Genomic DNA, 57671 nt, shown 5'->3' with positions numbered 1-57671 from the left:
ACCTGGAATGGCACGAACGTATTCGGTAAATCCGCTAATTTGACCTATTCGTTCTTACAGAACGTGCGGTCTATCCCTTCTGGCGATCAGGGCTTTGTGAAATTCAGCGCAGCGCAGGAACAACAAGCCAAACTGTCTCTGCAATCGTGGTCAGATGTCGCTAATATCACGTTTACTCAGGTTAGCCCTACCCAAAAAGCCACCATCACGTTTGGTAACTACACCCGTGATTCAAGTGGCCGTATGGACTACGATACTCAGGCTTACGCTTATATGCCGGGTAATCACTCTGCAGCGGGCAGCGCCTGGTTTAACTACAACTCCGACACGGTGCGTAATCCGGCAACGGAATACGGCAAACAGACGCTGACGCATGAAATCGGTCATGCGTTGGGCCTGAATCACCCGGGTTCTTACAATGCGGGTGAAGGCAACCCGACCTACCGCGATGTGACCTACGCGGAAGATACGCGCCAGTTCAGCCTGATGAGCTACTGGAGTGAGCAAAACACTGGGGGCGATTTCCAGGGGCACTATGCTGCGGGTCCGCTGATTGATGACATCACGGCGATCCAATATCTTTACGGCGCAAACATGAACACGCGTACGGGTGATACGGTATACGGCTTCAACTCCAATACGGGTCGTGATTTCTATACCACTACCAGCAATAGCCAAAAACTGATTTTCTCCGTTTGGGATGCAGGTGGTAACGATACGTTTGATTTCTCTGGTTACAGAAACGATCAGCGTATCAACCTGAATGAAGGCGGGTTCTCTGATGTTGGCGGCCTGAAAGGTAACGTCTCTATCGCCCACGGCGTCACGATCGAAAACGCCATTGGCGGCTCCGGCAACGATATTATTATCGGCAATGACGCGAATAATATTCTGAACGGTGGTGCAGGCGATGACGTTATTTACGGCGGCGGCGGTGCAGATACGCTGACGGGCGGTGCGGGCAAAGATATTTTTGTCTATGCCAGCGCGAGCGATTCTTCCTATAAGAATGGCTATGACACCATCACGGATTTCCAACGCGGCATCGACAAAATCGATCTGTCAGCGTTGAATCAAAAAGGTGATTTGCAGTTCGTCAACAATTTCACCGGACTCGGTAATGAAGCGCTGCTTAACTGGAATGCAGAGAGCAATACCACCGATCTGTGGCTGAATTTTGCGGGTCAGACCACGCCAGACTTTGTTGTACATATTGTTGGTCAGCCTTCTGCGGCAACCGATTTTATCGTGTGATGTAGCAAGGACGGGGTAAGCCCCGTCCTTTTCTGTTATCGACTTGGGGCCACTATGAAAAAGTTAATCATCGCGGCGCTGTTAAGTGTAATAAGCGGAGGATGTATGGCGAGTAGTTTGAAGTTGCCTTCAGCAAGTGAGCTAAGCGGCGTATGGCAATTGCGTGGCGGGGAACAGCAGTGCGAGGTCGTGCTGCACAATACGCCGTTAGTGGATAACACCTGGCGCTTTGAGGGTGACGCGCCGTGTTTAAAAGCGCTGCTGCCGGATGTGCCTGCGGGATGGCGGCCGACGCCGGACGGTATCACGCTGACGAAAGAGCAGGGCCAGTCCGTGGCGTTCTTTAGCAAAGAAAAAGAGGGCTATACGCTGATATTGCCTGATGGCAGTGCACGTACGTTGCATAAACAGCCCTGACAGGAGAGGCAAACGCAGTGAGTCAACTAGCAAATAAGGAACGTTCGTTGTTGAGTATACTGCGTCCTTTCCGGCGCAGCTTTTGGAGCATTGGGATTTTCAGCGCCATCGTTAATCTACTGATGCTATCGCCTTCGATTTACATGCTTCAGGTTTACGATCGCGTACTGGCTTCGGGGAATGGCACCACGTTGCTGATGCTCACCCTGCTGATTGCCGGTCTGGGGATATTCATGGCGGCACTCGAATGGGTGCGAAGCCTGGTGGTCGTAAGGCTCGGTACTCGTATCGATTTACAGCTGAATCAGCAGGTCTTCAACGCCGCATTTGAGCGCAATCTGGAAGCTGGCGAGGCCAAAGCGGGTCAGGCGCTGAACGATCTCACGCTGCTGCGGCAGTTTATTACGGGCAACTCGCTATTTGCCTTCTTCGATATTCCCTGGTTTCCCTTCTTTTTACTGGTGCTGTTCCTGATCCATCCGGTTCTCGGCTTTCTGGCGCTGGGAGGAACGGTGGTGCTGGTGCTGCTGGCATGGCTGAATCAGTATCTCACCACGTCGCCTTTAGAAGAGGCAAACCATGAAGCGCTACAGGCGACCCATCTTGCGGATACGCAACTGCGTAATGCCGAAGTTATTGAATCGATGGGGATGCTGCCTAATTTGCGCCGCCGTTGGCTGGGGCAACACTACCGTTTTATTACGCTGCAAAATCTGGCAAGTGAGCGGGCCGCGGTTGTTGGGGCTGCATCAAAACATGCGCGCATTTTTCTGCAATCGCTGATGCTAGGCGTGGGGGCGATGTTAGCGATTAAGGGCGAAATCACACCGGGGATGATGATTGCGGGGTCAATTCTTGTCGGGCGCGTGTTGAGCCCTATCGATCAGTTTATCGGTATCTGGAAGCCGCTGAGCAGCGCGCGGCAGGCCTGGTATCGACTCAGCCGAATCATGACGGCTTATCCGCCCAAAGCGGAGGCGATGGCGCTGCCCGCACCGGTTGGTCAGCTCAGCGTCGAGAATGTGTTATTGCAGACGCCGCAAGGGGCATCGAGATTGCAGGATATCCATTTCTCGCTTCAGGCAGGCGAAACGCTGGCGATTCTAGGCGCATCGGGTTCAGGTAAATCTACGCTGGCACGTCTGCTGGTTGCGACGCAAACACCGACGCGTGGCAAGGTTCGACTGGATGGAGCCGATCTCAGTCAGGTAGATAAAACGGCGTTTGGCCCTGCAATGGGCTATCTGCCACAGGATGTACAGCTCTTTAAAGGCACGCTGGCGGAGAATATTTCCCGCTTTGGCGAGCATGACGCGGAAAAAATTGTCGCAGCGGCGAAGCTGGCTGGCGTCCACGAAATGATTCTTAGCCAACCGCAGGGATATGACACGCCTCTTGGCGCTGATGGCAACGGGCTGTCGGGCGGGCAACGGCAACGTATCGCTTTGGCGCGTGCGGTGTATGGCGATCCCTGCCTGCTGGTTCTCGATGAGCCAAATTCCAGCCTCGATAACGAAGGCGAAATGGCGCTGGCGCAGGCGATCTCGCATCTTCAGAAGCGGGGAGCGACGGTGATACTGATTACACATCGTCCCGCATTAACCACGCTGGCGCATAAAATTCTGGTGCTCAATCAGGGTAAGCAACAGCGCTTTGGGCCAGCGCGCGACATTCTGAACGAATTGCAGCCGCGTCGTGCCGCCAATCAAGCACAAATGACACCTGCCGCCGCTGTCCGGCCGTAACAGGGAATGACGAATACAGGGAAAGACATGTCCGCATCAGAAATAAGTGAAGAGAGTATGAACCAGACGGCGCGGCGCGATGAAAAACGTGCCGTGCGTTTGGGGTGGTTGCTGGTGCTCGCCGGGTTCGGTGGTTTTCTCCTGTGGGCATTGTTTGCACCGCTGGACAAGGGCGTCATGGTAAATGGTAGCGTCGTGATTTCTGGCAACCGCAAGGTTGTGCAGCACAATCAGGGCGGCATCGTCGATAAAATCCAGGTGAAAGACGGCGACAGGGTCGAGGCCGGTCAGATTCTGCTAACGCTGAATGAGGTCGATGCGCGTTCGGCGAGTGAAGGGCTGGATGGTCAGTACTTACAGCTGGTCGCGCGTGAAGGTCGGTTGCTTGCCGAGCAGCAGCGCCTGAGCGACATGGTGATGACGCCTCGCCTGCAACCGCTAGCGGGGAAGCCGGAGATGAATGTGATTACGGCATTGCAGCGTGATTTACTGCACAGCCGCCAGCAGTCGCTCAAGCTGGAAGCGGAAGGAATGCGCACCAGTATCGCGGGGATGGAGGCGTCGCTCAGCGCTCAGCGTCAGGTGATGTCCAGTAAGCAGAAACAGCGGGAGACGTTGGAACAACAGCTGCAAGGGCTGCGTTCACTGGCGGCGGAAAACTATGTCCCGCGCAACAAAATGCTGGAGAACGAACGTCTGCTGGCGCAGCTTAACGGCGATATCGCCCAACTGGCGGGGGATATTAATCGTACTCGTCGTGATATTGAACAACAAACGCTGCTGATCGCCCAGCGTCAACAGGAATACGACAAGGAAGTGAACAGCGAGTTGGCGGACGTGCGGGCGCTGCTGAGTGATGTGGGCAGCAAGAAGGAAAAAGCCGATTTCAATCTGGCGAATATTCAGATGCGCGCACCTGTTTCCGGCACGGTGGTTGGGCTGAAAGTGTTTACGGAAGGCGGTGTGATCGCGCCGGGTCAGACGCTTCTGGAGATTGTACCGGACGATCAGCCTCTTTTGGTGGATGCGCGTCTGCCCGTTGAGCTGGTGGATAAGGTGTGGCCGGGACTACCCGTCGAACTTCAGTTCGTCGCGTTTAACCAAAGTACGACGCCGCGCGTGGCGGGAACGGTCGAGCTGCTGTCCGCCGACCGCCTGCTGGATGAGCGAGACGGTTCCCCTTATTACAGCCTGCGCGTTCAGGTGGATGAGGCCGGGAAACGTGCGCTGGAGGGGTTGGAAGTCAAGCCCGGTATGCCGGTTCAAGGGTTTGTTCGTACCGGAGAGCGGTCGTTCGTCAATTATCTCTTTAAGCCTTTAATGGATCGCCTGCATCTGGCATTAACGGAAGAATAATCATGCAAAGGATCGCGATAATCGTGCTGTTTGGGCTGCTTTCTTCGGGGGCCAACGCATTAGGACTGCTTGATGCGTGGGAATTGGCGCTGCGTAACGACGCTCAGTTTCGTGCGGCGGGGTTTGAGCATGCGGCAGGTCAGGAAGAGGAGACGATTGGGCGTGCTAATCTGCTTCCCAATCTCCAGTATGGCTATAACGCGAACCGCAGCCATTCCAAAGTCACCCAAACGGATAGTTTCACGGGTAACACGCTAAAACGTAATTATGACAGCTATACGTCAACGCTATCGCTGCGCCAGCCGCTGCTGGACTATGCGGCCTGGGCGCGTTATCAGCAGGGGGTTGCCCGCACGCTGATGGCCGATCAGCGTTTTCGCGATCGCAGTCAGGATTTGATGGTGCGGCTATATCAAGCCTGGAGCAGCGCGCTGCTGGCGCAGGAAAAGCTGCAATTGCTGGATGCGCAGCAGCGGGCGTATCAGGAACAGCTGATGCTGAATAAACGCCTGCTGCTGGCGGGTGAAGGTACGCTAACGGATGTGCGGGAAACGGAGGCGCGCTTTACGCTGATCGAAGCGCAGCGTATTGAGCAGCAGGATAATTTGGATGCTGCGATCACCGATCTGGAAAATATGACGGGGACGGCGCTGGATATCACGACGCTGTCTCCTCTGGCGCTCACGCAACTGCCGTCTGCGGAATCAGGCAAGCAGACACTGGCACAGTGGCGCGATCTTGCCGTGCAGCACAATGCCAAACTGGCGACGCAGCGCGAAGGGCTGGCGGTCAGCCGCTATGAAATCGAACGCAGCCGCGCCGGGCATTTACCTACGCTGTCGCTGGTGGCATCGTCGCGCAATAGTCGTTCGGAAAGTGAATATAACTACAACCAGAAATACGACACACAGAGCGTCGGTTTGCAGCTAAATGTCCCGCTTTACGCGGGTGGCTCTGTCTCCGCATCTATGCGACAGGCGGCGGCAGAATATCAGCAAAGTCAGGCGGAGCTGGACGATCAAACCAAGAAAACGCTGGCGGAATTGAAAAAGTACTACAACTTGTATAACAACGGGTCGGCGAAAATTAAGGCCTGGCAAATGACGACCTCGTCGGCGCAAGAAGCGGTCAACGCCACGCGGTTGAGTGTTGCAGGCGGAGAACGTATCAATCTGGATATTTTGCTGGCCGAACAGGATTGGTATAACGCCCGACGAGAGCTAGCGGAAGCGAAATACAGTTGGCTTCAGGCATGGCTATTACTGCGCTATACCGCGGGTACGCTAAACGAGAAAGATATTCTGGAACTGGCGGCTTGGTTTCAGCCTGCAACAGCGTCATTTGCCAACAACAGAGCCATTAGCCAATAACAAAACCAGCAGACACTAAAACAGATGATAAAAATCATATACGGATAATCGGCTATGATTTTTATCAGCAGAGAAGTCTACGCACGTGTAACGTGAAGTATGAAAAGTAGAAAGGGATGACGAATAGAAATGGTGCGATTTTGTGTGATATCGTGCCTCAGTAATACTTAAACTCCTTTAAAATCATAAAACCCCCTCATTTTAGATAATGGCCTCCATTCTTATCAGGAGGCTTTATCGTGAAAAAAATTAAAAAACCGCGTCTTACTGGCTGGATTGTGACATCCGCTTTTCTCTTTGCTGTTATCGGGCTGATTTCACCACAACAGCTTCCCGTCACCGTTTATAAGCTCTCGCTTATCTCACTCGCTGCGGTATTAGGTTATTGGCTGGATCGCTCGCTGTTTCCTAAAGCGCGTCCCGGTCTGTTCCTTGAACAGGGTGATGAGCCGGTTCCGCGTGGGCGTTTCCCGGTTCGGGACGGCCACCACACCGTATTTGCCGCCGCGATGTTACGACGAGCGCTGATTGTGTCAGCCGTTTGCATCGGCGTAGCGATGGGGTTGTGATATGCGACACCTTCTCATCACGCTGCTTGTTAGCCCGATGCTTTTTAGCGCGACGGTCTGCGCCGACACGATCCCTCGTGCCGCGCAGGCATACCGCAGTGATGTGATCCGCAGCGCACGGCTGGATTGGGGCATGAATGCCCCGATTGCTGACTTTGCGGCGCAGTTGCATCAGGAAAGCGGCTGGAATCCTCGGGCCGTTTCACCTGTCGGTGCACAGGGGCTGGCGCAGTTTATGCCGACCACCGCCGACTGGTTTAGCGGTATCGTTCCTGAACTTCGCGCCAATCAACCGTTTAATCCCGCCTGGGCGATCCGTGCTCTGACGGGCTACGATCGCTGGCTGTGGACGCGAATCAGCGCCAGCAACGACTGCGAACGTATGGCAATGACCTTATCGTCCTACAACGGCGGGCTTGGCTGGTTACAACGTGATAAGCAACGCGCGAAGATCGCCGAGAAGGACATACTCCGCTGGTTTGGCCATGTGGAAACCGTCAATGCCGGACGCAGTGCCGCCAACTGGCGTGAAAATCGCCATTATCCCGACCGCATTTTGCATCAGTTGGCACCACGGTATTTGAGCTGGGGGAGGGCGAGCTGTGTGGAATAGTCTGTTTCTCAATAGCCTGAAATCCTTTCTTTCACCACGCGTGGTCGCAGTCCTGCTTGTCGTGATGCTGCTACTCGCGGTCTATCTGACCGGCCGTCATCAGGGTTATCAACTGGCGCAGGCACTGGGGGATGCCGAGCTGGCGAAACAGCAGGCGGCATTCAACTTGCTACAGCAGCAGCAGGCCGAAACCCAGAACCAGCTACTACGTGCGGCGGCGGAGCAATACCAGCAGCAGGTAGAGCGTGGGAATCAACTCGAACAGCGCTATGTCGCAGCGCGTCAAAAACTGGCGGCGGATAACGCCGCTCTGCAACGGAAAATCGACCATGTTACTCAGCAATACATTGACGAAAAAGGCAAAGTTCAGCCTGTGCAGTGCGTGTTTACTCGTGGCTTCGTGCAGCACTACAACGCCGCTTTCGGTCTGTCCGCCAATGGTGCCTCAGACATTACCGCCGCTGCCGGCCGCACTGGCGCAGCGTCCGCTCTCGGCTCAACCACTAACGCCGAATTACAGCCTTCAGGCGTCTCCCAGCGCGATATTCTCGCCAACATCAGCGACAACGGAGAGCGCTATCAAGCGCTAAGTGCGCAGGTTAACGCGCTGCTGGATTACATCGACGCGCTACAACAGGCAGGGGAGGTAACACGTGAAGATTGAAGTGGAATTCTGGTCGCTGGTCGGCCTGCTATTGTCGTTTACGAGTTTCCTGTTTGCCGCCGGACGGATTCTGCTCACTCAGATTGAAAAGCGACTGAACGAGCGTTTTGCCGCCCTGGAAAATGCACGCCAGAAGAGCGAGCAAGGCTGGACGCGACTGGAGCGCGAGTTTCTGGAATTTCGTGCTGACTTACCGCTGATCTATGTGCGACGTGAGGATTACATCCGTGGTCAGACGGTCATCGAAGCCAAGCTGGATGCGCTTTATAACAAGCTGGAATTGGTGCAGCAGCGGTATTCGGGAGGCAATCATGGCTGATACGCAGCGTATCCGACAGGAATCGATGCGTTGGCACTTGCTTATCGCATTAAACAAAACGCGGCCTTACACCGCGAATGAAATGTTCCTGCTAGCGCTGATGCAGCGGCTGTATGCCGATGCCTCAGAGCCGGAGCTGCGTCATGCACTGGATTATCTGGCCGATCGCAAGATGGCGGTATTGACCAAGGCGGTGGGCGGCGTCTGGCTGGCGAATCTTACCCGCCTTGGTGTGGATGTCGTGGAATATGCGGTTGACGGTATGGTTGGCATCGCCCGGCCGGAAAAATATTGGGATCGGTAATCCCATTGTATTGGGTGCTCTTCTGTCTTTGCGCCAGCACGATTGTGCTGGCGTTTTTTTATCGAAAGAATTTTTATTTTTCAGTGTATTAGCCGTATTTTTCAAATAAATCACTTCGCTGTTTTTTCTAAAACAGATTAAAAGCCGCAGCCAACCATTATCCGGATACTAGCGCCATCAACACGATGTGCCACCAAAACAGTGCGCCATTAACACAGCGGGTGAACGGATATGAATACCAGACCAATTATCGATGCGGTGATAGCCCGCCTCCAGCAACACTTGCCTGCACGACGGATTGCGTCCTGCCCAGAAAACATTCTGATCAGGCCCGATCTCCCGACACCTGGCGATGTACTGGTGGGATATCGCGGTTCCGAATTTTCCGCACCGGAAGATGCGGATTCTCCGGTTCAGACGCAGCGACCACAGCTGATGGTTGCCGTGCTGCTGCCGGAGCTGGATGGCGAAGACGGCGTGCTGGCTACGCTCGATACCGTCCGTCAGGCGCTGGGAGGATACCGACTACCTGACTGCCATCGCGGTATTCGGCTAGTACGCGATCGCTACGTTGATTACACCGAAGGACGCTGGCATTACGCCATCGATTGCACCACAGAAACCCTTTTTATCGAAGACCGCGAGCAGACGGATGGTCCGCTGCTTACCACGGTTAATTATGAGGAGAAAGACGCATGAAATACCGCTACACCGGCCCCGCCAGCGGCGTCACGCTGGCAGATGGTCAGGAAATTCTGCTTTGGCCCGCTCAGGTGACTGAACTGCCGGCAGATCATGAGTATGTGAAAACGCTGATCGCGCTGGGCTATTTGCTGCCTGTCGCGGATCAGGTTCTGGCTGATAGCGCAACGGAGGTGACCCTTGGCCGCTAATTATTTACATGGTGTAGAAACAATTGAAGTTGAAACCGGTGCTCGTCCGGTGAAAACCGTCAAATCTGCGGTGATTGGGTTGATTGGTACGGCGCCGCAGGGTGCGGTAAATGACGTTACGTTGTGTCTGTCCGAAAAAGACGCGGCACAGTTTGGTAGCCAGTTCGGCGGCTATACCATCCCGCAGGCGCTGGATGCAATTTACGATCACGGCGCGGGTACGGTTCTGGTTATCAACGTGCTGGATCCGGCGAAACACAAATCGTCTGTGAGCGCAGAAAAAGTCACCTTTGACAAAGCGACCGGTACGGCGCAACTGGCGAACCGCGTGGTTGCCAAAGTGGTGCTGACGGCGGCAGAAGGCGGTCAGCCGTTTGTCGAAGGTCAGGACTATACGCTGGATGCACAAACCGGCGTACTGAAAAATCTGGGTAAAAACATCGATGTGACCGCTGTGGTCAGCGCGTCTTACGACTTTGCTGATGTCACGAAAGTGACTGCCGCTGACATCATCGGCAGCATCAACGCCGCGGGCAAACGCACCGGTATGAAGCTGCTGAACGATACCTACAACCTGTACGGCTTCTTTGCCAAGATTCTGATTTCGCCGGTGTTCTGTACGCAAAATAGCGTAACGACCGAGCTGATCGCGCTGGCCGACAAACTGGGCGCGATTGCCTATATCGATGCGCCAATCGGTACCACCTTTGCGCAGGCGCTGAGCGGCCGTGGCCCGGAAGGCACGATTAACTTTAACACCAGCTCTGAACGCGCTCGTCTGTGCTATCCGCACGTAAAAGTGTACGACGCGGAAACTAACAGCGAACGTCTGGAGCCGCTGTCGGCGCGTGCCGCGGGTCTGCGTGCCAAAGTCGATCTGGATAAAGGTTTCTGGTGGTCATCATCCAATCAGGAAATCAAAGGGATCACCGGCGTAGAGCGCCAGCTGTCCGCAATGATTGACGATCCGCAGAGTGAAGTGAACCTGCTGAACGAGCAGGGTATCAGCACCATTTTCAACAGCTACGGCTCCGGCCTGCGCCTGTGGGGCAATCGCACCGCAGCTTGGCCAACCGTGACGCACATGAAGAACTTTGAAAACGTGCGTCGTACTGGCGATGTGATTAACGAATCCATCCGCTATTTCAGCCAGCAGTACATCGACATGCCGATCAATCAGGCGCTGATCGATGCGCTGGTGGAATCCGTCAACGCCTACGGTCGCAAACTGATCGGTGACGGCGCGCTACTGGGCTTCAAATGCTGGTTCGATGCTGCGCGTAACGAACAAACCGAACTGGCGGCAGGGCACCTGTTGCTTAACTACAAATTCACTCCGCCGCCGCCGCTTGAGCGTCTGACCTTTGAGACGGAGATCACCTCGGAATACCTGGTAACGCTGGAGGGCACTAACTGATGGCCGGGAAAATTGAAGTAAACCGTATTACCAACGCCAACATCTACATCAATGGCACCAACCTGCTGGGGCGTGCGCAGGAAATTAAACTGCCGGATATCTCCATGATCATGCAGGAGCACAAGGCGCTGGGCATGGTCGGCAAGATCGAACTGCCTGCGGGTTTCGACAAGCTGGAAGGCGAGATCAAGTGGAACTCCTTCTACCGCGAAGCGATGCTGGCGGCGGCGAACCCTTACCAGTCGCTGGCGCTACAGTGTCGCTCCAGCGTGGAACGTTATGGCTCTCAAGGCCGTATCGAAGAAGTGCCGCTGGTGACGCACATGACCATCATGTTCAAAAAGAATCCGCTGGGCACGTTCAAGCAGCACGAAAACCCGGATTTTAGCAGCGCGTTCAGCTGCACCTACATCAAGCAGGTGATGAACGGTGAAGACCTGCTGGAGCTGGATTACCTGTCCAACATCTTCATGGTGGGCGGCGTGGATCAACTGAACAGCTACCGCGCCAATATCGGCGGTTAATTTATCTTCCAGGCCCGCGAGTGAGGCGGGCGTTTCTATCAATCAGTGAGGTGGCTATGTCAGCAAAAGTATTTGATATTATCGACTTGGAAAATAATATTCATTTCCAGTGCCGTGAGGATGTCTACATTTTGGATGCAGGAGAAGAAGCGGGTTTTACTTTACCCTATTCGAGTCGTGCTGGCGCAGACCCGTCATCGGCAGCACGTTTGATTTCTGGTCAGGTCGATCAAAGTGATGGTTCCTATTTAGATGACAATCAGAAAGCGGCCGGCTTCTTCCTGACTGATACGTCTTACCCTATGAGCGACTGCGTTGTTCGCTTCTTTGCGGAAGAAGAACTGCCGCGTTAATTATCTGTATTCACATTATCTTAATTCAAGGGGCTTCGGCCCCTTTCTTATGCCTGCCGCTTTCGTTTTCTAATTCACTTTAAAATCGTTATTCCTCGCCGCACGCGATACTGCTCCCGACATTTACTAAGGAGCCGTTATGCACACTGAAACCTATTCTCTGCAATTCCCTTACACCACTTCTGCCGGTCAACGCGTGGAGTCCATTTCGCTCAAGCGTCTGAAAGTCAAAGACATCAAAGCGGTGAAAAAAATCAGCGATGACCCAAGCAACTGGGACGATGCGCTGCTGTCACGCATGACCGGTCTGGTGCCGGAAGACATCGATGAGATGGACGCGCAGGACTACATGGCGCTGCAAAAACGATTTCAGCAGCTACTTGGGTTGGATAACGCAGCCGGCGCTGCTGTGGAAAGCACTGGCTCTGCTGGCGAGGTGGTTTCGCTTTCAGCCGAGTGAGATTGATGCGCTGGAACTGGACGACTTTGAACGCTGGCTGGATGAAGCCAGCGAACAGATAAAACGTGAGAACGGTGAGGAAGACTGATTACTGACAGGATTAATTAGGCCACCATCCACCCAACCCGGCCAGCGACAGGACGCTGGCCGTTTTCCTCCCTCACCACCTGTCTTCTTCTCCCGCTTATCACTCGTCCTTTTTCTCGTTTTATCCCCTGTTTGTGATGGGGAAACCAAACTGGAGCGGCGCAAGCCGCCGTCTCCGATCCGCCCCGTAAGGGGCTTTTCTGAATGAGAGTGAACCGTGGATATGTCTTTAAACGGTGTCATGCCGGGCAGGTCGTTTAGTACCACGCTAGATGACACAAAAAAATCGCTGCAGTCACTTAGTGATGGCCTCAAACAGGCGCAGGAGCGGCAGCGGCAGTTTAATCAGTCGCTGGAGCGCTTTGGCACTGTCAGTTCGCAAGCGATATCTCGCATCGCACAGGCGACGTCCCGACTGAACAAGTCGCTACATGAACTAGAAACTAATCAGGAACGACTGAGGCGTAACAAGTCGAGTAAGGAAACGCCGAGTAAGGAAAAGTCAGGTAAGAGTCAAAGTGAACTCGCTAGTGACTTTAAGACTAAGCGCGAGCAGTTTGGTTTTGTCATGAAGCCCGTTGTGGCGTCGGTCACACACTATGCGTCATTTGAGGCGCAGTTGCGTAGCATCAGCATTGCTCATGATATATCGAGCGAGCAGGAAAAATTGATGGGGCAGCAGCTGCGTCAATCTTCTCAACGGGTGAACCAAACACCGGATGCGTTACTTAGCAGTGCCGGAAAGCTGCTTGAGCGCGGTATGTCAAAGGAGCAGATAAAGGGGGTAACGGATCTAACAGAGGTGCTGGGGAAAACCTCAACGGCCTCCGGCGCGGCGTTGACCGACCTTACAGCACTTTCGGTCACGTTGGATAACGTGTTTAACCTAAAAGGTGCGGAGGTACAGCAAGAGTCCCTCTCACGCATGCTGGCGGGTACGAAACAGGGGTTCTCCACAGCGTTGATGGCGCAATATGTTCCTGCGCTGGCTTCAGGATTTACGGCGATGGGGGCGACGGGCAATCAGGCGCTGAGCCAATTGGTTTCCAGCCTGAGCGCGACAAAAGGCGCAGATACAGAAGCGAACACGGTGGCTCGGCTGGAGAGCTTTATGAATGCCGTGGGGCGAACCGACATTGCTAACAGTTACGGCAAGGCGGGCGTGAATTATAACGCGTTGCTGAAAAGCCATATGAAAGATGGATATTCCCAGTACGACGCAGCAGTTCTGATTGGCAATCAGTTGATCGACAGCAAAGGCAGCCAATTCCAGAAACGCTGGGACATGGCGGCGGGTAATGTGGACGCACAGCAAAGCTTAATGCAGCGTTACGGGTTGCAGGAGGTGTTCCGCACGCCAGAAGCTGTCAATCATGCGATGTCGATGAAGCAGAACTGGCAGAGCTATCAAGCGAACCAGCAGGTGATGAACAGCCCGGCGGCCACACAAACGCTGGAACTCGACTTCGCCCGACAGAATGGCACATTGACCGCGCGCTGGAACCGAATGACAACGTCGTTGCTGAATATTGCGCTCAATGTGGGTGAAGCGTTGACGCCAGTATTGGTTTCTCTGAGTGATGCGCTGATCCCCATTTTGGATCAACTGGTGACCTGGACGGCGGCGAACCCTGAACTGGTTCGTGGGATCGTGATGGCCGTGGCCGGTTTCTTCGCGTTCAGAATGGCGTTGAGCGGGGCGAAGCTGGGAATGGACATACTGTTACCCTCCTTGCAGAGCGTTTGGAAAGGCATTCAGCAGGGCTGGCAGTGGCTTAAAGGGCTAAATCTGAAGGGTTTATGGCAGGGCATTCTACAGGGTTGGCAGCGGCTTAAAACAGGGCTAAATCTGAATAGTTTATGGCCGGGCATTCGAGCGGCGCTGAGCGGGCTGGGTAGTAGCGCAGGGGCATTATTAGGACGCATATTGAGCAGTGTGATGAGTAGCGGCTTTATGATGGTAGTCCGAGTGGTTTTGCTTCTAGGGGGAATACTGCTGACATTGCCAGCCGAGTTGATTGTGGGGATAGGGGTTGCGATTGCTGGGTTATTCGCGCTGATTTACAAATATTCTGACCAGATTGCCGAACTTTGGAATGAATTTGTATCAACAATCAGCAATTTTTTCAATTCTCCGATGGAAACCGTTAGCAACGCTATTCCTGATGGTGTCAAAAATTTCTTTGGGTTTGGCCCTAGCGAAGGATTAATTGCTAATAACAATCAGGCAGCAGCCGTTTTGGCCCCAACTCCCGTATCTGCCTTGTCGCTACAGCCGACACTGCCTGTTGAATTACCTAAGGCGGAAGACACAATGCCAACCCCGCAACAGCGTGTTGCACTGACACCAACTGTCGGTGGAGCAAAAGGTAAGTTAGTCAGTGCAGCCCCTTCCGAGCATGTTCGGGTTGCTTTCTCACCCACCATTTATCTCAACGGCCAGAAGGCAGCGCCAACGCCTGAAATGACGAAGACGCTGACGCTTAGCATGAATGAACTGGAAAACATGTTGAACAAGCTGCTCACTCAGCGTGAGCGCAGGGGGTACGCCTGATGTTTGCGGTATTAGGAAATATTGAATTTAAAGTGACCGCCTACTGGGACGGTTTTAATACGTCATTCGGTGCAGATTATGCCGAGCATGGCCGCATTGAAGGTAAACCCGGTCTGCAATTCATCGGTGCGAAGCTGGACGAGATTACTATTAGTCTGGTGTTTCACAAGCAGTACTGCACGCCGGATGTGGAGTTGAAGCGGTTGACTGAGGCGATGCGGGCGCATCAGGCGATGGCGTTAGTCTTTGGCAATGGAGATTATCGCGGCTGGTTTGTGATTACGGCACTGACGTCGACCAGCGAACATACCGACGCGAAGGGCAACGTATTGGCCATGAATGCCTCGCTAACGCTGCGAGAATACATTGGCGATCCGAAAAATCCGCTCAAGCCGCCTGCGATAGAGACGCCTGTTCCTAACGTCAGTGCCATCACCACGGCGGTCCAGAAAGTGAGCAATTTTTCAGCTTCACTACGCACGGCTGTCACGTATGCCAAGAAGGCACATTCAGCCGTTAAGGCGGCGAGAACCACTGTTCAGATTGTAAAACGGATGAAGGACAATCCTGAAACCGCGCTGTTGCAAATCCCCGGACTGCTAACGCAAGTCGGGAATGTATTGACGCCGTTAAGTCAGGTGGAACCGGCGTTTAAAAAAGTGGCAGAGGCCATATCTGATACGGCGGTTCAGGCAGAGAAGATGATGCCTGAAATTACAGCGGTTAATAAAGCGGCGAATGAAATGCTGAATCAGGTCAAGCAAGTTGCCACCTTGTTGCAGGGCGTCGACAGCAAAAACGTTATCGAGAAGCTGGAAGCCATCAGTAAACATGTTGAGGCCGCTAGCGACACATTTAAAGGCGCTGAGCCTGCGCTGAGCAAACTGACGGCGGAAATCGTGAAGAGGGTTGAAGCATATGCACCTTGAACATATCACTACACAGGGCGAACGTTGGGATACCTTGTCCTACCTGTATTACGGCGATCCGCTCGGCTATCCGCGGATTATTGCGGCTAACCCGCATGTCCCCATCGTGCCGCTGTTGCCATCAGGTGTGGTGGTGCTGATTCCGATTATTGAACAGGCAGAGGCCAGTAAAGCGGAGGACACCCCACCATGGCTGCGTTAACGGAAGAACTAACCTTGTCCTCTCCCGCAGTGTCGGAAGTACTGCAACCGGCGTTCACCCTGTGGTATCTGCAAAAGGATATTACCAATGATATCGCACCGTATGTTACCAGCGTGACATATACCGATAGCATCAAGAATGAATCGGATTCGATCGAGGTCAGGCTCGATGATACCGATGGCCGCTGGATGGATAAATGGTATCCCGGTACGGGCGATACATTATCGCTCAAGCTCGGCTATCTCGGTGAAATGCTGTTTGACTGCGGCACTTTCTCGATTGATGAAATTGAGGTGAGTGCACCGCCTAGCGAAGTGGTGATTAGCGGCGTCGCGACATCGGTCAATCGTGCGTTGCGAACCAAATCAAACTGCGGTTTTGAAGATACGACGTTAGCCGCTATTGCGACGCGCATCGCGAAAAAGCATCAGTTGATGCTTGTAGGGATGATTCAGATCATCAAGATCGATCGCGTTACGCAATATGCGGAAACCGATGTCGCTTTTCTAAAGCGGCTCGCCAGTGAATATGGCTATGTCGTGAAAGTCGTTAGCGACCAACTGATTTTTTCCCATCTGGCAACGCTGCGTAATCAGGCGTCTGTTCGACAAATTAAGCCAACGGACGTCGCGCGTTTTTCACTGAGCGACACGATCAGTCACGTCTATAAAAATGCCAAGACGAAATATCAGAAAGGGAGTGAAAAGAAACTGGTGGTTTGTGAAGCCGACGGTGGCGTGAACAATGAAATGAAGTCTGCCGGTGCTGGGACCAGTGCGGATACATTGAAAGTTAACGTGCGCGCGGCGGATGCTTCTGGAGCGAGGATGAAAACGGATGCTGCATTGGATGCGCACAACGAAAAGCAACAAAAGGGGTCGATGACGTTGATGGGTAGCCCGCAGTTGGCGGCGGGGAATAAAGTGGAGCTGGTGTCATTCGGCCAACTTTCCGGGCATTGGTTGATCGAATCGGCTCGCCATATTCTGGATCGTAGCAGTGGTTACACCACGGAGATTGGGCTGATTCGCGGGCCGATTACGGCGGGCAAGCGAAAGTCGGAGAGCGGAAAAACGGTGGTGACTTACCACCCGAATGGCAGCTCAACAACGCAGAAGGCCAAGAGTAAAAAGGGGGCGGTATCATGAGTTTATCTCGTCGAATTGGCACAATAAGCGCGGTGGATGAGGCTCGCGTGATGGTGCGCGTTCGTCTACCAGAGTGCGACAATCTGCGTACGGCCTGGCTGCCGGTATTACAGCGCAATACGCAGAATAATAAGGATTATTGGTTGCCGGATATTGGCGAACAGGTCGAAGTTCTGCTGGACGGCAACGGCGAGGATGGCCTGGTGTTGGGAGCAATTTACTCCGCCGCCGATGTGCCAACGCTGGCAGATAAGGACAAAAGGGCGGTAACGTTCGCTGACGGCGCGCATATTGAATACGATCGCCGAACGCATACGTTAACGATCAACGGCGGCGTGGAGCATATTGCGATTAGCAGCGGGGCTGACGTGGTGGTTAACGCGCAGCGTGTCACCATTAATGCGCCAGAAACGACGGTGACGGGCAAGCTACTGGTGCAAGGGCAACTCACCTACGAGAGCGGGATGTGGGGTTCCGGCGGTGCCAGCCTCAGCGGTGATGTCAGTATCTCCGGCAACGTCAGCGCCAGCGGCAGCGTCATGGATGCCGGCGGTAACTCCAACCACCACTCACACTAGCGTTTTCCTAAACCGCTTTAATATTCCTTCCTCTCACCGGGGGCGACAATAGCCCCCTATGAAAACTCAATCTGTTTTTTGGCAACCGGCGCTGCAACGTTCTGGCGACATCGTCGAAGGAACGGCAGATATCATGCAGGCGATTCATATCATCCTGCGGACACCCTGCGGCAGCGACCCACATCGGCCTGACTTTGGTAGCAATCTACATCTGTATCTCGATTATCCGATCGATCGTGCGATCCCGCATGTCGTCAGGGAATCGGTAGACGCGATCAAACGATGGGAACCTCGCTGCCAGCTACTGGCGGTTAAACCTTCTGTGAATGGTGCTCACCTGACGCTGCACGTTAGCTGGAAAACCGCTAATGGCGCGACACAGACCACGGAGTTGTTATGGCGCTGACAGAACCCAATTTTATTGAACGCGATGCGGCGAAGATTACCGCCGAAATGATCGCGAAATATGAAGCTGATTCGGGGAAAACACTCTATCCAGCGCAGGCCGAACGCCTGCTGATTAACCTCTTTGCCTACCGGGAAACCTTATTGCGTAGTGCGGTCCAGGAAGCCGCCAAGCAGAACCTGGTTGCGTTTGCGCGTGCACCGATGCTGGATTATCTGGCAGAACTGGTCGGCGTCTACCGTTTGGCGGCGCAGCCGGCACGTGCAGAGCTTCGCTTTACTCCTGAAACGCCGCTAGTCAGCGATCTGCTGATTCCTGCGGGCACTCGCGTTAGTGCGTCGGACAGCGTGATTTTCACCACCGACAGCGACGCGTTGCTGAGAATGAACGGTAGCGGCGTCACCGTGTTGGCGACCTGTACCGAAAGTGGTGATGTGGGTAATGACTGGCTGCCTGCCCAGATCAGTACGCTGCTGGATGAGATTGGCGACAGCGATTTAAGCGTCATCAATATCACTAAAAGCAGCGGCGGTTCCGCCGAGGAAGATGACGATCGCCTGCGTGAACGTGTTCAGCTGGCACCGGAATCGTTCAGTACGGCGGGATCGAAGCTGGCGTATCGCTTCCATGCGATGCGGGCACACCAAAACATTGTCGATGTGGCGGTGATGTCACCCGAACCGGGTGAAGTGGTGCTGTATCCGTTGCTCAGCACTGGCCTGCCGGACAGTAGCATACTCTCGCTGGTAGAAAGTTTTTGCTCCGACGAGCAGGTGCGTCCACTGACGGATTTTGTTTCCGCCAAATCACCCACGCAGGTGGATTACGCCATCAGCGCCAAATTGACGCTGTTTAACGGCGAACAGGCTGCTGTCGTTCAAACTGCCGCAGAAAAAGCAGTGCAGGCCTGGGTGGAAACCCGTACTGCCACGTTGGGGCGCGATATTGTCCCAAGCCAGATTATCGCCACGTTATCCATCCCCGGCGTATATCAAGTGGAGCTCGTTTCGCCGTCATTGATGGTGCTTGATGACAGTGAATGGGCGAACTGTACGGGCATCAATGTCAGTGTCGTCGGAGTGTCGAATGGCTGATTCACTACAACTGCTGCCACCGCCGTTGGCGGCTGACGCCAGCTTTCGTTCGCTGGCGGAATTGGCCGACCGCTTTGATGACATCGATCTGAATGCTTTGTTGGTTTATCTGATCGATATCACTGACGGCAGCGTGTTGCCCTGGCTGGCAGAGCAGTTCTCGTTGTTTGGCGACGGCTGGGAACTGGCGGAGTCGGATGATTCCAAACGTGCGCTGATCAAGGCCGCTATCGATCTGCATCGCAGCAAAGGTACGCCCTGGAGCATTAAAGAGATCATCCGCCGATTTGGCTTCGGTGACAGCACGCTGATCGAGAATATTGGCCGCCTGAGCTACGACGGCGAAACCACCTACAACAACCTGTATGTGTACGGCGACAAAGCGGCATGGGCAGTTTATCGCGTGCTGCTAAAACAACCCATTACCAACGATCAGGCCAGCATGCTGCGCAATGCCATTGGGATGCTTGCCCCGGCGCGATGTCATCTGGCCAGCATCGAATATTGGGCAGTGCCTATCCGCTATAACCGGACAGCAACATACGACAGTAACTACAATCATGGGAGCGCTTGAACATGGCGAATTTGTCAGAGAACCCACAATGGGTTGACGGCATTTACCAAATCGAAACGTCAGATCCGGTCGCAGGTGGACCGGACGGCGTTTCAAACCGACAGGCTAAAGAATTGGCCAGTCGTACCAGCTACTTGAAAAAAGAGCAGGAAAAAACGGGCAGCGATCTGGCGACACACGCCGCCGCCTCTGATCCGCATACGCAATATGCACCGAAGGAGAATCCCTCCTTCACCGGTACACCGAAAGCGCCAACGCCTGCAACTGACAGCAATAGTCAGCAGATCGCGACGACGGCATTTGTGCGCTCGGCCGGTGCGACGAAACTGGCGAAAGACCAAAACGGTGCGGATATTCAGGATCGAGAGCTATTTAACCGCAATCTGGGTTCATCGCGTGCATACAGCTCCTCGATCTCCATCGGAGGAAGTGCCGGTTTATGGACAACAGCCGAGTTTATTGGCTGGTTAGAAAGTCAGGGCGCCTTTGTTCATGCTTATTGGGTGTGTCGTGGTTCGTGGTCGTACTCCCACAATAAAATCATCTCTGATACGGAGTGTGGTCAGATACCACTGGCTGGCTCTGTTGTTGAGGTTATGGGACAAAACGGTGCCACGACAATCAGGGTGACAACACCTTCAACAACGCCAGCTGGGCTTAGCGATTCAGCGAATGCACAATTTACTTATGTCTATAACGGGTTTGATTATTCTCCCGGTTGGAGACGTGATTACAATACGAAGAATAAACCGACAGCAGCCGATATTGGTGCGTTATCAGAGAAGGCGGTTGCTCAGGCGGCGGCAAAGTTGGCGACTCCGCGTACGATCAACGGGGTACCGTTTGACGGCACGGCTAATATCACACTGACCCCCGCAAACCTCGGTTTGGGTAACGTGATGAACAAAGGGGAATTTGGGTGGGGGGGAAAGGCGATCCCGTTACCATTTAATTCAAAAATTATTGATTACTTTAAGGTGGATACACCGTCGGGACTGTATTGGTGTAATACCACTATTGCAGACCGTCCACCTGAATTTAGTGACTGTTTGTTGCTTTGGTCAGTTATTCAGCATAATGATTTTTATGGGACATTGATTGCGATATCCTTTACGCCTATTGGAGATGATAATCGCGTTCGTACTGCAACAATTAATACGATTCATGGCCTATGGGGAGAGTGGCAATATAACTGGGCTGGTTCTAAAAAAGGTGGGGTGGCGAATGCATTAGGCGTTACCCTTTCAAAACCATCAAATATTAATGAGTATCTACATCAATTATCTCAACAACAAGAAATGGGCAGTCGTGCTCTTATTGATGGCAGTTGGAAAACCCATATATCAGTGCGACACTTAGGAGGGGTTCCTGAAAATGGTGATAAAAACAATGGTTTATATGGGATGGCTATTGTTGAAGAAAATATGTTGTCGAATTCATATGATATATCGATATACAAACAAAATAATGGTGCATGGCTGAAACCCGTAAAAATTTATCACTCCGATAATAAACCTACAGCATCGGATATTGGGGCTATAACAAAATCAGATGCTGATATTAATTATGTTCGTCAGGGTTCATTGGGCGTTATTTATAAAAACGATGACCTTGCATGGAATAGTCCTACGGGCGCCTACTTAAAAGATAATGGAGGAGATACCTCTCTTATCTGGCATATGGGACTAAATACTGGTTCTGCATCAGCAGCCCAATTTCATTTCGGCTATTCAAATAGTGGTTTGATGTATCGAAGTTCCCGTGATAATAGCGGATTTGAAAAACCATGGGCACGTATTTATAGCGATCAGGATAAACCTACGGCGGCTGAGATTGGGGCATTATCTCTCAATGAATTTGTTGGTATCCCTATGCCCTGGCCACAGATAACCGCTCCTTCTGGTTGGTTAAAATGTAGTGGGCAAACATTTGATAAAAGTATCTATCCACTTTTAGCACAAGCTTATCCCGCAGGGATATTGCCCGATCTTCGTGGTGAATTTATCCGCGGTTGGGATGATGGACGAGGCGTGGATACTGATCGCAAATTGATGAGTTCACAATCTGCATTTATACCACCTATTCCTGCTGTGGGATGGGGAAGAAATGGTGTCATCCCTGGAGCGATAGAGGCTGGACGCTTAATGGTTGGGTCAGGGAGTTGGGAGATAGAGGAAAGATTGGAGTCATTGAATGGCGCGGGAAATGATATGAATCTCACTGGAGATACCCATCCCCGAAATATCGCATTTAACTACATCGTGAGAGCAGCATAATGAAAAATTATTCTATTGAAGTGAAAGCAGCAAAAATGAATGAATCAGGCTTTAGCGCTCAGGCTGGTTGGATTACTGTTTATCAAGTTCATCCAGTCAGTCGAGAATATATCGGTGCTAATTATGAGTATTTGCCTGTTGGCGTCGGTATTCCTGCTGATAGTTATATTGATGTTCCAGAAATCCCTCCTGCTGATTTGGCATTGCGCCGTTCTAATAATGGCTTGAAATGGGAGCATGTACTGGATTATCGCGATCAGAGCGTTTACAGCAAAGAAACTCGTCAGGCACAGGTGGTTACACAGTTAGGCGAGCTGCCAGATAACATGACGCTATTAAAACCGGCGACGGAATTTGACAAGTGGGATGGAAACACATGGGTCACTGATGCTGAAGCACAACGTGCAGCAGCAGTCAAAATAGCCCAGCAGGAACTGGCATCGCGTAAAACTGTTGCATCATCACGCATTAATGAACTGACGTATGCAATTAATTTAGATATTGCGACAGACGAGGAGAAAACAGCGTTGCTAGAGTGGAAGAAATACGTTGTATTGCTCAGTCGCATTGATATTTATTCAGTGGGTATTAGTTGGCCAAACTCGCCAAATCTATAACTTACCTGTTATCGATATTTATTAAATTCGGAAGAAAATATATAACCTTGATTATAATTATGCGAGCGCTTAGGAATGGCTAATTTATCAGAGAACCCACAATGGGTTGACGGCATTTATCAAATCGAAACGTCAGATCCGGTCGCAGGTGGACCGGACGGCGTTTCAAACCGACAGGCTAAAGAGTTAGCCAGTCGTACCAGCTATTTGAAAAAAGAACAGGAAAAAACGGGCAGCGATCTGGCGACACACGTCGCCACCGCCGATCCGCATACGCAATATGCACCGAAGGCGAATCCCACCTTCACCGGCACGCCGAAAGCGCCAACACCTGCAACTGACAGCAATAGTCAGCAGGTGGCGACGACGGCATTTGTGCGCTCGGCCAGCGCGACGAAACTGGCGAAAGACCAAAACGGTGCGGATATTCAGGATAGAGAACTATTTAACCGTAACCTGGGTTCATCGCGTGCATACAGCTCCTCGATCCCCATTGGCGGCAGTGCCGGTTTATGGACAACAGCCGAGTTTATTGGCTGGTTAGAAAGTCAGGGCGCCTTTGTTCATGCTTATTGGGTGTGTCGTGGTTCGTGGTCGTACTCCCACAATAAAATCATCTCTGATACGGAGTGTGGTCAGATACCACTGGCTGGCTCTGTTGTTGAGGTTATGGGGCAAAACGGTGCCACGACAATCAGGGTGACAACACCTTCAACAACGCCAGTTGGGCTTAGCGATTCAGCGAATGCACAATTTACTTATATCTATAACGGGTTTGATTATTCTCCCGGTTGGAGACGTGATTACAATACGAAGAATAAACCGACAGCAGCCGATATTGGTGCGTTATCAGAGAAGGCGGTTGCTCAGGCGGCGGCAAAGTTGGCGACTCCGCGTACGATCAACGGGGTACCGTTTGACGGCACGGCTAATATCACACTGACCCCCGCAAACCTCGGTTTGACTGAGACGGTTAATCTTGCTGCTGGTGCATTACCAAAAACCGGCGGCGTTATGTCAGGTGGCGTTCGTTTAGGCGGTAATCTTGACCTGCCTCTGGAAAAACGCATTACAGGCGTTTTCCCGGATAATACCTATCGTGAAATGCTCTGGCTTGCATCTGATAATTCTATTCAGGTGGGTGATGTAAATAGTGAAGTTGCTCTTAGAACGAAAGGCTCACTCAATATTTTAGTTAAGGATAAATGGCACCAGGGATACCACACAGGGTTTAAACCGACTGCAGCTGAAGTGGGTGCTATAACAAAAACTGATGCCGATAATACTTATGTTCACCAAGGCTCATCAGGTGTTGTCTATCCGGACAGCGATCTTGCCTGGAATAGCCCGACAGGTGCCTACCTGAAAGATAATGGAGGCTATTCATCTCTTATCTGGCATATGGGATTAAATACTGGTTCTGCATCTTCAGCCCAATTTCATTTCGGTTATTCGAATAGTGGTTTGATGTATCGGAGTTCCCGTGATAATAGCGGATTTGAAAAACCATGGGCGCGTATTTATAGCGATCAGGATAAACCGACGGCTGCTGAGATTGGGGCATTACCTGTTGCTGGAACTGCAGTTGCGGCAAATAAATTGGCGACACCACGAAAAATTAATGGTGTTGAGTTTGATGGCACAACGGACATTAACTTGAACCTTGGCCTCAAGTTGAAGGCATTAGGTCAATACTCCCCAATGAATGCTGTTGGTGTTGAATTCACCGCAGTGAATGCAAACACATTGCGTTGCTACATTACGCGTCAAGACCAAGGGTATTATGTCGAACTGGGGGTGACAAAGATGGTTTTGGTTGATGCAACCCTTACTGATGTGATCAGTGCGCCATATGTTCGTCGCCGCCTAGCTGGAAGTTTCCCTGTAACAAAGATCACAATGGATAGTGGCCTTAATGCGTCTAATGGTATGTGGGAAATTAATTATCCTAATCACGGGGTTGCTGTTGGTGCAAAAAAATCTTTCTATATTATGGGATTGGTTTACCGTGAAGTGGGGATGCGTGCGATTGGACAGGTTGCTGAGATTGATGGGTTGTACTATCAGATGAATGTGGAGCTAGATACACCAGTTTCAAACCTTCGTGCCCCGATTATTGCTCATGCTGAGTCTGAATTAAGCTCATATTTTGCAATTCCTATTCAAGTCTACGGCCGTAAGAATTTTGTTAACCAGCGGTTTGGCTCCATTGCACATGCGGATTTTCTTGATAACAGCCATATCTCGGTTTGTGTGTCAGACAACAACACGGACGGTATTATCATTTCTTCGATGGTTACTGTCATGGTTTACGACGTCTGATGGTGTTTAAACTGGATAACGTCAGAAGCAGACAATAACGCCTGATATTGTCATGTGTTTTTCAGTATGCATAACAACACAGACAATTAATTTATCGCGCAGGATGTGCCGCATTTATCGTGCGGTGCATCAACTGGCCAAACAGAGGCGCGATAGCAATTTCCTTTGCGTCAGAATCACCAGAACCCCACCAAACATGTTATTTTCATTGATAAGTTCTTTACTGTGTCGCCGACAATAAGAGGCCAGCATGGATTACACCAAAATTATCAAAGAAGTGGGGCGCGGGAAAAATCATGCGCGTGATGTCGATCAGGCAACGGCTTATGAACTGTATAGCGCGATGCTGCGCGGTGACGTGCCGGAGCTGGAGCTCGGTGGGCTGCTGATTGCGTTTCGCATCAAAGGCGAATCGGAAGCCGAGATGTTGGGTTTTTATCAGGCGATGAATGAGCATGTGTTGCGCCTGACCCCGCCTGCGGGCTTCCCTATGCCCATCGTGGTTCCCAGCTATAATGGGGCGCGGAAGCAGGCAAACCTGACGCCACTGTTGGCACTGCTGTTGGCAAAACTGGGTTTTCCGGTCGTGGTTCACGGCGTCAGCGACGATCCGACCCGTGTTACCAGCGCCGAAATTTTGCGTAATCTTGGCGTGACGATTGCGGAGAATGCCGAGCAGGCGCAGCAGGAGCTTGATAACGGCAGCCCGGTCTTTATCCCTGTCTCGACATTATGTCCGGCCATCGATCGCCAGTTACAACTGCGCTGGCGGATGGGGGTGCGTAACAGTAGCCACACGCTGGCTAAGGTGGCGACGCCGTTTGGTGAAAGCGACGCGCTGCGCGTTGCCAGCGTTTCCCATCCTGAATATGTTTCCCGCGTGGGGACGTTTTTTAATGACATCAACGGGCGTGCACTTCTGATGCACGGCACGGAAGGGGAGGTTTATGCCAACCCGCAGCGCTGCCCAGAAATTCATTTTATTCATCAGCAAAATACCAAAGTGCTGCAGCTTCGGCAGGAGATCAGCGTCGCACCCGATGCATTGCCGATTGCTAAGGATGCCGCAACCACGGCGCGCTGGACGGTACAGTGCCTGACGGGTGAAATTGCCATCCCGCAGGCGATCCGTCTGCAGCTGGCGTGCTGTCTGGTTGCTGCCGGCGAAGCGGCGACAATGGAACAGGCTGTCGCCACGATTAAGAAACGCCTTGGCTGATTGGTTTGCCGGAGCGGATTCGGACGCGGTTTACCGCGCCACTTCACGCAGCCAGGCGGCTGCCATTTGAAGAGAGAAGGAATAGCATGCAACAGGTAGCGGACTATTTTAACGCCTTGAATCGCGACTATCTTGCGGTTCATCAGGCGAAAGAAGAACTGTTTTGGCAACTGTATATGGGAACGGGCAACGATGACGTGTCCGAGCATTTCTCCGCCGCAGAAAGTGCGTATAAGCGTTTTATTTCGCAGCCGCAGCGTCTGGCTGAGCTAAGAACCCATCTTGCGACACTGGAAAACAGTCCTCGTGATGAGCAACAGCAGGCGCTGTCGCACGGTTTGCAAGGCTGGTATCGGTTTTTCGACTGCAATGTGATTGAAGATCCGCAGGCTCAGGCGCTGATGGATGAGATTATCACCGCCGAAAGTGCGTTATACGCCAAGCGTAAATCCTATGAAATGACGCATCTGGATGCCAAAGGTGAGCGTGTTTCCGCCTCGCTCGGAGAACTGCTGACCAACCAGACGACCAATGATACCGAAGCTTATCGTCAAAGTTCCCAACAGGCGCTGCGCGATCTCGAACAGTGGCTGTTGCAGAATGGCTTCCCTGAGCTGATTTCACTGCGTAACCGTTTTGCCCGTCAGATGGGCTACCGCAACTATTTTGACTATAAGGTCAACAAGACGGAGCGGATGACGCCTGAGCAGCTTTTTGCCATCCTCGATCCTTTTGAAGAACAAACGCGTGAAGCGAATACTCGCAGCCTGAAAAATCTGGTGGATGAAAAGGGCGAAGAGGCTCTGCAGCCGTGGAATATTCGCTATGCCAGCGCGGGCGATGTGACGCGCCAGCTCGATCCCTATTTCCCTTTCTCCGCGTCGCTGGAGCGTTGGATCAACAGCTTTAAGCGTCTGCGTATTGGGTTTAACGGTGCAGAAATGCAGCTCGATTTGCTGGTGCGCAAAGGTAAATACGAGAACGGCTTTATGCATGGCCCGGTGCCGCCGTTTGTGCAGGAAGGAAAATGGGTTCCGGCACGGATTAATTTCACCAGTCTGGCAAAGCCGGATCAAATTGGCAGCGGTGCCAGCGGCATTAATACGCTGTTTCATGAAGGTGGGCACGCCGCGCATTTTGCCAATATTCGGCAGAACGCCCCCTGCTTTTCGCAAGAGTTCCCGCCAACCTCAATGGCTTATGCAGAAACGCAGTCCATGTTTTGCGACAGCCTGCTGGGCGATGCCGACTGGTTAAAACGCTATGCAAAAAATGCGCAGGGAGAGACGGTCCCTGATGAATTAATCCGTGCGGACATTAGCACGCAACAGCCAATGCGAGCCTTTAGTGAGCGACACATCCTGCTGGTGCCGTATTTTGAGTGGCAACTCTATTCGTGGGACGACGAAGCGCGTACACCAGAAGCGATGACGAAACTGGCGCGCGACACCGAGCAGCGTATTTTGGGTATTAGCGGTAGCCCACGCCCGACGCTGGCGATCCCTCATCTGCTGTCTATGGAGTCGGCGTGTTCTTATCAGGGATACCTGCTGGCATTGATGGCGGTGGAGCAGACGCGCAGCTATTTCCTGCAACGTGACGGTTATCTGACGGATAACCCGGCTATCGGCCCTGATTTGGCACAACACTATTGGCATCCGGGCAATAGCGTAAGTCATGACGATACGCTGCGTAGCCTGACCGGTGAGGGCTTCAACCCCGCTTATCTGGCGCAGGCCTGTAATCTGACGGTTGATGAAGCCTGGCAACAGGCAGAAGGAATGATGGCGAAGGCGGCAGCTCGTCCTCAGCCTGCTGCAGATTTCGATCTGTCTGCGCGTATTCGCGTGGTCGATGGTAGCCGCGTGCTGGCGGATAATGAACAGAGCGATGAGAAGATGTGCCAGGATTTTGCGGCGTTTATTGAACGAGAATATCCGCGTTCGCAGGCATAACGTTCGCTGGCATCACAAGTAAGAGAAAGGGGGCGAAAGCCCCCTTGTTGATCAAGATACGTGTTGCAGGAATTCACGCAGACGGTCGCTGGGTGGATTCGTAATCAGCGTTTCCGGGTCGCCATCTTCTGCGATGCGGCCTTTATCAATAAAGATCAGACGTGAAGCCACTTTATGGGCAAAGCCCACTTCGTGAGTGACGATGACCATCGTCATGCCTTCTTCGGCCAGATCTTTCATGACGGTCAGCACTTCATGACGCAGTTCCGGGTCGAGTGCCGATGTCGGCTCATCAAACAGCATCAGCTTTGGTTTAACCGCTAACGCACGGGCGATAGCGACACGCTGCTGTTGACCGCCGGAAAGCTCGGAAGGGTAATGATGCGCGCGTTCTGACAGACCCACTTTCGCCAGTAATTCCAGCGCCAGCTTCTCGGCATCGGCTTTACTCGCGCCGCGAACCCGAATAGGGCCGAACGCGACGTTTTCCAGCGCGGTAAGATGCGGGAACAGATAAAACTGCTGGAATACCATCCCGGCTTCCTGACGAATTAAACGCTCGTCAACGCGCGGATCGTTTACTTTCAGGCCATCAACAACCAATTCGCCGCTGGTAATTTCTTCCAGCTTGTTGATGCAGCGCAGCAGCGTGGATTTACCCGAACCCGAAGGCCCGATGATGACCACAACTTCACCCTGACCGATGGTGAGATCGATATTGTGTAAGACCTGTGTCTTGCCAAAGTGTTTGGATACGTTTTTAAATTCAATCATATAATCTTAAGTCTTCTTTCCAGACGACGCAGAATAAAGCTGAGGATCAGCGTGATGCACAGGTAAATAATGGCAACCGCAGTCCAGATTTCCAGCGCACGGAAGTTGCCCGCGATGATTTCCTGACCTGAACGCGTGAGTTCAGCCACGCCGATGACAATAAACAGTGACGTATCTTTGATGCTGATAATCCACTGGTTACCCAGCGGCGGCAGCATGCGACGCAGGGCGAGTGGGGCAATCACATGGCGTAACGTCGCGCTGCGAGACAGCCCAAGCGCCAGACCCGCTTCACGGAAACCGTTATGAATCGACAATACCGAGCCACGAGTGATTTCCGCGATGTAAGCACCAGAGTTAATCATGATGGTGACAACGGCGGCGGCAAAAGGGTCGATGCGTACGGATGTGAAAATCATTGGCAAGGCGAAGTAAATAAACATCACCTGCACAACGATCGGGGTGCCGCGAATAATTTCAATAAAAACGAGCGAAATGCGGCTGGAAAACCAGCCGCCGTAGGCGCGGGCAAAACCCGCGACCACGCCAATCACCAGGCCGCCAAGCAGACCCAGAACAGAAATCAACAACGTCATTTTTGCCCCTTCCATCAGGAGGGGCAGAGAAGGCCAAATGGCGCTCCAGTCAAACTGCATGGAATATCTCCAGATTAAATCGGCAATTACTTAGGTTCTACGCCAAACCACTTCTTGTAGATCTCAGCATAAGTGCCGTTTTCACGCAGTGTTTTCAGGGCGCCATTCACTTTTTCACGCAGCTCGTTGCTGCCTTTCGGGAACGCGATGCCGTATTGCTGGGCTTTAATGGAATCACCTACCGCTTTAAACTGGCCGTTGCCTGCGGTTTTGATGAAGTAGAGAATATTTGGCGTATCGTGCAGCACGGCGTCAGCACGGTTGGTGCCCAGTTCCATATAGGCGTTGTCGATGTTCGGGAACTGGCGCAGATCTTTGGTTTTGATATTGGCTTTCGCGTAATCAACGGAACCGGTGCCGCTCTTCACTGCCAGCACTTTACCTGCCAAATCCTGCTCGCCTTTGATGTCGTTGTTGTCTGCTTTGACCATTACCAGCAGGCCGCTGTTGTAATAGCCGTCAGAGAAATCGATTGCTTTTTTGCGCTCTTCAGTAATCGTAATGCCTGCGAGTGCCAGATCGATGTTACGTGTTTGCAGTGCAGGAATAATGCCGCCGAAGTCCATTGGCTTCAGGGTGTACTTCAGGTTGAGCTGTTTAGCGATAGCATCCCAGAGGTCGATGTCAAAACCGACGTACTTGTCGCCTTGTTTGAATTCAAAAGGGACGAAAGCGGTGTCTGTAGCGACAATCAGTTCTTTCTCAGCAGCATAGCTAGATACGCTCATCATCAGCGTCAGTGCAGCCAAAGAGGCCTTAAGTAGTGATTTCATTAAACCCTTCCTATTAGCAGTTGTGGGAGCTTTTTGTTTTACAGGCGTTTTAAGCATAGTACATCGTACGAAAGTGAAACCTGAGTCAGTTACCCTGCGCTGTGCTTAACCTGTTGCTTTATTTATTACCTTGCTAGCGGTGAAATTTTCACCTCCGATTCGCTCAGGCAAGGCGCTGCTATGATTAACTGATTTACAGAAGGGAAACAACCGTTGATTAGCGTTATGGCCAATTAATACGGGCAAAAGCTAATTTTTTGAGCGTCTTAACGGATAAAATGCGTAGTTTGTGCGGGTTATGCCAGAAAAGAGGGCGGCTTGATTCGGGAGATTGGCAGAAAAAAGGCTGCCTAAGCAGCCTTGAACGCGTTCGCGGGGTGATAACGTCGACTATTCGATGTTTGATTCAATGAACCACAGGAACTGATCCAGATCGCGTGATGCGGCGGTTAGAATATCCGCAGAGGCCTCATCTTCCGTTTTACCAATGGCTTTGCGTACGTTGTTGGCAACAATCGCGTAGCGTTCGGCCAGTGCTTTCAGATGATCCTGAACGCTATGGATAGTGGTTGGGTAGCTTTTCAGTGAGGTTTGTTTACCCACGACTTGCACAGTACCCAGCGCAACGCCGCCTATCTGCACCACGCGCTCGGCGATGGTATCCTGATGGTCAATAATCGAGGTGCGGAAGCCATCCAGCATTTCATGAACGGCGATGAAGTTTGCACCGCGCATGTTCCAGTGCGCCTGTTTGGTAATCAATGACAGGTCGATGAAATCAACAACCAGTTGGTTTAACAGCGCGATCGTCGAGGTCTTAACGCTATCGTCCAAATCATTACGAGTGTAAAGCAGTTCGGACGGTACTGATTTCACGAGTTTAGCGGTAGGCATAATAGTATCCTCTCTTTAATTATTGATAGTCTTGCTGTTCAATGTGGTTAATTATAGCAGTGATAAAAATTAATATTGAAAAGAATTACCTATCAAATGGATAGCTATAGCATAACGATGGTGTGGGTATTTGTAGTCAGGATTTATCTGATATCAATAATGTGCCTGCGGTGATGTCAGGGTAATATTTTAATTACCACTGAAACATAATGTTATATATTGATAAATGTCATTACTGGTTAGGTGAAAATAGTTATTATTCTCCGCTATTTCTTAAATAGAATGACCGCGTAATTTTCTTCTTAAAATGTATCGTTTTCTTCTTAAAATATCGTGAGTACGAGTAAAGGGAGTTGTGGCGAATGAGAGTGAATATTATTGGCACCAGTGGAAGTGGCAAATCTACGCTTGCTCGTCGCTTGTCTGACAAGCTGGCCATTCCGTACGTTGAAATGGATGCGTTGTTTTGGCTGAATGACTGGCAAGAACGGACGGATGCCGATTTTTTTCAACGGCTTGAAAACGCGCTGGAGCCTGAAAACTGGGTGCTGGATGGCAACTATAATCGAACGCGTGATATCAAATGGCGCAATGTTGATGTCGTGATTTGGGTCGATTACAGCTTTAGCCGTACGCTTTTTCAGGCGGTACGGCGTGCCTTTCTTCGGGCATGGCGTAAAGAGGAGCTCTGGAGCGGCACGGGTAATAAAGAGTCTTTTCTCCGCAGTTTCTTTAGTCGGAATTCAATTATCCTCTGGACAATAAAAACCTATTCAAGAAACCGGAAACGGTATTTGGCGGATTTAGCCGATCCTCACTATCGTCATATCCGTTTTATTACTTTGCGTTCTCCTCGGGAATGTGAAACTTTTCTGCAACACTTTCCCAAGGAAATACACACTCATTCGGCTTGAGTCGTTACTTTTGCCTCACCTGCAGGTTTTATTGTCAGCGTTGCACCGATTGACGCGATGATAATAAAGATCAGCGCCATCCACTGTATGAACGATAAATGTTCGCTGAGAAAAAGAATCCCGGAGAGGGCGGCAATAGCGGGTTCCATACTCATCAGCGTGCTGAACGTTCTGGCAGGCAGACGGGTTAATGCCACCATTTCCAGAGAATAAGGAAGCGCGGTGGACAGAATGGCGACGGCAATACCGAGCGGGAGTATCGAGAGCGAGAACAGCGTGCTCTCAGCGTAATATGCACCAATAGGGCAGAAGATCAGCGCAGCAATGCAGGAGCCGATAGCGACGGTTCCAGGCCCGTGATTTGCTCCTGCTTTTTGCCCAAACAGAATATAAAGTGCCCAACAGGCACCCGCACCCACAGCGCAAGCCGCACCCGTTAAGTCAACATTGCCGATATTGTGTCCCAGCGGCAATAAGAACCATAGTCCGGCAACGGCCAGAAAAACCCACAGAAAATCAATCGGCCTGCGTGAGGCTAACATAGCAACGGCAAGCGGGCCGGTGAATTCCAGTGCGACAGCAATGCCAAGCGGCACCGTCTGTAATGACAGGTAGAACAGAAAGTTCATCCCGCCCAGTGTCATGCCATACACCAGCAGCGGCAGGCGGTTACTGCTAAATCGCATACGCCACGGCTTGAAGATGATGCACAGGATGATCGTACCAATTCCCAGACGCAGTGCCGTGACGCCAGTGGCTCCAATAAGTGGAAACAAATTTTTGGCCAGAGCGGCACCGCTTTGGATAGAAAGCATCGAGATAATGATGAGCAATACAGGGACAAATGATGATGAGCGATGGGAAAATAAGGTCATTCTTTTGGCCTTAAAACAGGTATAACATTCCGTTGCTATTATATCCAATTGTAAACAATTTGTCTGGTATGAGTTGACTTTTATTGACCTTTATTTACGCATCATTTAACTGATGTGTTTTTGTACAATGCAATTAGCGTACAAACTGAGCGGGTAATTCGGAATTGTCTGTTTTACTGCGTTGTGGTGAATTTATTTTTAATCTAATTGTCACAATAAAAAAATCAATATAATTAGTATGATAGGTTGTTTTTGACAATATTTGTTACATCTAAAGCCTAATTGATAAATATTTATAGGGCGGCAAGTCCCGAATTTCTTTGTTATATTTACTGCGTTAGTTAGTCTTTCATAAAATAAATTCGAGGCTGTAAATATGAAAAAAATCGCGTGTCTTTCCGCTCTGGCTTGTGTATTAGCCGTTGGCGCAGGTTCTGCATTTGCTGGTCAAAGTACTGTAACTGCAGGCTATGCTCAAGGTGATGCTCAGGGCGTACAAAATAAAGTTAAAGGTTTTAACCTGAAATATCGTTATGAGCAAGATAATAACCCACTGGGCGTTATTAGCTCATTCACTTACCTGGAAAAAAATGGTAGCGATAACGGTCTTTACAGCAAAGGTCAGTACATGGGCTTCACTGCGGGTCCAGCTTACCGTCTGAATGACTGGGCAAGCCTGTACGGCGTTGTTGGTTTCAGCCACGGTAAAGTAACGAATAACGCGACCAACGGTCTGAACAACAGCAGCAACGACGATTACGGCTTCACCTACGGTGCAGGTGTTCAGTTCAACCCAATGCAGGACGTTGCTCTGGATGTGGGTTACGAACAAAGCCGTATCCGCAGTGTTGACGTTGGTGCCTGGGCTGTTGGCGTAGGTTACCGCTTCTAATCTAACCCTGTAGGGTTTACTTACCCTCGGCGTTGGTTGTTAGATGTGTCGGAAGAATCCGCTCTTTTTAGGGCGGATTTTTTTATGGCGAGCTTCCTGCCCGCCACCCTGCGGGCCGTCGCAAGCGACGTTGAGAAACGTTCCCGACGTTTTTTTATGGCTGTTTGTCAAACCTGTGTCGAGTTTCATCAGTCACTTTCCAGTCGGTTGATATCCGAATGCGCTTATCGGCATTGATCAAATTCATGCGGTATCGGTCTGTCATAAGATTTTATCTTGACGTTAAGATTCTTTATGTGAAGATAATGTTCATCAAGTCGTAGTGATTTACTCAAGCTATTGAGGTTATACATGGCAGTGACATCAACGGCCCGCACGCGGGCTTTTCTGTTCTTCACAATTATCCTGCTGGGGCTGAATTTACGTCCTGTTCTGGCGGGGATTGGCCCATTGCTGAATCAGATTCAGGCTGCAACAGGCCTGGATGACAGTATGGCTGGAATGTTAACTACGCTCCCGGTGTTCGCTATGGGGTGGTGTGCGTTATATGGCGGCCAGTTGCAGGCGCGTCTTGGTGAATATCGGGGAATCACGCTGGGTATTGTGGTCATTGCCTTGGCGTGCAGCGCCCGCTGGTGGCTGAATAGCGGCATTGCGCTGCTGGTTAGCGCCGCGCTTGCCGGAATCGGGATCGCCTTGATTCAGGCGCTGGTGCCGTCGTTTATCAAGCTCCATTTTGGTCGCCATAGCAGTCTCCTCATGGGTTTTTATACCACGGCGATTATGACCGGTGCGGCGTTTGCGGCTTCATCGGTTTCTCCGCTGGCAAATGTGTGGGGCTGGCAAAGTGCGCTGGCCTGCTGGGGAATTGTGGCGCTGGTGGCTGCGGTGGCCTGGCGGTGTATCCCTAAAGCGTATACCGTGAAACAGGATGCGGTGGCTGTTGTAGCAACGCGCCGAAGCGGAATGGACTGGCTGCTGATGGTGTTCTTCGGTATTGGTACGGGTGCGTATACGCTGGTGCTGGCATGGCTGCCGCCGTATTACATTCAATTGGGGTTAGATGCGACGCAAAGCGGCCTGATGTTGGGCGGATTAACGCTGACGGAAGTGATTTCCGGCCTGCTGGTATCAACGTTCATCAACCGTTTTCCCGATCGACGCAAGCTGTTGCTTCCTATCCTGACCGTGATGCTGGTGGGAATGATTGGGTTGATTGTGGCACCGCTGACGTTTACGTATCCCATCATTATCATGCTGGGCGTTGGCATTGGTGCGCTGTTCCCGCTGTCGCTGATTGTGGCGTTGGATCAGGTGACCGAATCACATAAAACCGGTTCACTGATGGGCTTTGTGCAGGGCGGTGGCTACATCCTCGCCAGCCTGATGCCTTTGCTGGCCGGCTTCATTCGTCAGCATACGGCGGGTCTGGAACAGGCCTGGATGATCATGACCGTTGGTGTGGTCGTGTTGATTCTCATGGCGACCCGTTTTGCTCCGGTGAAGAGTCCGAGTCGCTAAGCGGTTTGTTGTGTTGTCAGCGAGCGGGTTTCCGCTCGCTATCATCAGTTTGTTGGTGGGCGATAGCGCCATAGCCAGCGTCCGCTCATTAGGCGGCGGTAATAGAAGAACCCGCGTACAATCCAGTCAAAGAACATCCCCATCCATACGCCGATCACGCCAAAACCGAGCATCACACCGAGGATATATCCCGCGATGACCCGACATCCCCACATGCCTGCCATTGCTACCCACATGGTGTAGCTGGCGTCTTTCGCGCCTTTTAGACCAGCAGGAAGCACCCAGGACGCCGCCCAGATCGGCATAAATAGTGCGTTGAGCCACAGGAGATGTTTTGCCACTTCGATAACTTCCGGCTCATTGGTGTAAAACGATGCCAAAAAGCTGGCACTGGGCACCGACAGGACGGCAAGTACGCACAGCCCGATATTGGACAGCCAGAAGATGTGCTTCAACTGGCGGGTGGACTGCATGATTTGGCCTTTCCCTAGCCGTGTACCAACGATAATGGTGGCGGCCGCACCGAGTGAATTACCGGGAAGGTTGATCAGCGTTGAGATGGAGAAAGCAATAAAGTTTCCGGCAATGACCTCGGTTCCCATATCTGCCACAAAACGCTGGGTGATCAGCTTGCCGATGTTAAACATCACGGATTCAATGCTGGCGGGAATACCGATACTGAGTACTTCATAAAGGATCGACAGGGTAAAAGGCGCAAAGTAAGACTTGAAGGGAATGCGCAGCGCACCGTTAAAACCGTGCATTAGCGTCAGAATCACGAATACCGCGCCGATATAGCGCGAAATGGTAATACCAATGCCCGCGCCAACAAAGCCAAGGCCATCCCAGGCAAATGCCCCGTAAATCAGCAGGCTACTGATGCCAATATTGAGAATATTCATCCCAATGTTGATGACCATAGGCAACTTGGTATTGCCTGCGCCCCGCAACGCACCACAGCCTACCAGCGCGATGGCGACAGCAGGATATCCCCATACCGTCCAGCGAAGGAACGTGAGGGCAAGTGCTTTAACCTGCACGTCGGCCTGTCCTGCGATCAGATCGATAATCGCTGAGCCGGCGAATTCAACCAGAGCGACCAACAGAAACGATGACAGAACCAGTAATGACATTGACTGACGAGCGGCCGATCGTGCCTGCTTTCTGTTGCGTTGTCCCAGGCTGAACGCGACAACAACGGCGGTCCCTAATGCGACGGCGGTAAAGAACGCGATGATAACCATATTGAAGCTATCAGCCAGACCGACGGCTGCCATGGCCTCTTTTCCCAGCCAACTGACCAGGAAAGTGCTGAAAACCCCCATCAACACGACGCAAAGGCCCTCAATAAAGATGGGGAAGGCGAGCGGTGAGATTTCTCTCCAGAAGAGAACGCGGTTGGAGTAACGTTTTTTATACCAGTCGGTATCTTTTAATTTTTTCATGAAACGATCTTGGCGGTATCTCAAGTTTCCCAGTCGGCACGGTAAACAGAGCCACAAGGTGGCTCGCAAATAGCATTATTTTTGCACAGTACTTATGCATACAGCGACTTATCCATACCGTGACTGACCCATTTTGTAGGATCGCGGCAGCATGGCTGTTTTTTAAAATAGCGTTTCTGTTTACAGAGTATCAGCCGCTAAATCGATGTCTAGTCTGGATTGCTTTCTCCGTGCGGAAAGTTGTTGCACGTGCCCATCATTTAATTTAGATTTTACTTAATTAGATTTATCTAAACTAATGGTGACACGCAAACAATCAGCGATATCACCTTCCTTGCTGACTGAATACCACGTTGAACGATGCATGATGACGGGGTTCATCGGCTCAAAAAGAGGATTACGATCATGCCAACGCCACTTGCTATCTCACCCGCTCAGGCTCGTAAATTGTTAGATGAAGGTGCGGTGCTCATTGATATTCGCCAGCCGGAAGAATATGCCCGCGAGCATATCGCACAGGCAAGGTTGCACCCGCTGAATTCCTCTGCCGGGTATGTCCTTCCTGATGATGAGAAAGAAGGACAGGTTGTGATTTTCCATTGTTTGTCTGGCATGCGCTCGGAACAGAATGCTGACTTGCTGGCGCAGGCGGTTTCACCCGCAACGGTATTTCTTCTGGAAGGGGGAATGACCGCATGGAAAAAGGCAGGATTTCCGACGGAAGTGAATCGTAAGCAGCCGATTGAACTCATGCGGCAAGTTCAAATCGTCGCTGGCGTCCTTATTCTGGGTGGTGTATTACTGGGTTACAGCGTAAACAGTGCTTTCTTCCTGCTTTCTGGTTTTGTAGGAGCAGGGCTGCTGTTTGCAGGGATCACGGGTTTTTGTGGCATGGCAAGACTGTTGATGAAAATGCCGTGGAACCGTGGCGCCAAACGCTGATGTGCCGGGATGGCTTGCCGGAAGAGTAAGCGGAGTGTTAACCGATAACGTTAAAGAATAGGGGCAGTAATATGGATATGAAAAACATTCCGTTTGGTACGACTGACTGGTCGCAAATAGAGCCCACCGAACACCGGGGTGACACGGGGATCGCCTACTGGCGAACACAGCGTTTTGATAATATTCGGGTTCGTATTGTTGAGTACACGCCTGGCTATCTGGCCGATCACTGGTGCTCAAAAGGGCATATTCTGCTGTGCCTTGAAGGTGAACTTCATACGGAATTAGATGATGGTCGTGTTTTTGTTCTCAAACCGGGAATGAGCTATCAGGTTGCGGATAACGCGGAAGCCCATCGTTCCTACACCGAGACGGGCGCGAAGCTGTTTGTGGTGGATTGATGCCAGGGGGCTAATCCAGAGTATGGGGATTAGCCCTTGATTAGTTAACTCATCCTATCTGGGGTCGCGTTCGTCGAAGCCAGGAAAAGATCTGTGTAGAAATGCTCAATCCGTTGATAGAGACGAAAGAAATTCGCCTCTAAGCCTGTTGCCGATATTGGTATATAACCATACACTTAATATGTAATGGTGCCGAGTTTATTATCTACATGAATCAGGAGTGTATGAGCATGTCTATCAGAATTGAACTTGCAGAATCTATGGAAGTGCTGAGTCTTCGGGTCGTCGGTCCCTATTATGAAAAAATACCGCAGGGATTTGATGAAATATTATCGTGGGCAAAGGGGCATCATCTCTCTATCGATAAATCTTTGGCGTTCTACTGGGATGATCCCAGCAAAGTAGAACCGGATGAATTACGGGCAGATGTGGCGATTACGTGCAAAGAGATGCCGTCAACGCTGCCGGAAGGGACAGAAATACGCAGGGAAATCATTCCCGGTGGGCTTTATGCCGTAACGCACACCATTGTGGAGAAGGGTGACTTTGCGAAAGCCTGGGATGACTTTTATAAAGCCATTCATGCGCAAGGATATCGACCGGCGGGCGACATATGTTATGAAAGTTATTTGTGCGACGGAAGCAACGGTAATTGGGAAATTGAAATATGGCAGTCTGTTGAAGCAGTGAATTAAGTTTGTTTATTGAGATTTATTTAAAAATAAAATATCGGAGCAGCCTGCATCGTTACTGTTAATACGCCGTGAAAGATTACATTATGGTATACCTTGGCATGGTGAGGGTATTTATCATTATCACAGGCACTCAATGAATGCCTGTTGTAATGCATCACTTAGTCACTGAGTTATCGATAGTCTTAATCGCTGTCCCATTCTGTTGTTTGATGATGTTTAACTGAACCCCGTCAGATTTTCGTGTAGCTAGAACATTAATATCCTTTTCATCATCGCAATTGAAATCACCCTGCAACGATAGCGCGATGGCTTTCAGCGAATCATCGGTAGAGAAGGGAATATACGAGGCAGTATTGTCTTTACTGATAATTTTGACACCTACCGCACCAGTAATGTCGTTCTGATACAGGTTATAGACTTTTCCGTTACGAGAATCGGTATCAATAAATACTTCCGTACCCAACGCTTTTGCACTCGTCAAAACAATCGCGTCAAGGTCGGCACCCGGTGAATCGGCATATTTCGACAGACTGGTGTCGACGATTTTCAGGTAGGTAAATGAATCAGACTCGGAATCAATCACATCAACGTCATACCCGATTACAGAACCACGATTGGTTGTTGTCTGAGCGGATGCAGGATTAATTGCTTGAAACACGGGTGTGGCCTTGATCCATTCACTGCCGTCATTGGATACGTAGGCATCCCACGATTCATAGGTTCCTGCTTCATAAACATAAAAATCCGCATCGGCAGTACCGCTCTTTTTAATCGCGTATGGGGAAAAGCGAACCACAACGCTACCTGCTGCACCGAGAGAAAGTATATTTTCATTCGTGCTGTAACGGTTAGGTTCGCCAAGTATTCTTTCGGGCACTTTATAACTTGAAGATACATTAGGGCCTGGCGTATAGCTTACGATTTCCGTGGCAAAGCCCACTGCGGTACCTGGAATATCGGGATAGCCTTTATAGCTTTCCGCAAAGGCTGACACTGAGAATAGGCACATTAATGCAATTGCATATTTTTTCATTTCACTTCCTCTTAATATAAAAAAACCCACGATTATGGGGAACGCATTGATTCCATTTTACGTATGCCGGCACGTTAATAATTAGCCCATGGCAGTATCGACGGACATTGTGCTAGCACGTAAATAACACGTGTCATCGCACCGACAATAGGTAGTGCCTAATAGCATTGACGACCGATTCACGTTGGGTAATGATCTCGCAAATCCTCGGTGCTTCATTTAAATCTGTTTTAGTACTTATGCGAGGTGGATTTTCTGATAAGTGAACCTATTATAGTGATGAAAGGTCAGTGCAAACCGCGCAATTGCAATGATATTATCAATCTGCTTTGCATAGTGTTGTATTATTGATTTTGCTATCTGGGATATTTATTTCTAGAAGAAAACGGAGATTTTTGATGATGGCTAGTAGATACTATTGTTTATTATTTTTGTGCTAAATATCTGTGCGTATGAAAGACACGAAGAACCTGGAGCATATTATCTTTCACTTATTTGGGAGCAGAAAAGAGCGTGTACGCGCTGTGGCTTTATCCTGCGGCTCACGCTGAGTGGCCGTTTTATCATTCCGTCGAGTGGACATGGCACCTATGCAATCTGCCTCACTGACTGATGTGTTGGATAGTCAGAAAAAGTGCAACATATTGGTACACAACAAAGTGGTGTAAACCTATGGTCGCCCCTCTACCAACGCAACGCTGATGTTTATGCAACTTATGTGGAAGTATTTAAAAATAAGAAATCATGAGATTGTTAAGGTTATAACCTTGTTCTATCTTAAGAATATGTACCTTGTCCCAAGGAATAAACCGCATGCTTAAGCATCGCACTATCAAAACCGCACTTGCGGCGGTTATCTCTTTCACTATCCTTGCCGCACCGGTTTATGCAAACCCGGGTAATGGCAATGGCCACGGTAATAGTGGTGTTCATGGCAACAAAGGCCATGGTGGTGGGAAATGGAATGAAGACCATGGAAACCGCAAGAACTACGGTAAGCCGAGCCATGTCGATTCCGATATTAGCTTTTCTCAGGCCCGTGCTCTGGCTGTTAATTATGGCCTGCTTGGATATCAAGCTCTCCCTCCGGGTATCGCTAAAAATGTAGCACGTGGCAAACCATTGCCTCCGGGCATTGCCAAGAAAACGTTGCCTGTATCAATGATTAACAACTTACCCTATTACCCTGGCTATGAATGGCGAGCTGTGGGTAAGGATTTGGTGCTCGTTGCTTTAAGCACCGCTATTGTGACTGCGGTCATCAACGGTGTTTTCGATTAATACACTCCTACCATTATGGTGTAAGGTTTGCTTTTGCCTGGCGACGTACCAATACCATCATTTTACCATTGGCAAATTGAAGACGAAAAAAAAACCAACCGTAAGAGGTTGGTTTTTCTGGGATTATTTGCACGAGAGAAGTTGAATTTATAGGTTAACTATTTGTTTCTGTTGCATTTATTATAGGGTTGTTTTTTATCATATAACTAAACGTATAACTAAAACGAAAAGTCATCATGAGGAATAGCCTGCGCATGATAGTAAGGTTTCGTTTGATACGCTGATTTTTAGCGCTGGGTGCGCTGTGCATTTAATTTTGCTTTACGACGCTCCAACACCATCATTTTCTTAGTGTGTTGCCACAGAATCCCATCGAGCAACATAAACTCACGCCACTCTGCTGTACCCAAAGAAAGCGATCTGTGCATCAACTCGCCGACACGTTCAGCAAGGAGTAGGTTTCTTACTCGTAACAATTGCAACGGCGTGAGTCGCCCATCATCACCCGCCAAAGGAAAGAATGCCTGACGGCTGCGTTCCCCATGTTTCACTGCATTGGTATTACCAACGGGAGCACCTGCACCGGTACGCTTTCCTCCCCAACCAGACGATCTTGATTGTTGGTTGTGTTTTTTGTTGTCTTTCATGGCTACTTAGCTGTGAGTCATTGGATGGCAACTGCTGAAGTTGAAAATCTTTTAGGAACAGCTACTGAAAGAATAACATCTCTGATTCGTATCTTTTTGAAGATAGCGTTGCTTTCCCACCATTTTGTTCATAGTATTATTTTGTTCATGAATCATGAACAAAATTAAGGCGTGAACAAATGAAAGAAGAACAACTTTTATCGGAAGCCGTAGAGAGCCTGCCAAAAGGCTTCTTACTACAGTATGAACTAAACATAAATGATATACACGATGGCTGGGGTAAGCTTACGGGGCCAAGGGGCGAAGTTGCAACATTTATGCTGGAAATAAAGCATATCCATCGTAAAGAGTCACTGATGAAAGTCCGAGAACAGATGGCTCGGCTTCCTGTAGACGTTCCTGCACTACTAGTGTGCAACCGCTTGACATCAGCATTGGCTGAATATTGCTCGGATAACCAGATCAATTTCATTGATACCGCTGGAAATGCTTGTATTCAGGTTCCGGGGCTATATCTGATTATTGAAGGGAGATATGAAAAGAAACCCGTTGCTGTCAGCAGTCATTTTGCTGAAGGAGTAATGAAGCTTCTTTTTGTATTGTTATCCTACCCTGAAAGCCTGAATGATACTTACCGCAGTTTGGCGGAGAAATCGGGCATCTCTCTGGGGATGGTAAGTAAAGCTTTCGATTACCTTGAGGCAAAGCGCTATTATCGCAAATCTAAGAAGGGTCGGCGCTTAATGAATGAAAGCGAGTTACAGGTTTTGTGGCTACAAGATTATGCTACCGCCTTGCGCCCAAAACTGGATTTTCTTTCTCTGTCTTCGCCTGCTTCGTGGGATGAAATAACACTCGTAGCCGATGAATACTGGTGTGGTGAGATTGCTGCCGCAGAACTAAGTGGTGGATATCTAATACCAGAGAGCGGCGTAATTTTTACGCCTCATTCATTGTTACAAAGACGAAAGGAACTGGGACTAAGGCCTGTCCCTGATGGAAAACTGCAACTGATTTCATGTTTTTGGAGAAACTTTACGCTTAACCGTAAATCAGAAGCGATGTTGTGTGTGGCCGAGTTACTCGCGAGCGGCGAGGACAGAAATCGAGAAGCAGCAAGGATAATCAATGACAAATATCTTCACTTTAGTGAATCCGATCTTTTCAGCTACTGAAGCGCTGTTAACTCGGATAAAGCAAATTTGTGCAGCTCAGGAAATCCCGTTTTTTATTGCAGGGGCTACGGCGCGTGAAATTCTACTTCACCATGTTCATGGTAGGAGTATTGGCCGTCGAACCCGTGACATTGATATTGCCGTTTTTGTCGATAGCTGGCCTGCTTTTGATGCGTTAAAAAGTGCCTTCATTGCTGACGGTGCTCAGACGGTCCGAAATAATGTCCATCGTATGATTGTCGAAGGAATCGAACTGGATATTATTCCTTTTGGCGGTATTGCTGAAGACAATCAAATTATCTGGCCGCCTGAGCGTGAAATCATTATGTCAGTGGACGGATTTACTGAGGTGTTTTCTCATACTGTAACAGTGCAACTGGCGAACGGTGAAAAACTATTGTTTTGTTCTCTGCCGGGGTTGGCATTGTTAAAACTTTTCGCCTGGCGTGATCGCGGGCATGGTACAGCTAAAGATGCTATCGATCTCTATAAGATTATCCATGAGTATAGTGCTATCGAAGATGAGCGCATCTACGCAATGCCTGTTAAAGGTGAACATCTGGACTGGAATCCTGTTCGCATGGGGGCTGTTCTGCTGGCTATTGATATCGTTGCGATTAGCGAGAGTTCATCTTTGTCAGAGTTGATGTACCTTGACAGAGAACGTTTGACTGATGCTATAGCAAGGCAATCTAATATTGATGATATGAAGGAGATTGAGCAGATAATGAATGATTTCTGGGCTGGCATTGTGAACGAAGATTGAAGGTGGGGTTTTAGTTATGTTTTGCACAAGATGGTTGTGATAACCGGGAACTCAACCTGAAACAACTCAGAATCAAAACTTGATTAAATCTAATGGCCTGCTAAGAACAGGATAGACTTATAAATTTCATAATAGGGGAACGAACTAAAAAGGCTACGAAAGATATTCAAGCGTAGCCCTATTGCTAACTATCGATTGAATAGCGGGTGGACAAAGAAAATCCGACTCATGTCCGTTATATCTAGATCCGGTTTGTCATATGATGAATATATAACTAATGATTGCGTTCTTTTTATTCCTATTATTCCAATGATAAACCAAACCTTTATTAATTCATCGAAGTTCATTACTATTTTAGAATGTACAGGATCATCATCAGTTGAAGTAACTCTATCAAGCAGGTATGTTAAAATTTCATTTTTCTTAAAATCATTAATTGATTCCATAGAAAACTCAGGAGTTTTCAAAAGAGATAATGAATCAATATAACTTGATATGTTTTTATAAATGCTTACCCACTCAGAAACTAAAGCTCTCTTCCGTGAGGAGAAAAATTTCTCCTCTGCTATTAACACAATGTCTTTGTTTATGCTGACATTGCCATCACATTCCTTAAGACAATAATTAACAAAACTAATGGCATCTCTTGGCCTTAACATCGTTCTGTCTAAAATATACTCATCAGCAGATATACCATCTATATTAAAGTGAAAAATGTCTCTCATTGATATGTTTCTAGAGCCCTGATATTTGTTTTTTATTAAGTGATTCAGGCGTCTGTCAATTATCTCCCTTATCTCCGTCTTGTTCCAAGAAATGGCATATATCAATGACTGGTCTTTTTCATCTTGTCTTAACGTCTTGTTATAAATACCCATAAGAATATCTGTTCTTATAGAAATTAATATCTTGACTGTTTTTATGTCTAACAGTTCCCTGAATGCTTCAAGCAGTGCATTTATAAAATCATATCTTATATCACTTGAACTTAACCATGAGCGATCAAGATCATCAATACTAATAATAATTCTGAATTGTCCTGTTTCAGAAAATTCTTCATTTAATATTTTTATTAGCTCTTTTTGTTTTCTAATTAACTCCCGGCTGACATAACTTGAGGTTTCTGATTGTATCCTTTGAGTATCTTCACTGCCAAGTTTACCTCCAATGTCTATGCCTTTCATTCCTATTTTTGTAGAAAGCTCGTGCTGCATTTTGTTGCTAATTTCAACCAAAGCTTTGTCATTGAAAAAAACATCTTTAAATTGGTCTATGTATTCATTAGCCAGTTCAGGATTGTAAGGTTTCTTTTTTCCACCAATAAGATCTTGGATTATATTAAAAAAGTTTTGATGGCTTGAGCTATGCAATGCAGGTATTACTTTTATAAGCAAAGCATGTAGCCATAATGATTTATAAAAAACTCTTAAATCAATGCCGTTTTCGATGAGGGAAGAAATAAAAATGTTATTTTTAACATGTTCAAAAATAGTATTTTCCGCTTCTATTTTATCATAAACTTTTATGCTTGCCTCATCTAGAATTTTCCTCAAAAGAGCTGACTTACCACTACCGGTTCTACCGACTATAATTCTTCTGGTGAAATCAGAGTTCTTTTCAGATGGATCGAAATTCATTATCCCTTTGAAAATATTTGTTTCATAAAAGCATTCATCTAAATATGAATCGGATTCAGCTTCTAATTTACCAATTTCATCATTATTTCTAAAAACATGAGTATCCATATTAATATTCCAGAGTATTTAAAGTTAATGAAATCAATGCATCAAAAATTGGAAATTATTTTTTAATAATCAACAATGTTATACTATCCTTTTATTTATACTTGTCGCATTCTAACACTATAAATTTATTTTTCCTATACAGTCACATACTATTATGACCATAACCATAATTTTATATTATCACTACAATATAAGCGTGCTAATAATTAAATTACATACCTTTAAAATTTACGCATTTTCTTGAATCAGTTTTGACTCTGTACACCGTTCTCCGCCATTCCGACTTCGCAAAAAACCTTAGCATTTCTATACATGCGTATCGACCAAAAAATTGATTTCAAATTGAATAAAATTAGGCGTGGCGCGGGTTTCAGCGAGGTACGCAGTTCGCACAGCAATGCGTACAACTGCGTACCAAACTGCGAACCATATTGCGAATTTTTCCGTACCCGTTCAGTGTCGTTTTGCGCACTTTCTTGCTGGCAATGGATTAACCAGTCCTGACTTCGGTGTACACAAATTCTTATAGATAAGCAAAAGTGGGTCGGTTCGGTAGGTTCAGTCGGTTCACGTAGTCAACTGATTGATAGATAGGGTAATTATTTTCAGAATTGAACCGACCTATGGGTAGGTTCACGCGGTGTGAAAGTCGGTTCATCAAGCCAGCCAGAAAAGGGGCGTTTGGTCAGGTCGGTTCAAAATGGCTAAAGTCGGTTCAGGGTCGGTTCACTATTCAAATAAAAATAACGATAAATCAATGTATTAAAATAATGAACCGACTGAACCTACCGAACCGACCTTCTTTTACCTTACGCGTGATTTACTCTTCCTCGTCGTCGAGTGTCATGAGTACCACAAAGCGCGGCTGCTTGCCGTCAATGCGCAGTGATTTACGTGTAATGCCTTTGGCGGGTTTATCCAGCATTCCGGCATCGGCCAACACCTGCGCAAACGCTGCGGCATTGGCACCAGCGGCAATCTCGTTATTGAACACGGCGGGGAAGGTGTGAAACACCAGCGTATCGGCTCCCGGCTTTTTCACCCTATATCCTGCCAGATCCTTGATAGGTAAATCGCGTGGATCTGGATTGGGGTGAGGTAAATAACGGCTGTAGCCAAACTGGTGCAAAAAGGCGTCAGCCTGTTCTACCCAGGCTTTGGCTTCACGGTTGCCCATGCCAAATTCATTTACCCAAGCATAGAAGCTGTGTTGTAGCGCATCGTGGCATTCTTGCGCCGTCCAGCCAGTAAAAGAGGCTGATAGCAACAAAGCCGCTTCCAGTACGGCAAAACGTGACGCCACCCGTCGCACTTGTTCGCTGGCATCATCGGGCAAGAGTGACAACCAGCGCCGCTCTGTTTCTCGGCCGGCTGCCAGCGCATTTTCTTTCTGGCTGGCAAGGTGGGCGATCCATGCCCGACCAACCGCGCCATAATGGGCGTTGCTGGCATCGCGGATTGCGTCGGCATGGGCTTTGCCATCCTGATAGCCATGAAATACCGTCGCTTTGGTGATCGGGACATTCAGCAAGCGCACCAACTGACCGGCATTCACTCGCCCGCCATCAGCGCGAATATAGCTTTCAAGATCGATCTCGCCGGTACTGAACGCCATTGCCCGCCAGCGTTTTAGCTCTCGGTTGCCGCCTTCCCTAGCTCCCTGAATCTTACCCACGCCGTTAAACAGCGCATAGGCGGCATCGGCCACGGCTTTACGATTGCTGCCTTGCCCGATTTCATCCAACGGCATAAAGCCGTCATTATGGGCGGCGGCTTCGTTCACCAACCCCAGCGCGGTGGAGTACCACGTCAGCTTAAGCGCATTAGGATCGCCATAGACGGAAGAGGCGATATTGCCGGTGGTGGTTTTACCCGCAGACGAACCGCCAAACAGGTGGACGCCGAACCCGTCCGCGTTTACCAGCCCGATAAGCGGTGCCGCCAAGGCGCAGGCGATCCCCAGCATCATGGAGGGATTACCCTGTGCCAATGCTGCGACGTTTTCGCACCAGCTTTGCACCGTTCCACTGGTGGCATAACCTTTGGCTGCACCTGATTTACCGTTGAACAAGACGGGAATACTTGGTGTACCGATAACGGAACCATCCGGCATCAGGTATGCCCCATGTTGCCAGCCGGTGGCGCTGGCGATTGCCCAGCGACAACCCGCATGACTGCGACACAAGTGATCGGCCAGTATTGCCCGTAATCCGCCTTTGGCCGTGACTGCCAGCCCACCCGCACGTAATCGCGCCCAGCCTTCACGTTCGCCAATATCTCGCATTGGAATGGCTTCGGTGCGGGGCTGATTTTCACCGCTTGGCGTCCAGCTTAAAACCAGATAACGTTCTGATTCGTCCGATCCGATACCCGCTACCGTAATAGGATCAGACAGCCAGCTTTCACGCTCGATAATTTCACCGCTGTCATGGTCAGTCTTCGGCTCTACCCAATACAACCCACCATGACGAATATCGGCGTAAGGTTTTAAGGGGGAAGCGGAAGATGGCTGCTGTTTTTGTCCAGGCTGATAAAGTGAAGCGGCAAAAGCCGATATCGATACCGCCGCGCCATGCTGCTGGTAGTAATCATTCCAGTCGGCTTTTTCAGTTGTCGGCGGGAGTGCGACCCAACCGTTTACCGCCTGTGCCGCTTTTTCAGCCGCGATTTTTCCCGTGTTGTTACCATCAGGTTTGTTGTCGTTATCCGCAGCAAGGATGATTTTGGCGTCCGGCCAGACAGCACGACAAGACCGTGCAACGTGAATCAGATTCCCGCTATCTAACGCGCTGATAGCGACACCTTGCATCAGTAACGATGCCGTAATCGCGGTGGCGTAACCTTCGGCAATGATCACTGTATCCGCGTGTTCGGGTAAGGTACTAACGGGAATGAATGCGCCTTTCTTGCGGCTACCGGCAATCAGCTTTTTCTCACCATTAGGTTTGATAAGCTGTGCGCCGGTGGTGGTTCCGTCCATGTTTTTCAGCACCAGCAACAGGGAGTCATCATCTAAGAGTAGTGAAGGGCGTTGCAGCCCCTTATTCAGTAGATAGCCAGATTGACCGGATACCGCTTTCGCCACCAGCGAATTTACCCGTTCGGTAATTGTGCGGTTATCAGACTTCTCACTGGCGGGGGTAATGACTGGCAACGGAAGCGCCAGCACCTCGGCGACCTGTTCCGCTGCTTGCCTCGCGCCACACTTATTCACCTTCATCACCAGATCTAGCCCGGTTCCTGCACCGCAGTGAGAACAAAAATAGGTTCCACGACCTTCTTTATCGTCAAAACGGTAGCGGGTATTCCCGCCACAGTTGGGGCATTCACTTTCCTGCCGATTGGTCGGGATGCCTAACCGATGCAAAATTTCCTCCCAATGGCCGTTGGCTTTTGTCCGCACATCTTGAATAAACGTGTTGCTCATACGGCCTCGTCCTCTTGCGCACGGTGGAGCGCATCAAGCCGTTCGGCAAGAATGAACATCAGGATCTCTTTTGCCTGCGGCTCCCTTAACTCCACGATGGCATAAGCCAACGCACGGCACTGATCGATCAGTTCTTCCTGTTCCAGCGGTGTGTTATCAAACATGGCGCACCTCCAGAACGGGAAGGCGACCAGCAAAGAACAGAATAAAATCAGGCTCAAAATGCTGACGAGCGGATCGCTCATTTGGGGCAATAATGGCTTTACGGTGCGGTTTTTCGTGCGGCGTTGTGCGGTAGACCGCCAGAAAGAGAAAGGTGAAATTAGGGTGAGACGGGGTAGGGGTAGCAACCATAGCGGCGGCCTCTTGTACGGGTTTGAAAACCTCACCACACCGCTGTCAATCGGGGTGGTGAGACGTAACAGGGTTGACAGACCGGCGTACAAGAAACCGGCGAGCCCGAAGGCTCCCCCATTACGCCCCACCATAATTTGGGCATAACATGGTTTACGGACGTAAAAAAACCGCATGAAACTAAAGCGGTCGTCCGCTTGTACATTCAGGCTGTCAAACCTGGTCGCCGATTTTGCGGCAACGGCGAAACGATAAGCCAGATGCCCCGCCAGCGTCAATACGTTTTGTATTGGTTTTGCTAAGCGTTGCGCATTTTCCTGAGTGGTAGAAATAGATTCTCTATTTTGTGTAAAAAGGGCTATTCCCTGATTTTGGGCGTAACAATGCCCGTTCCAGCCAGCGCCAGATTTTTGGATCATCATATTTTTTGATTCCGATATGCCGCTATCGCGGCAATAAAAATGGAGGTGTTGGCTTATGCGGTTTCGGTTTGTTGGTCACGCTCGGCAATGCGTTGCCTTAACCAGTCACTGACTTCATCCTCGAACCAGCCAACACGACGCATACCAATACGAAAGCCTTTGGGGAATTCTCCCGCGTTGATCATGTCCTGAAATGCGCTATCAGATTTAAGACGCAGAATCGACTTAACTTCTTTTTTAAGTAGGATTTTTCTTTCTGCTGGTGCCATGCGATAAATCTCCATCAATACCGGAGGATTCCGGCGTTGTGGGGATGTTGACATGGCAATGTAGGGTAAGGGCAAAACCATTTGGGGTTAGGGTGAATGAGGGGAAAATTACCGTGAGGGTTGGAGGTGCTTACCCTCACGGTAGTTTTTAAGCGATTTTAGACGGGTTGCGGTCAATAGGACAGGCGACTTTTTCAATGGCCTTTGCGGTAGAGTCAACAAAACCATAATTGTTTCGCAGATCCAAAATTATGGACTCTTGGCTTGCTTTGGTTGATTTATCATTAGGGTCATAACTCTGCCACTCATTATTTCTGATTCTGATCGCCTGAAATAATGGGTCTTTATCCGCGCCCCCGACGAACGATCCAATATGGCAAGGGATCAGTTTCTTCAACTTTTGGATATCTATTTCCAACTCGGTTATTTTATTTTTCAGGTTCTCTATTGATTCAAAAGACTCCTGATAAATTATTGGGGAAAGGGGCATAATTGGTTCTGCGTCTATGGCCTGGCTGTTTTTCTTGGCAATAGAGCATCCTGATAGCACTGTGTCTGCCCACGGCCATATAACATCAGCCGCGAATTCTGCCCAGTCGATACAGGTATTTACATTTATTGAATTAACATCTACGTTTGCCTCATAGCTGCTATTTTCTGGGTAATAGACGGCTGTTAGCGGCTTTAACATGCCCAATCTGACGGCACCCAATATGGCTTTTTTATAGGCTTTAGCCTCTTTCCATCCCTCGAAATTACCGTTTTCTGCTTCATGAACACTATCAATTCCATCGTCTACACCAGCCATAATTAGAGCTGCTTGGTCGAGCGTGATAATTGGTTGAATACGGATATGTACAGGTAAAACTAATGAAAAAGGATTAGCAGTCAAAAAAGAATTAGTCACAACGCCCCCCAATACGTTCCCCTATGATAAAAGCCTGCGCCAACCCGTAGGGGACGGGCGTTCGGGAGCTACCCTAGACGCGGCTTTATTCGGTTTCTATCGGTTATCACCGGAACGCACATAATAACGTCATTTTTTCTACTTGGGTGTGATTTTTACTGTGATTTTATCCACTACTCCCCAACTACCCGTAAACCGCGTACCGCTTCAGATGCTAACGTTTTGCCAGTAGCGGCACTTTCTACAAATTCGCCCCACCAGCACATCAACACCTTGCGTTGTTCCAAATAGGTGGAGCGGTTATAGGCGCGGCGCACTTCGTTGGTGTCTACGTGGGCGAGAGCAGCCTCGATCACATCTGGCGGGAACCCTTCTTCATTGGCGGCAGTGCTGAATATGGCGCGTAGGCCGTGGGATACCAGTACGCCTTTGTAACCCATACGCCGCAATGCGGCATTAGCGGTCTGGCTGTTCATCGGCTGTTTGGGATCTTTACTGGAAGGAAACAGGTATTCTCGATGGCCGCTAATGGGCTTCATAGCGTCCAGAATGGCTAATGCCTGCGGGGGCAGGGGAATAATGTGATCACGGCGCATCTTCATGCGGCCAGCGGGGATCGTCCAGGTGTTATCCGAAAGATTTATTTCACTCCAGCGGGTTTCAGCGGCTTCAGCAGGGCGGGTAACGGTCAGTAGTTGCCATTCAATCAATAAGCGGGTCTGTAACTCAATGCTGGCGACCGATAGCGTTTTCATCAAGCCAGGTAATGCCTCTGGCCGAATGGTCGGCATATGGGTTTTCACTGGCGTTTGAAACGCTTTGCGGATCTTGGCGGCGGGGTTTGCAGGAATTAGCCCGGAGTTAACCGCATAATCCATCACCTCGTTGATTCGCTGGCTTACCCGTTTGACGGTTTCCAGTTTGCCGCTGGCCTGTATCGGCTCCAGCGCGGTGATGAAGTGACGAGCGGTAAGCTGAGTGATCGGTAGGGTTCCGATGAACGGGAAAACGTATTTTTCCAGCGAACGCCAGATATCTTTAATGGTGTTCTCGGCCAGCGGTTGAGACTTTTTTAATTCGTACCAGTCAGCGGAGACTTTAGCGAACGTGTTCAGGTTGATGGCTTGCTCTTGTTCGCGCTGCTGTTGCTGGTGGAATTGTGGATCGATGCCTTTACTTATCAGTGCCTTTGCCGCTTCACGCCGTTGTCGGGCTTCTGCCAAAGAAACCGCAGGGAATGAACCAAAGCTGATTAATGCACGTTTCTTTGTATCGGGGCGGTAATAGTTAAAACGCCAGATTTTAGAGCCGCTCGATTTCACCAGCAGATACAACCCATCCCCGTCCTGTAGTGTGTATTCCTTCTCGGCAGGTTTGGCGGCTTTGATCTCGGTATTGGTCAATGGGGTAGTTATACGAGCCATCGTAGTTATACGCTTTTGTAGTTATATGGGGCGGTATAACTAAGCGTATAACTAAAGTTTCCGGCTGTAAACGGGGTATCCCGATAGATAACAGGCAACAAAAAACCCGCAAACTCAGTGAGAATGCGGGTTTTTGTGGGGTTTCCGGTAGTAAACGATACTTACCGAATATGTATTTGGTCGGCACGAGAGGATTTGAACCTCCGACCCCCGACACCCCATGACGGTGCGCTACCAGGCTGCGCTACGTGCCGATGCTATGGGCATTCATACTACCTTTTCCTGACCTTATTGCAATAGCCGGATGGAACGACTGCTTTAGATTTAGGCAGTTAGTTGGCAATAAAGCGCCTTTCGTTCGTTAGTACCTGCAAGAGTAGGGCAAGCTGTGGTTTTTCATCATTCAACCGATTTCCCGCCATGTCGTAAGCCCGGTAGTTGCCGTTGCTTTCCAATACGATGAGCTGATCCTGCGTTGTGATGAGCAGAGTGCCACCGTTGCCGTTAATCAACCACGGGTAGCGTCGCTGGGCTGAGAACAGGTCTTCACCCTGCGAATAATCATCCGTGCTATTTTTAACGTGGAGCAGGCGCTGCATCAGCGTGGTCATGACGTCTTTGTTATCCGTCATTTTCGTAATAGTCTGCGCAGGCGTGTTCGGCCAGTGAACAATGAGCGGCGTTTGCCACTGAGTTCGGGCAAAACGTGCCGCGTTGCTGGCATTAGCATTCTGGTTTTGTGCCGTTGTTACGATGACGACGGTGTTATTCAGAATGTTTTTTTCCTGCAGGGTATGAATGATTTGCCCAATCTGGCGATCGACGTCCTGAATATTCATGCGGCCGTTAGGCCCAGCATCTTTGCCATCTGCGGTTTTCGGTGCGCTGCTCAGTTCAACGTAAGAGAACCAGGGGGCTGGATTATTATCGCGGCTGAGCCATTCCTGCCATTGCGTGATGATGGCATCGCCGCTTTGCTGCTGCGGTGCAGGTAAGGAGAAATCAGAAAGCAGCGCCTGACGATAAAGCGGGCTGTTGAAGCCGTTCGCCGAAAATAGCCCGAACTGATAACCCTGCTGGCTTAACGCGGTGATCAAGGCAGAAGGTTTGCGCGCGCTCAGGATGCCGTCCATATAGGTCGTCGAGAGGCCGTAAAACAGGTTAAACAAGGCGGCGTCTGGCTGAGATCCTGAATCGTAATGATCGCTAAAGCGTACGTTTTCTGCGGCGAAGCGCGACAGGTTCGGCATCCGGTTTTGTATGGCGTCGGGCTGCGTATCGTCGATCATCACCATCAGCAGGTTGTAGCCGCTGCCGCTATCGCGGAAGGTGATGTCACTGAGCGGATACTCCACCGTCATGGCTTCAGGATTACCCTGCTGCGTCAGGCGACGCTGATATTCCTGTGCATCCAGCAGGCCATGTTTTTCCAGAAAACGACGTGCCGTCATCGGATAAGACAGCGGCAGGTTGGCACGCTGCATGGTAATTGGGCGATAGAAGTTCGCATCGGCCCAAATGTACATCAGGTGCGACGCGAAGAACGCCGAGATGAAAACGCCGGCCAGCGGTTTGCCAAAATGGCGGCGATTCAGGCTGCGGAGTTTTTGCCAGCACCAGGTGCCGAACAGCATTTCCGCCATGAAAATCAACGGAATACCGATAAACACCCACTGCCAGTCGCGGGCAATCTCACCCTGTCCGGGGTTGACGACGAGTTCCCAAACGGTGCTGTTGAGGTGCAGGTGAAAGCGTGTAAAGACCTCAACATCCACTAGCAGTATCGTCAGCCCGGCCGTTGCCAGCGCCGCAGACAGGAACCGCAGCAGGCGCTGCGACATCACAATAAACGTGAGCGGGAAGATGACCAGCAGGTAGGCGGCAAAGACGATAAAGCTAAAATGACCAAGCCAGCTAACCAGCGCGTAAAGTCGACCGAACAGGGATGTCGGCCAATCGGCAACAAACAGGTAGCGGCTACCCAGCCCCAAAGTGAGCAAAATGTTGAATAAGGCGAACCAGTGTCCCCAACTGATCATCTGGGAGACTTTTTCGCGGTAGCGCTGACGGTTGGTTACCATACGTTGGTCAAAACTTAGTGAGCTTTATCGGCTTTTTTAATCGAAGCCTGCAGGGCTTCAGCGAAAGAACGCGCCAGAACCTGACGTTGTGCAGGCGCGATGCTGGTGTTAATCAGGTTTGTCACCATGTTACCGAGCACCATCAAAGCAAGATCGGTTGGGGCGTGGTGCTTTTCCAGAACATTGACCATCTCAGAAAGCAGTTGTTCAACGTGTTCGTCACTATAACGGGATGATTGTGGCATAAAATGGCGTATCTCAAGCTGGTAAAGTCGCTTATCTTACCGTATAGGCTTATGCTTTTCTGCACTTTTATCATTAACGTACTTTTATCACTGGCGTGCTTTTATCAATAAGTAGTGTAGACGCTTAGCGCGCGTACAGATGTAAAGGGCCAGCTTTAATGTGTTGCGGGCCGTTCGTATCAGTGTTTGAATACGCGCCTTGCCAAAAGGAGAGTTTATCATGAGTCTGGATATCGCCCAGATTGCCCTGCATCAGCTAATTAAACGTGACGAACAAACGCTGGAAATGGTGTTGCGTGATTCCCTGCTGTCGACCAATGCGGCAGTAGAAGAGATGATGGCTGAACTGCATCGCGTCTACAGCGCCAAGAGTAAGGCCTATGGGCTGTTTAATGAGCAAAGCGAGCTGGCGGATGCGCTGCGAGCTTGTCGCAAAGGGGATGAGGATTTTCTGAGTTTCTCACGCGCCGCGACCGGGCGTCTGCGTGATGAGCTGGCGAAGTACCCGTTTGCCGAAGGCGGTATCGTGTTGTTCTGTCAGTATCGTTATCTGGCGGTCGAGTATTTACTGATATCCGTGCTCAATAGCTGCAACAGCATGCGAGTTAATGAACAGCTGGATATCAGCACCACGCACTATCTGGATATCAACCATGCCGATATCGTTGCGCGTATCGATTTGACGGAATGGGAGACTAATCCAGAATCGACACGCTATCTGACGTTCCTTAAAGGCCGCGTTGGGCGCAAAGTCTCTGACTTCTTTATGGATTTTCTGGCCGCGTCGGAAGGGCTGGACACCAAAGCACAAAACCGTGGCTTGCTGAAAGCCGTTGATGAGTATTGTGAAGAAGCCCAGTTAGATAAAAACGAGCGCCAGAATTATCGCCAGCAGGTGTATAGCTACTGCAATGAGCAGTTGCAGTCCGGTGAGGAAATCGAGCTGGCGTCGCTGTCGCAGGAACTGCCACCGCTGGGCGAGAAAACCTTTCAGCAGTTTTCAACTGAGCAGGGATATGAGCTGGAAGAGAGCTTCCCGGCCGATCGTGGAACACTGCGCCAGTTGACCAAATTTGCGGGCAGCGGCGGCGGTATCAGTCTGAATTTTGATGCGCTATTGCTCGGCGAGCGAATTTTCTGGGATCCGGCGACGGATACATTGACGATTAAAGGCACGCCACCGAACCTGCGCGATCAGTTACAGCGTCGGACAAGCAGCGGTAAGTCGTAGACATCGCGCCAGAATACGCTGCCCTTTTTCTTACTTTATGAAAAGGGCAGCGGCTGATAGCGGGTTGAAACGATAGAGATTAGAAGTATTTAAGCCAGCGGATGTCTCTGCGGCGTGCTTTTAAGCGGGCAAACGCGCGAACTGGCGAAAATAACACGACCATCAGCACCAGAGTGCACACCCACAATTGCCAGACGGCGGAAAAGCCGAACCATTCTCCCTGATTTTTCCCCCAGATCGCGACAGCGGTTAAATACATACCTTTTAAAACATACAAATGCAGTAGGTAGAAAAACATCGGTGCGGCACCGAAGCTCGCCAGTATAACGAGCCAGCGCCGTTGCTGCTGACGCTCGAATACGGCAAGCAGGCAAAGCCCGATGCTAAGCGTCAGGCAGAGGAACAGCAGCGATGGCGGGTATTTCGTGATGTTGAAATAACTCATGAGCGTTTGTGTGATCACATCACCCTGCTGCCAGGGCTTTTCGCCATACAGGTTGATGCTACGCAGAACGAAGAACAGCGCTAGCGTGATCCCAGTCAGCGTGAGCAGGACTTTCTGGCGCTGAAGCGGAAATACCTCTTTTCGATATAGTGCCCCAGCGACGTAGCCAAGTGAAATGACGCCAATCCATGGCAATACCGGGTATGAAGTGCGCATACGGAATGTGTCGCCGATGTCTATCCAACCGCGATCGTGCAAAATCGCCCAGGGAATAGACCAGATGGAGCCTGCGGAAGCCTGCAAAGGGTCCAGCAGGTTATGTCCGCCCACGATAACGATGCCCAGTATGAAAACCAGCCCGGCAGGGAGCCAGATCAGCGCGCTGAGGGCAAGCATACTCATACCGATGGCCCAGATAACCTGTAAATAGATGACCTGCGGCGGGAATTGGAACGTCCACGCGAAGTTGACTAGCGTGAGCTCAAGAAGAATAAGAATTAAGCCACGCTGGAACAGGAAGAGGGCAGTTTGTCGGCGATCTTGCACTTTCTGATGATAAAGCGCGGCAGAAAGCCCGGTTAAAAAGACAAATACGGGAGCACACAGGTGCGCCAGCGTGCGGTTGATGAATAGCATGGGATCGGTACTGGTTACATCAATCGGATCGGCGAGTTGCAGGTGTAGATAAAAGGTTTCCCGCACATGGTCCAGTAGCATAAGTACCATAACCAGACCGCGCAGGGCATCGATAGCGATAAGTCGCTGTGAGATATCACGAGACATGTTCACATTCCTTTGTGAATGAGTAAATTTTTATAAAAAAAACGCCGCATAAGCGGCGTTCTTCTTTTCCGGCGTCCCGGAAAACAACTTCAGCGCAAACTAAACGCGAACGAAGTCGATGTGAGTCAGTTTTGGCTTGTAAACGTGACGTTGTACAGCCTGAACTTTAACTTTAACTTCTTTGCCATCGATAGACAGGATAACTGTTTCACCGTAGAAGCCTTCTTTCGCTTCTTGGTTTTTTACTGAGTCGTGATCCAGTTCGATAGATACTGGTGCTTCTGAACCACCGTAAACGATGGCTGGGAATTTACCAGCTGAACGCAGGCGGCGGCTCGCACCCTTACCCTGACCTTGACGTGCTTCTGCTTTGATAGTAATCATTTTCTTCTCTACTTATATAAAGTAATCCTGCTACAGGCGACCCAGCAGCAG

General features: G+C 50.1%; 58 protein-coding genes and 1 tRNA gene (1 of these 59 only partly in view). 40 read left to right on the top strand and 19 right to left on the bottom strand.

Annotated features, from left to right (window positions below):
* The 30 genes from MYB54_RS13700 to MYB54_RS13555 all read left to right on the top strand — a co-directional run.
* A protein-coding gene (locus MYB54_RS13700) for a serralysin family metalloprotease (RefSeq protein WP_014914952.1) crosses the window boundary here: on the top strand, positions 1 to 1254 show its 3' portion. It extends 177 nt beyond the left edge of the window; 1254 of the gene's 1431 nt are visible here — the last part of the coding sequence; its start codon lies off the left edge, out of view; its stop codon occupies positions 1252 to 1254.
* Between the two features lie 105 nt (positions 1255 to 1359).
* A complete protein-coding gene (locus MYB54_RS13695; RefSeq protein WP_010281012.1) occupies positions 1360 to 1671 on the top strand; it encodes a protease inhibitor Inh/omp19 family protein in 312 nt (103 codons plus the stop codon).
* A 17-nt stretch (positions 1672 to 1688) separates the two neighbouring features.
* Positions 1689 to 3416 carry a type I secretion system permease/ATPase gene (locus MYB54_RS13690; RefSeq protein WP_039509044.1) on the top strand — a complete coding sequence of 576 codons (1728 nt, stop codon included), beginning with the start codon at positions 1689 to 1691 and terminating at the stop codon, positions 3414 to 3416.
* 27 nt (positions 3417 to 3443) lie between these two features.
* On the top strand, positions 3444 to 4772 hold the full coding sequence (locus MYB54_RS13685) for an HlyD family type I secretion periplasmic adaptor subunit (RefSeq protein ID WP_248720900.1): 1329 nt from the start codon (positions 3444 to 3446) through the stop codon (positions 4770 to 4772).
* A 2-nt stretch (positions 4773 to 4774) separates the two neighbouring features.
* Complete coding sequence (locus MYB54_RS13680) at positions 4775 to 6142, top strand: TolC family outer membrane protein (protein WP_248720899.1); 1368 nt, start codon at positions 4775 to 4777, stop codon at positions 6140 to 6142.
* Positions 6143 to 6381: 239 nt separating this feature from the next.
* Positions 6382 to 6711, top strand: a complete 330-nt coding sequence (locus tag MYB54_RS13675; RefSeq protein ID WP_010281025.1) for a putative holin — start codon at positions 6382 to 6384, stop codon at positions 6709 to 6711.
* A gap of 1 nt (position 6712) precedes the next feature.
* The gene (locus tag MYB54_RS13670; protein WP_039315950.1) at positions 6713 to 7324 is read left to right on the top strand and encodes a transglycosylase SLT domain-containing protein; all 612 of its coding nucleotides are present in this window, start codon (positions 6713 to 6715) and stop codon (positions 7322 to 7324) included.
* Positions 7314 to 7988: a hypothetical protein gene (locus MYB54_RS13665; RefSeq protein ID WP_248720898.1), complete on the top strand. Its 675-nt coding sequence runs from the start codon at positions 7314 to 7316 to the stop codon at positions 7986 to 7988. Before MYB54_RS13670 ends, MYB54_RS13665 begins: the two co-directional genes overlap by 11 nt.
* Positions 7978 to 8307: a hypothetical protein gene (locus tag MYB54_RS13660; RefSeq protein ID WP_248720897.1), complete on the top strand. Its 330-nt coding sequence runs from the start codon at positions 7978 to 7980 to the stop codon at positions 8305 to 8307. The genes MYB54_RS13665 and MYB54_RS13660 overlap by 11 nt, the downstream gene beginning before the upstream one ends.
* Positions 8300 to 8611 (top strand): hypothetical protein, encoded by a 312-nt coding sequence (locus MYB54_RS13655; protein WP_010281036.1) that lies wholly within the window; start codon positions 8300 to 8302, stop codon positions 8609 to 8611. Before MYB54_RS13660 ends, MYB54_RS13655 begins: the two co-directional genes overlap by 8 nt.
* Positions 8612 to 8842: 231 nt before the next feature.
* Positions 8843 to 9310 carry a Gp37 family protein gene (locus MYB54_RS13650; protein ID WP_180788562.1) on the top strand — a complete coding sequence of 156 codons (468 nt, stop codon included), beginning with the start codon at positions 8843 to 8845 and terminating at the stop codon, positions 9308 to 9310.
* Positions 9307 to 9504, top strand: coding sequence for a hypothetical protein (locus MYB54_RS13645; RefSeq protein WP_010281040.1), 198 nt, complete (start codon positions 9307 to 9309; stop codon positions 9502 to 9504). The genes MYB54_RS13650 and MYB54_RS13645 overlap by 4 nt, the downstream gene beginning before the upstream one ends.
* Positions 9494 to 10921, top strand: a complete 1428-nt coding sequence (locus MYB54_RS13640) for a phage tail sheath subtilisin-like domain-containing protein (RefSeq protein WP_010281043.1) — start codon at positions 9494 to 9496, stop codon at positions 10919 to 10921. The genes MYB54_RS13645 and MYB54_RS13640 overlap by 11 nt, the downstream gene beginning before the upstream one ends.
* Entirely contained in the window at positions 10921 to 11445 is a 525-nt protein-coding gene (locus MYB54_RS13635; protein WP_010281046.1) for a phage major tail tube protein, read from the top strand. Before MYB54_RS13640 ends, MYB54_RS13635 begins: the two co-directional genes overlap by 1 nt.
* Before the next feature lie 56 nt (positions 11446 to 11501).
* Positions 11502 to 11798, top strand: coding sequence for a 2Fe-2S iron-sulfur cluster-binding protein (locus MYB54_RS13630; protein ID WP_039499429.1), 297 nt, complete (start codon positions 11502 to 11504; stop codon positions 11796 to 11798).
* Positions 11799 to 11937: 139 nt separating this feature from the next.
* Positions 11938 to 12258, top strand: coding sequence for a phage tail assembly protein (locus MYB54_RS13625; protein WP_240345585.1), 321 nt, complete (start codon positions 11938 to 11940; stop codon positions 12256 to 12258).
* A complete protein-coding gene (locus MYB54_RS13620) occupies positions 12218 to 12346 on the top strand; it encodes a GpE family phage tail protein (RefSeq protein ID WP_371928298.1) in 129 nt (42 codons plus the stop codon). Before MYB54_RS13625 ends, MYB54_RS13620 begins: the two co-directional genes overlap by 41 nt.
* Positions 12347 to 12568: 222 nt before the next feature.
* Positions 12569 to 14899, top strand: a complete 2331-nt coding sequence (locus MYB54_RS13615; RefSeq protein ID WP_248721973.1) for a phage tail tape measure protein — start codon at positions 12569 to 12571, stop codon at positions 14897 to 14899.
* Positions 14899 to 15828 (top strand): phage tail protein, encoded by a 930-nt coding sequence (locus MYB54_RS13610; RefSeq protein WP_039509051.1) that lies wholly within the window; start codon positions 14899 to 14901, stop codon positions 15826 to 15828. The genes MYB54_RS13615 and MYB54_RS13610 overlap by 1 nt, the downstream gene beginning before the upstream one ends.
* Positions 15818 to 16030 carry a tail protein X gene (locus MYB54_RS13605; RefSeq protein WP_014914964.1) on the top strand — a complete coding sequence of 71 codons (213 nt, stop codon included), beginning with the start codon at positions 15818 to 15820 and terminating at the stop codon, positions 16028 to 16030. The genes MYB54_RS13610 and MYB54_RS13605 overlap by 11 nt, the downstream gene beginning before the upstream one ends.
* A complete protein-coding gene (locus MYB54_RS13600) occupies positions 16018 to 17178 on the top strand; it encodes a phage late control D family protein (protein WP_205592672.1) in 1161 nt (386 codons plus the stop codon). Before MYB54_RS13605 ends, MYB54_RS13600 begins: the two co-directional genes overlap by 13 nt.
* Complete coding sequence (locus MYB54_RS13595) at positions 17175 to 17756, top strand: phage baseplate assembly protein V (RefSeq protein WP_248720895.1); 582 nt, start codon at positions 17175 to 17177, stop codon at positions 17754 to 17756. The genes MYB54_RS13600 and MYB54_RS13595 overlap by 4 nt, the downstream gene beginning before the upstream one ends.
* A 58-nt stretch (positions 17757 to 17814) precedes the next feature.
* Positions 17815 to 18162: a GPW/gp25 family protein gene (locus MYB54_RS13590; protein WP_010286901.1), complete on the top strand. Its 348-nt coding sequence runs from the start codon at positions 17815 to 17817 to the stop codon at positions 18160 to 18162.
* Positions 18153 to 19256 (top strand): baseplate assembly protein, encoded by a 1104-nt coding sequence (locus tag MYB54_RS13585; RefSeq protein WP_014914968.1) that lies wholly within the window; start codon positions 18153 to 18155, stop codon positions 19254 to 19256. The genes MYB54_RS13590 and MYB54_RS13585 overlap by 10 nt, the downstream gene beginning before the upstream one ends.
* A complete protein-coding gene (locus tag MYB54_RS13580) occupies positions 19249 to 19830 on the top strand; it encodes a phage tail protein I (RefSeq protein ID WP_014914969.1) in 582 nt (193 codons plus the stop codon). The genes MYB54_RS13585 and MYB54_RS13580 overlap by 8 nt, the downstream gene beginning before the upstream one ends.
* Before the next feature lie 2 nt (positions 19831 to 19832).
* Positions 19833 to 22106, top strand: coding sequence for a phage tail protein (locus tag MYB54_RS13575; protein WP_248720894.1), 2274 nt, complete (start codon positions 19833 to 19835; stop codon positions 22104 to 22106).
* The gene (locus tag MYB54_RS13570; RefSeq protein ID WP_248720893.1) at positions 22106 to 22723 is read left to right on the top strand and encodes a tail fiber assembly protein; all 618 of its coding nucleotides are present in this window, start codon (positions 22106 to 22108) and stop codon (positions 22721 to 22723) included. The genes MYB54_RS13575 and MYB54_RS13570 overlap by 1 nt, the downstream gene beginning before the upstream one ends.
* A 75-nt stretch (positions 22724 to 22798) precedes the next feature.
* Positions 22799 to 25045, top strand: a complete 2247-nt coding sequence (locus MYB54_RS22100; RefSeq protein ID WP_371928243.1) for a hypothetical protein — start codon at positions 22799 to 22801, stop codon at positions 25043 to 25045.
* Between the two features lie 250 nt (positions 25046 to 25295).
* A complete protein-coding gene (ybiB, locus tag MYB54_RS13560) occupies positions 25296 to 26264 on the top strand; it encodes a DNA-binding protein YbiB (protein WP_248720892.1) in 969 nt (322 codons plus the stop codon).
* Positions 26265 to 26350: 86 nt separating this feature from the next.
* Positions 26351 to 28219, top strand: a complete 1869-nt coding sequence (locus MYB54_RS13555) for a M3 family metallopeptidase (RefSeq protein WP_248720891.1) — start codon at positions 26351 to 26353, stop codon at positions 28217 to 28219.
* Positions 28220 to 28270: 51 nt separating this feature from the next.
* On the opposite strand, the gene glnQ is transcribed toward MYB54_RS13555, so the two are convergent.
* From glnQ to dps, 4 genes are all read right to left on the bottom strand, one after another.
* Entirely contained in the window at positions 28271 to 28993 is a 723-nt protein-coding gene (glnQ, locus tag MYB54_RS13550; RefSeq protein ID WP_014914973.1) for a glutamine ABC transporter ATP-binding protein GlnQ, read from the bottom strand.
* Positions 28990 to 29649, bottom strand: coding sequence for a glutamine ABC transporter permease GlnP (gene glnP, locus MYB54_RS13545; protein ID WP_010294864.1), 660 nt, complete (start codon positions 29647 to 29649; stop codon positions 28990 to 28992). The genes glnQ and glnP overlap by 4 nt, the downstream gene beginning before the upstream one ends.
* 26 nt (positions 29650 to 29675) lie before the next feature.
* Positions 29676 to 30422 (bottom strand): glutamine ABC transporter substrate-binding protein GlnH, encoded by a 747-nt coding sequence (gene glnH / locus MYB54_RS13540; RefSeq protein WP_010294862.1) that lies wholly within the window; start codon positions 30420 to 30422, stop codon positions 29676 to 29678.
* A gap of 390 nt (positions 30423 to 30812) precedes the next feature.
* Positions 30813 to 31316, bottom strand: coding sequence for a DNA starvation/stationary phase protection protein Dps (gene dps / locus MYB54_RS13535; RefSeq protein WP_014914974.1), 504 nt, complete (start codon positions 31314 to 31316; stop codon positions 30813 to 30815).
* 362 nt (positions 31317 to 31678) lie between these two features.
* Here dps and MYB54_RS13530 point away from each other — a divergent pair, with 362 nt between their 5' ends.
* A complete protein-coding gene (locus tag MYB54_RS13530) occupies positions 31679 to 32230 on the top strand; it encodes a P-loop NTPase family protein (RefSeq protein ID WP_248720890.1) in 552 nt (183 codons plus the stop codon).
* On the opposite strand, the gene rhtA is transcribed toward MYB54_RS13530, so the two are convergent.
* Complete coding sequence (gene rhtA, locus MYB54_RS13525) at positions 32218 to 33105, bottom strand: threonine/homoserine exporter RhtA (protein WP_248720889.1); 888 nt, start codon at positions 33103 to 33105, stop codon at positions 32218 to 32220. The genes MYB54_RS13530 and rhtA overlap by 13 nt on opposite strands.
* Positions 33106 to 33481: 376 nt before the next feature.
* Between rhtA and ompX the strand changes: the two genes are divergently transcribed.
* Both ompX and MYB54_RS13515 read left to right on the top strand, forming a co-directional pair.
* Positions 33482 to 33997, top strand: coding sequence for an outer membrane protein OmpX (gene ompX / locus MYB54_RS13520; RefSeq protein ID WP_014914977.1), 516 nt, complete (start codon positions 33482 to 33484; stop codon positions 33995 to 33997).
* Between the two features lie 351 nt (positions 33998 to 34348).
* Positions 34349 to 35518 (top strand): MFS transporter, encoded by a 1170-nt coding sequence (locus MYB54_RS13515; RefSeq protein ID WP_039500598.1) that lies wholly within the window; start codon positions 34349 to 34351, stop codon positions 35516 to 35518.
* Between the two features lie 44 nt (positions 35519 to 35562).
* On the opposite strand, the gene MYB54_RS13510 is transcribed toward MYB54_RS13515, so the two are convergent.
* Positions 35563 to 36963, bottom strand: coding sequence for an EmmdR/YeeO family multidrug/toxin efflux MATE transporter (locus tag MYB54_RS13510; protein ID WP_014914979.1), 1401 nt, complete (start codon positions 36961 to 36963; stop codon positions 35563 to 35565).
* Positions 36964 to 37368: 405 nt separating this feature from the next.
* Between MYB54_RS13510 and MYB54_RS13505 the strand changes: the two genes are divergently transcribed.
* From MYB54_RS13505 to MYB54_RS13495, 3 genes are all read left to right on the top strand, one after another.
* On the top strand, positions 37369 to 37905 hold the full coding sequence (locus MYB54_RS13505) for a rhodanese family protein (protein ID WP_014914980.1): 537 nt from the start codon (positions 37369 to 37371) through the stop codon (positions 37903 to 37905).
* A gap of 71 nt (positions 37906 to 37976) precedes the next feature.
* Positions 37977 to 38306, top strand: coding sequence for a DHCW motif cupin fold protein (locus tag MYB54_RS13500; protein WP_014914981.1), 330 nt, complete (start codon positions 37977 to 37979; stop codon positions 38304 to 38306).
* Between the two features lie 230 nt (positions 38307 to 38536).
* Complete coding sequence (locus MYB54_RS13495; protein ID WP_205544151.1) at positions 38537 to 39001, top strand: GyrI-like domain-containing protein; 465 nt, start codon at positions 38537 to 38539, stop codon at positions 38999 to 39001.
* A gap of 154 nt (positions 39002 to 39155) precedes the next feature.
* On the opposite strand, the gene MYB54_RS13490 is transcribed toward MYB54_RS13495, so the two are convergent.
* Positions 39156 to 40034: a cell envelope biogenesis protein OmpA gene (locus MYB54_RS13490; protein WP_205592678.1), complete on the bottom strand. Its 879-nt coding sequence runs from the start codon at positions 40032 to 40034 to the stop codon at positions 39156 to 39158.
* Positions 40035 to 40847: 813 nt separating this feature from the next.
* Here MYB54_RS13490 and MYB54_RS13485 point away from each other — a divergent pair.
* Positions 40848 to 41315, top strand: coding sequence for an anti-virulence regulator CigR family protein (locus MYB54_RS13485; protein ID WP_180789482.1), 468 nt, complete (start codon positions 40848 to 40850; stop codon positions 41313 to 41315).
* Positions 41316 to 41602: 287 nt separating this feature from the next.
* Here the strand turns inward: MYB54_RS13485 and MYB54_RS13480 are convergent, their stop codons facing one another.
* Positions 41603 to 41962, bottom strand: coding sequence for a hypothetical protein (locus tag MYB54_RS13480; RefSeq protein ID WP_248720888.1), 360 nt, complete (start codon positions 41960 to 41962; stop codon positions 41603 to 41605).
* A 179-nt stretch (positions 41963 to 42141) separates the two neighbouring features.
* On the opposite strand from MYB54_RS13480, the gene MYB54_RS13475 reads away from it, so the two are divergent.
* On the top strand, positions 42142 to 43137 hold the full coding sequence (locus MYB54_RS13475) for a type IV toxin-antitoxin system AbiEi family antitoxin (RefSeq protein ID WP_248720887.1): 996 nt from the start codon (positions 42142 to 42144) through the stop codon (positions 43135 to 43137).
* Complete coding sequence (locus MYB54_RS13470; protein WP_248720886.1) at positions 43091 to 43903, top strand: nucleotidyl transferase AbiEii/AbiGii toxin family protein; 813 nt, start codon at positions 43091 to 43093, stop codon at positions 43901 to 43903. The genes MYB54_RS13475 and MYB54_RS13470 overlap by 47 nt, the downstream gene beginning before the upstream one ends.
* A gap of 188 nt (positions 43904 to 44091) precedes the next feature.
* Here the strand turns inward: MYB54_RS13470 and MYB54_RS13465 are convergent, their stop codons facing one another.
* The 9 genes from MYB54_RS13465 to MYB54_RS13420 all read right to left on the bottom strand — a co-directional run bounded on the left by MYB54_RS13465 (position 44092) and on the right by MYB54_RS13420 (position 54777).
* On the bottom strand, positions 44092 to 45648 hold the full coding sequence (locus MYB54_RS13465; RefSeq protein WP_248720885.1) for a P-loop ATPase, Sll1717 family: 1557 nt from the start codon (positions 45646 to 45648) through the stop codon (positions 44092 to 44094).
* An 820-nt stretch (positions 45649 to 46468) separates the two neighbouring features.
* Positions 46469 to 49075, bottom strand: coding sequence for a TOPRIM and DUF927 domain-containing protein (locus tag MYB54_RS13460; protein WP_248720884.1), 2607 nt, complete (start codon positions 49073 to 49075; stop codon positions 46469 to 46471).
* Positions 49072 to 49851 carry a hypothetical protein gene (locus tag MYB54_RS22150; RefSeq protein WP_510375063.1) on the bottom strand — a complete coding sequence of 260 codons (780 nt, stop codon included), beginning with the start codon at positions 49849 to 49851 and terminating at the stop codon, positions 49072 to 49074. The genes MYB54_RS13460 and MYB54_RS22150 overlap by 4 nt, the downstream gene beginning before the upstream one ends.
* 53 nt (positions 49852 to 49904) lie before the next feature.
* Positions 49905 to 50120: a helix-turn-helix transcriptional regulator gene (locus MYB54_RS13445; protein WP_248720883.1), complete on the bottom strand. Its 216-nt coding sequence runs from the start codon at positions 50118 to 50120 to the stop codon at positions 49905 to 49907.
* 148 nt (positions 50121 to 50268) lie between these two features.
* Entirely contained in the window at positions 50269 to 51027 is a 759-nt protein-coding gene (locus MYB54_RS13440; protein ID WP_248720882.1) for a hypothetical protein, read from the bottom strand.
* Between the two features lie 173 nt (positions 51028 to 51200).
* Complete coding sequence (locus tag MYB54_RS13435; protein WP_248720881.1) at positions 51201 to 52451, bottom strand: integrase domain-containing protein; 1251 nt, start codon at positions 52449 to 52451, stop codon at positions 51201 to 51203.
* Positions 52452 to 52628: 177 nt separating this feature from the next.
* Positions 52629 to 52705, bottom strand: a tRNA-Pro gene (locus MYB54_RS13430).
* Positions 52706 to 52783: 78 nt separating this feature from the next.
* Positions 52784 to 54532: an LPS biosynthesis-modulating metalloenzyme YejM gene (gene yejM, locus MYB54_RS13425; protein WP_248720880.1), complete on the bottom strand. Its 1749-nt coding sequence runs from the start codon at positions 54530 to 54532 to the stop codon at positions 52784 to 52786.
* A 14-nt stretch (positions 54533 to 54546) separates the two neighbouring features.
* Positions 54547 to 54777 (bottom strand): YejL family protein, encoded by a 231-nt coding sequence (locus MYB54_RS13420; protein WP_005967239.1) that lies wholly within the window; start codon positions 54775 to 54777, stop codon positions 54547 to 54549.
* A 220-nt stretch (positions 54778 to 54997) separates the two neighbouring features.
* Between MYB54_RS13420 and yejK the strand changes: the two genes are divergently transcribed.
* Positions 54998 to 56008, top strand: a complete 1011-nt coding sequence (gene yejK / locus MYB54_RS13415) for a nucleoid-associated protein YejK (protein ID WP_039275459.1) — start codon at positions 54998 to 55000, stop codon at positions 56006 to 56008.
* 79 nt (positions 56009 to 56087) lie between these two features.
* Here the strand turns inward: yejK and MYB54_RS13410 are convergent, their stop codons facing one another.
* Positions 56088 to 57236 carry an acetyltransferase domain-containing protein gene (locus tag MYB54_RS13410; RefSeq protein WP_039519094.1) on the bottom strand — a complete coding sequence of 383 codons (1149 nt, stop codon included), beginning with the start codon at positions 57234 to 57236 and terminating at the stop codon, positions 56088 to 56090.
* Between the two features lie 99 nt (positions 57237 to 57335).
* A complete protein-coding gene (rplY, locus tag MYB54_RS13405; protein ID WP_014915006.1) occupies positions 57336 to 57620 on the bottom strand; it encodes a 50S ribosomal protein L25 in 285 nt (94 codons plus the stop codon).
* Positions 57621 to 57671 lie beyond the last annotated feature (51 nt).

The sequence above is a fragment of the Pectobacterium nicotianae genome (assembly GCF_023272715.1).
Lineage (GTDB): Bacteria > Pseudomonadota > Gammaproteobacteria > Enterobacterales > Enterobacteriaceae > Pectobacterium > Pectobacterium brasiliense.
The sequence above is the reverse complement of the archived record's forward strand: the minus strand, read 5'-3'. Positions and strand labels throughout refer to the sequence as shown.

Coding starts and splice junctions, on each gene's coding strand:
- MYB54_RS13505 (WP_014914980.1), top strand. CDS start 37,369: ATGCCAACGCCACTTGCTATCTCACCCGCTCAGGCTCGTAAATTGTTA.
- MYB54_RS13610 (WP_039509051.1), top strand. CDS start 14,899: ATGTTTGCGGTATTAGGAAATATTGAATTTAAAGTGACCGCCTACTGG.
- MYB54_RS13510 (WP_014914979.1), bottom strand. CDS start 36,963: ATGAAAAAATTAAAAGATACCGACTGGTATAAAAAACGTTACTCCAAC.
- rplY (WP_014915006.1), bottom strand. CDS start 57,620: ATGATTACTATCAAAGCAGAAGCACGTCAAGGTCAGGGTAAGGGTGCG.
- MYB54_RS13600 (WP_205592672.1), top strand. CDS start 16,018: ATGGCTGCGTTAACGGAAGAACTAACCTTGTCCTCTCCCGCAGTGTCG.
- MYB54_RS13435 (WP_248720881.1), bottom strand. CDS start 52,451: ATGGCTCGTATAACTACCCCATTGACCAATACCGAGATCAAAGCCGCC.
- MYB54_RS13410 (WP_039519094.1), bottom strand. CDS start 57,236: ATGTCTCGTGATATCTCACAGCGACTTATCGCTATCGATGCCCTGCGC.
- yejK (WP_039275459.1), top strand. CDS start 54,998: ATGAGTCTGGATATCGCCCAGATTGCCCTGCATCAGCTAATTAAACGT.
- MYB54_RS13500 (WP_014914981.1), top strand. CDS start 37,977: ATGGATATGAAAAACATTCCGTTTGGTACGACTGACTGGTCGCAAATA.
- dps (WP_014914974.1), bottom strand. CDS start 31,316: ATGCCTACCGCTAAACTCGTGAAATCAGTACCGTCCGAACTGCTTTAC.
- MYB54_RS13495 (WP_205544151.1), top strand. CDS start 38,537: ATGTCTATCAGAATTGAACTTGCAGAATCTATGGAAGTGCTGAGTCTT.
- MYB54_RS13470 (WP_248720886.1), top strand. CDS start 43,091: ATGACAAATATCTTCACTTTAGTGAATCCGATCTTTTCAGCTACTGAA.
- MYB54_RS22150 (WP_510375063.1), bottom strand. CDS start 49,851: ATGATGATCCAAAAATCTGGCGCTGGCTGGAACGGGCATTGTTACGCC.
- MYB54_RS13570 (WP_248720893.1), top strand. CDS start 22,106: ATGAAAAATTATTCTATTGAAGTGAAAGCAGCAAAAATGAATGAATCA.
- MYB54_RS13625 (WP_240345585.1), top strand. CDS start 11,938: ATGCACACTGAAACCTATTCTCTGCAATTCCCTTACACCACTTCTGCC.
- MYB54_RS13630 (WP_039499429.1), top strand. CDS start 11,502: ATGTCAGCAAAAGTATTTGATATTATCGACTTGGAAAATAATATTCAT.
- glnH (WP_010294862.1), bottom strand. CDS start 30,422: ATGAAATCACTACTTAAGGCCTCTTTGGCTGCACTGACGCTGATGATG.
- ybiB (WP_248720892.1), top strand. CDS start 25,296: ATGGATTACACCAAAATTATCAAAGAAGTGGGGCGCGGGAAAAATCAT.
- MYB54_RS13445 (WP_248720883.1), bottom strand. CDS start 50,120: ATGGCACCAGCAGAAAGAAAAATCCTACTTAAAAAAGAAGTTAAGTCG.
- MYB54_RS13580 (WP_014914969.1), top strand. CDS start 19,249: ATGGCTGATTCACTACAACTGCTGCCACCGCCGTTGGCGGCTGACGCC.
- MYB54_RS13695 (WP_010281012.1), top strand. CDS start 1,360: ATGGCGAGTAGTTTGAAGTTGCCTTCAGCAAGTGAGCTAAGCGGCGTA.
- MYB54_RS13615 (WP_248721973.1), top strand. CDS start 12,569: ATGTCTTTAAACGGTGTCATGCCGGGCAGGTCGTTTAGTACCACGCTA.
- MYB54_RS13635 (WP_010281046.1), top strand. CDS start 10,921: ATGGCCGGGAAAATTGAAGTAAACCGTATTACCAACGCCAACATCTAC.
- MYB54_RS13555 (WP_248720891.1), top strand. CDS start 26,351: ATGCAACAGGTAGCGGACTATTTTAACGCCTTGAATCGCGACTATCTT.
- yejM (WP_248720880.1), bottom strand. CDS start 54,532: ATGGTAACCAACCGTCAGCGCTACCGCGAAAAAGTCTCCCAGATGATC.
- MYB54_RS13605 (WP_014914964.1), top strand. CDS start 15,818: ATGCACCTTGAACATATCACTACACAGGGCGAACGTTGGGATACCTTG.
- MYB54_RS13465 (WP_248720885.1), bottom strand. CDS start 45,648: ATGGATACTCATGTTTTTAGAAATAATGATGAAATTGGTAAATTAGAA.
- rhtA (WP_248720889.1), bottom strand. CDS start 33,105: ATGACCTTATTTTCCCATCGCTCATCATCATTTGTCCCTGTATTGCTC.
- MYB54_RS13685 (WP_248720900.1), top strand. CDS start 3,444: ATGTCCGCATCAGAAATAAGTGAAGAGAGTATGAACCAGACGGCGCGG.
- MYB54_RS13680 (WP_248720899.1), top strand. CDS start 4,775: ATGCAAAGGATCGCGATAATCGTGCTGTTTGGGCTGCTTTCTTCGGGG.
- MYB54_RS13655 (WP_010281036.1), top strand. CDS start 8,300: ATGGCTGATACGCAGCGTATCCGACAGGAATCGATGCGTTGGCACTTG.
- MYB54_RS13480 (WP_248720888.1), bottom strand. CDS start 41,962: ATGAAAGACAACAAAAAACACAACCAACAATCAAGATCGTCTGGTTGG.
- MYB54_RS22100 (WP_371928243.1), top strand. CDS start 22,799: ATGGCTAATTTATCAGAGAACCCACAATGGGTTGACGGCATTTATCAA.
- MYB54_RS13420 (WP_005967239.1), bottom strand. CDS start 54,777: ATGCCACAATCATCCCGTTATAGTGACGAACACGTTGAACAACTGCTT.
- MYB54_RS13590 (WP_010286901.1), top strand. CDS start 17,815: ATGAAAACTCAATCTGTTTTTTGGCAACCGGCGCTGCAACGTTCTGGC.
- glnP (WP_010294864.1), bottom strand. CDS start 29,649: ATGCAGTTTGACTGGAGCGCCATTTGGCCTTCTCTGCCCCTCCTGATG.
- MYB54_RS13650 (WP_180788562.1), top strand. CDS start 8,843: ATGAATACCAGACCAATTATCGATGCGGTGATAGCCCGCCTCCAGCAA.
- MYB54_RS13645 (WP_010281040.1), top strand. CDS start 9,307: ATGAAATACCGCTACACCGGCCCCGCCAGCGGCGTCACGCTGGCAGAT.
- ompX (WP_014914977.1), top strand. CDS start 33,482: ATGAAAAAAATCGCGTGTCTTTCCGCTCTGGCTTGTGTATTAGCCGTT.
- MYB54_RS13475 (WP_248720887.1), top strand. CDS start 42,142: ATGAAAGAAGAACAACTTTTATCGGAAGCCGTAGAGAGCCTGCCAAAA.
- MYB54_RS13490 (WP_205592678.1), bottom strand. CDS start 40,034: ATGAAAAAATATGCAATTGCATTAATGTGCCTATTCTCAGTGTCAGCC.
- glnQ (WP_014914973.1), bottom strand. CDS start 28,993: ATGATTGAATTTAAAAACGTATCCAAACACTTTGGCAAGACACAGGTC.
- MYB54_RS13515 (WP_039500598.1), top strand. CDS start 34,349: ATGGCAGTGACATCAACGGCCCGCACGCGGGCTTTTCTGTTCTTCACA.
- MYB54_RS13530 (WP_248720890.1), top strand. CDS start 31,679: ATGAGAGTGAATATTATTGGCACCAGTGGAAGTGGCAAATCTACGCTT.
- MYB54_RS13585 (WP_014914968.1), top strand. CDS start 18,153: ATGGCGCTGACAGAACCCAATTTTATTGAACGCGATGCGGCGAAGATT.
- MYB54_RS13670 (WP_039315950.1), top strand. CDS start 6,713: ATGCGACACCTTCTCATCACGCTGCTTGTTAGCCCGATGCTTTTTAGC.
- MYB54_RS13460 (WP_248720884.1), bottom strand. CDS start 49,075: ATGAGCAACACGTTTATTCAAGATGTGCGGACAAAAGCCAACGGCCAT.
- MYB54_RS13575 (WP_248720894.1), top strand. CDS start 19,833: ATGGCGAATTTGTCAGAGAACCCACAATGGGTTGACGGCATTTACCAA.
- MYB54_RS13485 (WP_180789482.1), top strand. CDS start 40,848: ATGCTTAAGCATCGCACTATCAAAACCGCACTTGCGGCGGTTATCTCT.
- MYB54_RS13595 (WP_248720895.1), top strand. CDS start 17,175: ATGAGTTTATCTCGTCGAATTGGCACAATAAGCGCGGTGGATGAGGCT.